At 63.7% G+C, this 54832-nt stretch carries 58 protein-coding genes, 1 tRNA gene and 1 other RNA gene; 42 read left to right on the forward strand and 18 right to left on the reverse strand.

The features are described 5' to 3' along the window. Positions 1 to 197: 197 nt before the first annotated feature. The gene (gap, locus tag ACMGE0_RS03150) at positions 198 to 1211 is read right to left on the reverse strand and encodes a type I glyceraldehyde-3-phosphate dehydrogenase (RefSeq protein ID WP_436814391.1); all 1014 of its coding nucleotides are present in this window, start codon (positions 1209 to 1211) and stop codon (positions 198 to 200) included. Positions 1212 to 1252: 41 nt separating this feature from the next. Then, positions 1253 to 3235, reverse strand: coding sequence for a transketolase (tkt, locus tag ACMGE0_RS03155; RefSeq protein ID WP_436814392.1), 1983 nt, complete (start codon positions 3233 to 3235; stop codon positions 1253 to 1255). 351 nt (positions 3236 to 3586) lie between these two features. Here tkt and ACMGE0_RS03160 point away from each other — a divergent pair, with 351 nt between their 5' ends. The 10 genes from ACMGE0_RS03160 (at position 3587) to ACMGE0_RS03205 (ending at position 11101) form a co-directional block, all read left to right on the forward strand. Then, positions 3587 to 3859, forward strand: coding sequence for a DUF4164 domain-containing protein (locus ACMGE0_RS03160; protein ID WP_436814393.1), 273 nt, complete (start codon positions 3587 to 3589; stop codon positions 3857 to 3859). Positions 3860 to 3887: 28 nt separating this feature from the next. After that, positions 3888 to 4265: a cell division protein ZapA gene (locus ACMGE0_RS03165; RefSeq protein ID WP_436814394.1), complete on the forward strand. Its 378-nt coding sequence runs from the start codon at positions 3888 to 3890 to the stop codon at positions 4263 to 4265. Positions 4266 to 4329: 64 nt separating this feature from the next. Continuing rightward, positions 4330 to 4488, forward strand: a non-coding RNA gene (gene ssrS / locus ACMGE0_RS03170) — 6S RNA. Positions 4489 to 4616: 128 nt separating this feature from the next. Then, positions 4617 to 6116: a sensor histidine kinase gene (locus ACMGE0_RS03175; RefSeq protein ID WP_436814395.1), complete on the forward strand. Its 1500-nt coding sequence runs from the start codon at positions 4617 to 4619 to the stop codon at positions 6114 to 6116. Beyond that, entirely contained in the window at positions 6113 to 6556 is a 444-nt protein-coding gene (locus tag ACMGE0_RS03180) for a response regulator (protein ID WP_436814396.1), read from the forward strand. The genes ACMGE0_RS03175 and ACMGE0_RS03180 overlap by 4 nt, the downstream gene beginning before the upstream one ends. 9 nt (positions 6557 to 6565) lie before the next feature. Then, positions 6566 to 7594: a sensor histidine kinase gene (locus tag ACMGE0_RS03185; RefSeq protein ID WP_436814397.1), complete on the forward strand. Its 1029-nt coding sequence runs from the start codon at positions 6566 to 6568 to the stop codon at positions 7592 to 7594. A 256-nt stretch (positions 7595 to 7850) separates the two neighbouring features. After that, positions 7851 to 9122 (forward strand): hemolysin family protein, encoded by a 1272-nt coding sequence (locus ACMGE0_RS03190; RefSeq protein WP_436814510.1) that lies wholly within the window; start codon positions 7851 to 7853, stop codon positions 9120 to 9122. Continuing rightward, positions 9119 to 9712, forward strand: coding sequence for a 5-formyltetrahydrofolate cyclo-ligase (locus ACMGE0_RS03195; RefSeq protein WP_436814398.1), 594 nt, complete (start codon positions 9119 to 9121; stop codon positions 9710 to 9712). Before ACMGE0_RS03190 ends, ACMGE0_RS03195 begins: the two co-directional genes overlap by 4 nt. Before the next feature lie 11 nt (positions 9713 to 9723). Beyond that, the gene (locus ACMGE0_RS03200) at positions 9724 to 10548 is read left to right on the forward strand and encodes a TIGR00282 family metallophosphoesterase (protein ID WP_436814399.1); all 825 of its coding nucleotides are present in this window, start codon (positions 9724 to 9726) and stop codon (positions 10546 to 10548) included. A gap of 58 nt (positions 10549 to 10606) precedes the next feature. Next, positions 10607 to 11101 (forward strand): GNAT family N-acetyltransferase, encoded by a 495-nt coding sequence (locus ACMGE0_RS03205; protein ID WP_436814400.1) that lies wholly within the window; start codon positions 10607 to 10609, stop codon positions 11099 to 11101. A gap of 28 nt (positions 11102 to 11129) precedes the next feature. On the opposite strand, the gene ACMGE0_RS03210 is transcribed toward ACMGE0_RS03205, so the two are convergent. Then, positions 11130 to 11861: a dienelactone hydrolase family protein gene (locus ACMGE0_RS03210; RefSeq protein WP_436814401.1), complete on the reverse strand. Its 732-nt coding sequence runs from the start codon at positions 11859 to 11861 to the stop codon at positions 11130 to 11132. A gap of 207 nt (positions 11862 to 12068) precedes the next feature. Between ACMGE0_RS03210 and ACMGE0_RS03215 the strand changes: the two genes are divergently transcribed. Then, positions 12069 to 12917: an MBL fold metallo-hydrolase gene (locus ACMGE0_RS03215; protein ID WP_436814402.1), complete on the forward strand. Its 849-nt coding sequence runs from the start codon at positions 12069 to 12071 to the stop codon at positions 12915 to 12917. A gap of 22 nt (positions 12918 to 12939) precedes the next feature. On the opposite strand, the gene ACMGE0_RS03220 is transcribed toward ACMGE0_RS03215, so the two are convergent. Continuing rightward, positions 12940 to 13452 carry a pyridoxamine 5'-phosphate oxidase family protein gene (locus ACMGE0_RS03220; RefSeq protein WP_436814403.1) on the reverse strand — a complete coding sequence of 171 codons (513 nt, stop codon included), beginning with the start codon at positions 13450 to 13452 and terminating at the stop codon, positions 12940 to 12942. Between the two features lie 179 nt (positions 13453 to 13631). On the opposite strand from ACMGE0_RS03220, the gene ACMGE0_RS03225 reads away from it, so the two are divergent. Then, a complete protein-coding gene (locus ACMGE0_RS03225; RefSeq protein ID WP_436814404.1) occupies positions 13632 to 14378 on the forward strand; it encodes a YebC/PmpR family DNA-binding transcriptional regulator in 747 nt (248 codons plus the stop codon). Between the two features lie 166 nt (positions 14379 to 14544). On the opposite strand, the gene ACMGE0_RS03230 is transcribed toward ACMGE0_RS03225, so the two are convergent. Then, positions 14545 to 15546, reverse strand: coding sequence for an LLM class flavin-dependent oxidoreductase (locus ACMGE0_RS03230; RefSeq protein WP_436814405.1), 1002 nt, complete (start codon positions 15544 to 15546; stop codon positions 14545 to 14547). Positions 15547 to 15659: 113 nt separating this feature from the next. After that, positions 15660 to 16472 carry a methyl-accepting chemotaxis protein gene (locus ACMGE0_RS03235; protein ID WP_436814406.1) on the reverse strand — a complete coding sequence of 271 codons (813 nt, stop codon included), beginning with the start codon at positions 16470 to 16472 and terminating at the stop codon, positions 15660 to 15662. 234 nt (positions 16473 to 16706) lie between these two features. Here ACMGE0_RS03235 and ruvC point away from each other — a divergent pair, with 234 nt between their 5' ends. From ruvC to ACMGE0_RS03280, 9 genes are all read left to right on the forward strand, one after another. Further along, positions 16707 to 17216 (forward strand): crossover junction endodeoxyribonuclease RuvC, encoded by a 510-nt coding sequence (gene ruvC, locus ACMGE0_RS03240; protein WP_436814407.1) that lies wholly within the window; start codon positions 16707 to 16709, stop codon positions 17214 to 17216. Positions 17217 to 17271: 55 nt separating this feature from the next. After that, positions 17272 to 17529, forward strand: coding sequence for an AbrB/MazE/SpoVT family DNA-binding domain-containing protein (locus tag ACMGE0_RS03245; protein WP_436814408.1), 258 nt, complete (start codon positions 17272 to 17274; stop codon positions 17527 to 17529). Further along, positions 17510 to 17929, forward strand: coding sequence for a type II toxin-antitoxin system VapC family toxin (locus tag ACMGE0_RS03250; RefSeq protein ID WP_436814409.1), 420 nt, complete (start codon positions 17510 to 17512; stop codon positions 17927 to 17929). Before ACMGE0_RS03245 ends, ACMGE0_RS03250 begins: the two co-directional genes overlap by 20 nt. Before the next feature lie 24 nt (positions 17930 to 17953). Continuing rightward, entirely contained in the window at positions 17954 to 18571 is a 618-nt protein-coding gene (gene ruvA / locus ACMGE0_RS03255) for a Holliday junction branch migration protein RuvA (protein WP_436814410.1), read from the forward strand. 73 nt (positions 18572 to 18644) lie between these two features. After that, entirely contained in the window at positions 18645 to 18929 is a 285-nt protein-coding gene (locus ACMGE0_RS03260; protein ID WP_436814411.1) for an AbrB/MazE/SpoVT family DNA-binding domain-containing protein, read from the forward strand. Further along, a complete protein-coding gene (locus ACMGE0_RS03265) occupies positions 18926 to 19330 on the forward strand; it encodes a type II toxin-antitoxin system VapC family toxin (protein ID WP_436814412.1) in 405 nt (134 codons plus the stop codon). Before ACMGE0_RS03260 ends, ACMGE0_RS03265 begins: the two co-directional genes overlap by 4 nt. Then, a complete protein-coding gene (gene ruvB, locus ACMGE0_RS03270; protein WP_436814413.1) occupies positions 19327 to 20367 on the forward strand; it encodes a Holliday junction branch migration DNA helicase RuvB in 1041 nt (346 codons plus the stop codon). The genes ACMGE0_RS03265 and ruvB overlap by 4 nt, the downstream gene beginning before the upstream one ends. Further along, positions 20360 to 20878 (forward strand): NUDIX hydrolase, encoded by a 519-nt coding sequence (locus tag ACMGE0_RS03275; RefSeq protein ID WP_436814414.1) that lies wholly within the window; start codon positions 20360 to 20362, stop codon positions 20876 to 20878. The genes ruvB and ACMGE0_RS03275 overlap by 8 nt, the downstream gene beginning before the upstream one ends. A 53-nt stretch (positions 20879 to 20931) precedes the next feature. Then, positions 20932 to 21333 (forward strand): hypothetical protein, encoded by a 402-nt coding sequence (locus ACMGE0_RS03280; protein WP_436814415.1) that lies wholly within the window; start codon positions 20932 to 20934, stop codon positions 21331 to 21333. Here ACMGE0_RS03280 and ACMGE0_RS03285 read toward each other — a convergent pair. From ACMGE0_RS03285 to ACMGE0_RS03295, 3 genes are all read right to left on the reverse strand, one after another. Further along, positions 21296 to 22183, reverse strand: a complete 888-nt coding sequence (locus ACMGE0_RS03285; protein ID WP_436814416.1) for an NAD-dependent epimerase/dehydratase family protein — start codon at positions 22181 to 22183, stop codon at positions 21296 to 21298. The genes ACMGE0_RS03280 and ACMGE0_RS03285 overlap by 38 nt on opposite strands. Next, positions 22180 to 23001, reverse strand: coding sequence for a glycosyltransferase (locus ACMGE0_RS03290; RefSeq protein ID WP_436814417.1), 822 nt, complete (start codon positions 22999 to 23001; stop codon positions 22180 to 22182). Before ACMGE0_RS03290 ends, ACMGE0_RS03285 begins: the two co-directional genes overlap by 4 nt. Positions 23002 to 23231: 230 nt before the next feature. Beyond that, complete coding sequence (locus ACMGE0_RS03295; protein ID WP_436814418.1) at positions 23232 to 24452, reverse strand: NAD-dependent epimerase/dehydratase family protein; 1221 nt, start codon at positions 24450 to 24452, stop codon at positions 23232 to 23234. Positions 24453 to 24574: 122 nt separating this feature from the next. Here ACMGE0_RS03295 and ybgC point away from each other — a divergent pair, with 122 nt between their 5' ends. After that, positions 24575 to 25024, forward strand: a complete 450-nt coding sequence (gene ybgC, locus ACMGE0_RS03300; protein WP_436814419.1) for a tol-pal system-associated acyl-CoA thioesterase — start codon at positions 24575 to 24577, stop codon at positions 25022 to 25024. Here ybgC and ACMGE0_RS03305 read toward each other — a convergent pair. Both ACMGE0_RS03305 and ACMGE0_RS03310 read right to left on the reverse strand, forming a co-directional pair. Continuing rightward, positions 25021 to 25302, reverse strand: coding sequence for a type II toxin-antitoxin system RelE/ParE family toxin (locus ACMGE0_RS03305; RefSeq protein WP_436814420.1), 282 nt, complete (start codon positions 25300 to 25302; stop codon positions 25021 to 25023). The genes ybgC and ACMGE0_RS03305 overlap by 4 nt on opposite strands. Beyond that, entirely contained in the window at positions 25299 to 25586 is a 288-nt protein-coding gene (locus tag ACMGE0_RS03310) for a CopG family ribbon-helix-helix protein (RefSeq protein WP_436814421.1), read from the reverse strand. Before ACMGE0_RS03310 ends, ACMGE0_RS03305 begins: the two co-directional genes overlap by 4 nt. 383 nt (positions 25587 to 25969) lie before the next feature. Between ACMGE0_RS03310 and tolQ the strand changes: the two genes are divergently transcribed. From tolQ to glmM, 9 genes are all read left to right on the forward strand, one after another. Beyond that, a complete protein-coding gene (gene tolQ / locus ACMGE0_RS03315; RefSeq protein WP_436814422.1) occupies positions 25970 to 26689 on the forward strand; it encodes a protein TolQ in 720 nt (239 codons plus the stop codon). Between the two features lie 27 nt (positions 26690 to 26716). Further along, positions 26717 to 27169 (forward strand): protein TolR, encoded by a 453-nt coding sequence (tolR, locus tag ACMGE0_RS03320; RefSeq protein WP_085420107.1) that lies wholly within the window; start codon positions 26717 to 26719, stop codon positions 27167 to 27169. Positions 27170 to 27178: 9 nt separating this feature from the next. Next, positions 27179 to 28342 (forward strand): cell envelope integrity protein TolA, encoded by a 1164-nt coding sequence (tolA, locus tag ACMGE0_RS03325; protein WP_436814423.1) that lies wholly within the window; start codon positions 27179 to 27181, stop codon positions 28340 to 28342. Between the two features lie 14 nt (positions 28343 to 28356). Further along, complete coding sequence (gene tolB / locus ACMGE0_RS03330; protein WP_436814424.1) at positions 28357 to 29664, forward strand: Tol-Pal system beta propeller repeat protein TolB; 1308 nt, start codon at positions 28357 to 28359, stop codon at positions 29662 to 29664. A gap of 184 nt (positions 29665 to 29848) precedes the next feature. Then, positions 29849 to 30382: a peptidoglycan-associated lipoprotein Pal gene (gene pal / locus ACMGE0_RS03335; RefSeq protein ID WP_436814425.1), complete on the forward strand. Its 534-nt coding sequence runs from the start codon at positions 29849 to 29851 to the stop codon at positions 30380 to 30382. Positions 30383 to 30565: 183 nt separating this feature from the next. Beyond that, the gene (ybgF, locus tag ACMGE0_RS03340; protein ID WP_436814426.1) at positions 30566 to 31603 is read left to right on the forward strand and encodes a tol-pal system protein YbgF; all 1038 of its coding nucleotides are present in this window, start codon (positions 30566 to 30568) and stop codon (positions 31601 to 31603) included. A gap of 13 nt (positions 31604 to 31616) precedes the next feature. Then, a complete protein-coding gene (gene tilS, locus ACMGE0_RS03345) occupies positions 31617 to 33113 on the forward strand; it encodes a tRNA lysidine(34) synthetase TilS (RefSeq protein ID WP_436814427.1) in 1497 nt (498 codons plus the stop codon). 105 nt (positions 33114 to 33218) lie between these two features. Continuing rightward, positions 33219 to 35156: an ATP-dependent zinc metalloprotease FtsH gene (gene ftsH, locus ACMGE0_RS03350; protein WP_436814428.1), complete on the forward strand. Its 1938-nt coding sequence runs from the start codon at positions 33219 to 33221 to the stop codon at positions 35154 to 35156. Positions 35157 to 35609: 453 nt separating this feature from the next. Continuing rightward, a complete protein-coding gene (gene glmM / locus ACMGE0_RS03355) occupies positions 35610 to 36962 on the forward strand; it encodes a phosphoglucosamine mutase (protein ID WP_085420100.1) in 1353 nt (450 codons plus the stop codon). Between the two features lie 260 nt (positions 36963 to 37222). Here the strand turns inward: glmM and ACMGE0_RS03360 are convergent, their stop codons facing one another. Continuing rightward, on the reverse strand, positions 37223 to 37381 hold the full coding sequence (locus tag ACMGE0_RS03360; protein WP_436814429.1) for a hypothetical protein: 159 nt from the start codon (positions 37379 to 37381) through the stop codon (positions 37223 to 37225). A 234-nt stretch (positions 37382 to 37615) separates the two neighbouring features. Between ACMGE0_RS03360 and ACMGE0_RS03365 the strand changes: the two genes are divergently transcribed. From ACMGE0_RS03365 to ACMGE0_RS03380, 4 genes are all read left to right on the forward strand, one after another. Beyond that, positions 37616 to 38449: an outer membrane protein gene (locus ACMGE0_RS03365; protein WP_436814430.1), complete on the forward strand. Its 834-nt coding sequence runs from the start codon at positions 37616 to 37618 to the stop codon at positions 38447 to 38449. 191 nt (positions 38450 to 38640) lie between these two features. Beyond that, complete coding sequence (locus tag ACMGE0_RS03370; RefSeq protein WP_436814431.1) at positions 38641 to 39819, forward strand: phosphoserine transaminase; 1179 nt, start codon at positions 38641 to 38643, stop codon at positions 39817 to 39819. A gap of 143 nt (positions 39820 to 39962) precedes the next feature. Continuing rightward, on the forward strand, positions 39963 to 41558 hold the full coding sequence (gene serA / locus ACMGE0_RS03375) for a phosphoglycerate dehydrogenase (protein ID WP_436814432.1): 1596 nt from the start codon (positions 39963 to 39965) through the stop codon (positions 41556 to 41558). A gap of 439 nt (positions 41559 to 41997) precedes the next feature. After that, positions 41998 to 43047, forward strand: a complete 1050-nt coding sequence (locus tag ACMGE0_RS03380) for a Tim44 domain-containing protein (protein ID WP_436814433.1) — start codon at positions 41998 to 42000, stop codon at positions 43045 to 43047. Here ACMGE0_RS03380 and ACMGE0_RS03385 read toward each other — a convergent pair. Then, positions 43044 to 43478 carry a DUF1810 domain-containing protein gene (locus ACMGE0_RS03385; protein WP_436814434.1) on the reverse strand — a complete coding sequence of 145 codons (435 nt, stop codon included), beginning with the start codon at positions 43476 to 43478 and terminating at the stop codon, positions 43044 to 43046. The two genes, ACMGE0_RS03380 and ACMGE0_RS03385, sit on opposite strands and share 4 nt — an antisense overlap. A 132-nt stretch (positions 43479 to 43610) precedes the next feature. Between ACMGE0_RS03385 and ACMGE0_RS03390 the strand changes: the two genes are divergently transcribed. From ACMGE0_RS03390 to ACMGE0_RS03400, 3 genes are all read left to right on the forward strand, one after another. Then, positions 43611 to 44696 (forward strand): mechanosensitive ion channel family protein, encoded by a 1086-nt coding sequence (locus tag ACMGE0_RS03390; RefSeq protein WP_436814435.1) that lies wholly within the window; start codon positions 43611 to 43613, stop codon positions 44694 to 44696. Between the two features lie 891 nt (positions 44697 to 45587). After that, entirely contained in the window at positions 45588 to 46784 is a 1197-nt protein-coding gene (gene mnmA / locus ACMGE0_RS03395; RefSeq protein ID WP_436814436.1) for a tRNA 2-thiouridine(34) synthase MnmA, read from the forward strand. Positions 46785 to 46918: 134 nt separating this feature from the next. After that, positions 46919 to 46995, forward strand: a tRNA-Met gene (locus tag ACMGE0_RS03400). Between the two features lie 4 nt (positions 46996 to 46999). On the opposite strand, the gene ACMGE0_RS03405 is transcribed toward ACMGE0_RS03400, so the two are convergent. Further along, complete coding sequence (locus tag ACMGE0_RS03405) at positions 47000 to 48361, reverse strand: amidase (RefSeq protein WP_436814437.1); 1362 nt, start codon at positions 48359 to 48361, stop codon at positions 47000 to 47002. A 160-nt stretch (positions 48362 to 48521) separates the two neighbouring features. Between ACMGE0_RS03405 and ACMGE0_RS03410 the strand changes: the two genes are divergently transcribed. After that, entirely contained in the window at positions 48522 to 48824 is a 303-nt protein-coding gene (locus tag ACMGE0_RS03410) for a hypothetical protein (RefSeq protein WP_436814438.1), read from the forward strand. Between the two features lie 6 nt (positions 48825 to 48830). On the opposite strand, the gene ACMGE0_RS03415 is transcribed toward ACMGE0_RS03410, so the two are convergent. Then, positions 48831 to 49685 carry a glycerophosphodiester phosphodiesterase gene (locus ACMGE0_RS03415; RefSeq protein ID WP_436814439.1) on the reverse strand — a complete coding sequence of 285 codons (855 nt, stop codon included), beginning with the start codon at positions 49683 to 49685 and terminating at the stop codon, positions 48831 to 48833. 224 nt (positions 49686 to 49909) lie between these two features. Between ACMGE0_RS03415 and ACMGE0_RS03420 the strand changes: the two genes are divergently transcribed. The 3 genes from ACMGE0_RS03420 (at position 49910) to ACMGE0_RS03430 (ending at position 51672) form a co-directional block, all read left to right on the forward strand. After that, positions 49910 to 50329 (forward strand): DUF983 domain-containing protein, encoded by a 420-nt coding sequence (locus ACMGE0_RS03420; protein WP_436814440.1) that lies wholly within the window; start codon positions 49910 to 49912, stop codon positions 50327 to 50329. A 97-nt stretch (positions 50330 to 50426) separates the two neighbouring features. Further along, positions 50427 to 50675 (forward strand): hypothetical protein, encoded by a 249-nt coding sequence (locus ACMGE0_RS03425; RefSeq protein WP_436814441.1) that lies wholly within the window; start codon positions 50427 to 50429, stop codon positions 50673 to 50675. Positions 50676 to 50814: 139 nt separating this feature from the next. Further along, positions 50815 to 51672 (forward strand): SDR family oxidoreductase, encoded by an 858-nt coding sequence (locus ACMGE0_RS03430; RefSeq protein ID WP_436814442.1) that lies wholly within the window; start codon positions 50815 to 50817, stop codon positions 51670 to 51672. 61 nt (positions 51673 to 51733) lie between these two features. Here ACMGE0_RS03430 and ACMGE0_RS03435 read toward each other — a convergent pair whose 3' ends face one another. Genes ACMGE0_RS03435 through ACMGE0_RS03445 form a run of 3 tightly spaced genes read right to left on the reverse strand, consistent with a single transcriptional unit; the run spans position 51734 to position 54657 of the window. After that, positions 51734 to 53041: a cytochrome P450 gene (locus tag ACMGE0_RS03435; protein ID WP_436814443.1), complete on the reverse strand. Its 1308-nt coding sequence runs from the start codon at positions 53039 to 53041 to the stop codon at positions 51734 to 51736. A gap of 9 nt (positions 53042 to 53050) precedes the next feature. Then, entirely contained in the window at positions 53051 to 53335 is a 285-nt protein-coding gene (locus ACMGE0_RS03440; RefSeq protein WP_436814444.1) for a hypothetical protein, read from the reverse strand. Continuing rightward, on the reverse strand, positions 53332 to 54657 hold the full coding sequence (locus ACMGE0_RS03445) for an NAD(P)/FAD-dependent oxidoreductase (RefSeq protein WP_436814445.1): 1326 nt from the start codon (positions 54655 to 54657) through the stop codon (positions 53332 to 53334). The genes ACMGE0_RS03440 and ACMGE0_RS03445 overlap by 4 nt, the downstream gene beginning before the upstream one ends. Positions 54658 to 54832: the final 175 nt, after the last annotated feature.

Raw genomic sequence — 54832 nt, forward strand, 5'->3', positions numbered from 1 at the left:
CGGCGGAAGGCCGGACGAATCGATACAACCGTTTGATTAGGGAGGAACAATTCCGGCAAGAGAAGGGCAGGGTATGAAAAACCCATAAAGAAAGCGGGCCGGAATCTCCGGCCCGCCTCTGATTGATTTGCCCCTCACCCTAACCTTCTACCGCATGCGGGGAGAAGGTACCGGCAGGCAGATGGGGTATTATCCGATCAGATCAGCTTCGCAAACGCGACGGCCGTGTCGGCCATGCGGTTCGAGAAGCCCCATTCGTTGTCGTACCAGGTGAGGATGCGCACGAACGTGCCTTCGATGACCTTGGTCTGGTCGATTGCGAAAATCGAGGAATGGCTGTCGTGGTTGAAGTCGCGCGAGACGAGCGGCTCTTCCGTGTAGCCGAGAATGCCCTTCAGCGGGCCGCTGGTGGCGGCAGCCTTGATGGCTTCACTGATCTCTTGCTTGGTCGTGGCGCGCTTGGCAACGAACTTCAGGTCCACCACCGAAACGTTCGGGGTCGGGACACGGACCGAGGTGCCGTCGAGCTTGCCCTGCAGATGCGGCAGGACGAGGCCGACAGCCTTGGCCGCACCCGACGATGTCGGGATGATCGACAGCGCGGCAGCGCGGGCGCGATACAGATCCTTGTGCATCTGGTCGAGCGACGGCTGGTCGTTGGTGTAGGAATGGATCGTCGTCATGAAGCCATGCTCGACGCCGATCAGGTCGTCGAGAACCTTGACGACCGGAACCAGGCAGTTCGTGGTGCAGGAGGCGTTGGAGATGACCAGGTGATCCTTGGTGAGCTGGTCATGGTTGACGCCGTAGACGACGGTGAGGTCGGCGCCGTCGGCCGGAGCCGAGACGATGACGCGCTTGGCGCCGGCCGTCAGATGCGCGGCCGCCTTGTCGCGGGCGGTGAAGATGCCGGTGCATTCCAGCGCGATATCGACGCCGAGGTCCTTGTGCGGCAGGGTTGCCGGGTCCTTGATCGCGGTCACCTTGATCGGCTTGCCGCCGTTGATGGCAATCGTGTCGCCCTCGACCTTCACCTCGGCGGGGAAGCGGCCGTGGATGGAGTCGTAGCGCAGCAGGTGGGCGTTGGTCTCGACGGGGCCGAGGTCGTTGATGGCGACGACTTCGATATCGGTGCGGCCGGATTCCACGATGGCGCGCAGAACGTTGCGGCCGATGCGGCCGAAACCGTTGATGGCAACCTTGACTGTCATTTCTTGATACTCCCGCTTTCACATGTCTCTAGGTAGGTGGCTCAGGCGAGTTCGTTCTCGGCGGCGGCGACGACCGCTTCCGCGGTGATGCCGAAGTGCTTGAAGAGATCCTTGGCCGGGCCGGAGGCGCCGAACGACTTCATGCCGATGAAGATGCCCTTCGGACCGATGAAGTGGTCCCAGCCCTCGCGGACGGCTGCTTCGACGGCGATCTTGACCGGCGCATTGCCGATGATGGCGTTCTGGTAGTCTTCCGGCTGATCCAGGAAAAGCTCGACGCAGGGAACGGAGACGACGCGGGTCGCGATGCCCTTGCCGTCGAGTGCCGCCTGGGCCTTCAGCGCGATCTCGACCTCGGAGCCCGACGCGAAGATCGTCACCTTGGCGTCGGCGGCCGAGACGAGTTCGTAGGCGCCGTTGGCGCAGAGGTTCTTCTCTTCATAGACCTTGCGGGCCGGCGTCAGGTTCTGGCGGGTGAGAGCCAGGCCCGAGGGGCGGTGCTTTTCCTTGAGCGCAAGCTGCCAGCACTCCGCCGTCTCGGTCTCGTCGGCCGGGCGGAAGAGGAGCAGGTTGGGGATCGCCCTCAGCGCTGCCAGATGTTCGACCGGCTGATGGGTCGGGCCGTCCTCGCCGACGCCGATCGAGTCGTGCGTCCAGACGTGAATGACGCGGATGCCCATGAGAGCAGCAAGACGTACCGAGGGGCGGCAGTAATCGGAGAAGATCAGGAAGCCGCCGGAATAGGGGATCAGGCCGCCGTGCAGCGCGATCCCGTTGAGCGCCGCGGCCGTCGCGTGCTCGCGAATGCCCCAGTGCATGTAGCGTCCGGAGAAGTCGGTCGGGGTGATCGCCTTCATCTGGCTGGTCTTGGTGTTGTTCGAAGGCGTCAGGTCGGCGGAGCCGCCGAGCATTTCAGGAACGAGGCCATTGATGACTTCAAGCGCATCTTCCGAAGCCTTGCGGGTCGCGACCGTCGGATTGTTCTCGATGATCTTCTTCTTGAAGGCGTCGATGGCGCTGTCGAAACTGCCCGGCAGGTCGCCGGCGAAGCGGCGCACGAACTCGGCCTTCTTCTCGGCGGGAGCCGCGGCGAGGCGGTCCTCCCATTCCTTGCGGGTCTTGGTCGAGCGCAGGCCGGCGAGGCGCCAGGCATCCAGCACGTCGGCGGGAACCACGAAGGCTTCCGCCTCCCAGTCCAGCGCCTTGCGGGTGGCGGCGATTTCCTCGGCGCCGAGCGGCGAACCGTGCACCTTGTGGGTGCCGGCCTTGTTCGGGGCGCCGAAGCCGATGATCGTCTTGGCCGCGATGAAGGTCGGGCGGTCGGACTTCTGGGCGGCTTCGATCGCGGCGGCGATCTGGTCGACGTCATGGCCGTCGATCTCGATCGTGTTCCAGTGGGCGGCCTTGAAGCGCATCACCTGGTCGGTTGAATCCGAAAGGCTGACGGGGCCGTCGATGGTGATCGAGTTGTTGTCCCAGAAGAGAACGAGCTTGTTGAGCTTGAGGTGGCCGGCAAGCGCGATCGCCTCCTGGCTGATGCCTTCCATCAGGCAGCCGTCGCCGCAGAGCGCATAGGTATAGTGGCTCTGCAGGTCGGAGCCGAATTCCTCCTCCAGCTTGCGCTCGGCGATCGCCATGCCGACGGCATTGGCAATGCCCTGGCCGAGCGGGCCGGTGGTCGTCTCGATGCCGGAGGCATGGCCGTATTCCGGATGGCCGGCGGTCTTGGAGCCGAGCTGGCGGAACTGCCTGATGTCCTCGATCGTCATGTCCTCGTAGCCGGTGAGATAGAGGAGCGAATAGAGGAGCATGGAACCGTGGCCGGCGGAAAGCACGAAGCGGTCGCGGTCCGGCCAGAGCGGGTTCTTCGGGTCGAATTTCAGATAGCGGGTGAAGAGCACGGTCGCGATGTCGGCAGCGCCCATCGGCAGGCCGGGATGGCCGGAATTGGCCTTTTCCACAGCATCCATGGCAAGGAATCGGATCGCATTCGCCATCCGGTTATGTTTGTCGCGAGAGGTCATAGCTAATCCGCTTTTTCCGAGTGTCGGTCACGATCCCGCCGGTTCCACCAGGGAGTGGACCAGGGACCATCGGGGAGCGGCTGATCCTTAGCAGGTGCAACGCGCAAGTCAACAAAAGCACGGGCCCGATCGCACCATGATGATGAAGTTTCCCGCAGCCTCTGCCTGAATTCCGTGCAGCCCTGCCGCAGCCCGAAACGGGCGGGAAAGGCGGCAGACGATCCACAGCTAGAACGCACCGGGTCCGCCCGGATTGATTGACCGGCCTGCAACCCGCGAATAATCTGCGGTCCTTATTGGGAAGGCGGCCGATGCGATTCGATTGCCTTCACGGAGACGGGAAGGCTTTTCATGCCGGCGGAAAAGACGATCGAGATGGTGATCTCGGAGCTCAGGGCGGCGATCGGCAACCTTGAAAGCGCCGTCGACGCGCGCATCGAGCGCCAGCGCGAAGCCCAGGACGTGGAAGGCGAGGTCCGCCGGGTGCATGCGGACCGGGCGCGGCTCGCCCAGGAGCTCGACCAGTCGCAATTCCGCGCTAACCGCCTGGAAGAGGTGAACCGTGAGGTTTCGCGGCGGCTGGTGACGGCGATGGAGACCATCCGCGCCGTGCTCGACCGCTGATGCGGCAACAGCATCGAAAGGGAATGTCATGGCCCAGGTTACGGTGATGATCGACGGCAAGGCCTATCGCATGGCCTGCGAAGAGGGCCAGGAGGACCACCTGACCGAGCTTGCCGCGCGCTTCGACCGCTATGTCGGGCACCTCAAGGGCCAGTTCGGCGAAATCGGCGATCTCAGGATCACCGTCATGGCCGGCATCATGATCATGGACGAGCTCTCCGAAGTGACGCGCAAGCTCGGCAAGCTCGAAGCGGAGGTCGCAGCGCTCAAGGCGAACAGCGACGGCGCGCTCGAAACCCAGCAGCACAACGAGCAGATCATGGTCTTAGCGCTCGGCGAACTCGCCTCGCGGCTCGAGAACCTGACGGCCAGGCTCAACGGCCGCGCGCCTGCCTCGTTGAATTGACGGGCTGAGAAAAAGACTCACCGCGGCACTGGCGCGAATCCGGTTTCCTTCCTATATTGGCGGTCGCGGTCTGCGCTTCCCGACAGGAACCACAATCCCTGGGGCCATACTCGATCCAAAGGGAGCTGTCCCTGACCAGGCCCGTGGGCCTGGACACACGGTGCCCACCTACGTTTGTAGGCGCCCAGGATCGTAAACATCCATCGGTCGCCGTGGATCGCGCTCTTTCTCTTCCAGCCTGTTTTCCGAAAACCTGGCCGCTCGGCGGGCATCCTGTCTTGTCAGGGTGCTTGACAACCGGCGTCATACCACCAAGTTCTTGCCGTCCCGTCCAATCACCGGCTCCTCCGCATGCGTTTTCTGAATACAACCTTTGCCCGGTCGTCGCTCCTGATGCTTGTGATCGGCAGCGCCGTCCTGGTGGCGATCGTGCTCTCCTCCTTTTTCCTGGGGCGGATGACGCAGACCTATTTTCAGGACGTGGTGAGGTTGCGCGATGTTCGCAGCGCGGCTTCGGACGTGCTGCTCAACCTCCGCGCGGCCGAATCCGGCCAGCGCGGCTATCTCCTGACTCAGGACGAGCAATTTCTGACCCTCTATACGAATGCCGCCGCCAACCTGCCCCGTCTCCGAGAACGCTTCGAAACGGCGGTGGCGGCGCAGGGTTCCGTCCGCGTGCCTCTGGATCAGCTCGATCGCCTGGTGGACGAAAAACGTCAGGAAATGGAAGGAACCGTCGATCTCGGCAGACGAGGCGATTTTTCCGGAGCCGTGGCGATCGTCAAGGGCGCCTATGGCCGTCAGGTTATGGACGGGATCAGCGCCATCCTCAGCCAGGTGATCCGCGATATGGACGGCCGGCTCAATTCCGGTATCGAGGAACTCCATGATTCAGCCTCGTCGCTGCAGTGGCTCACGATCGGCGGCGGCATCCTCATCATCCTGGTGCTCGGCGGCGCAATCGCGGTCGTCGGACAGCATGTCCGCGAATTGCAGCGGGCGCGCGCCGAAGTGGAGGAATTGAACGCCAGTCTGGAGGAGCGCGTCAGCGAGCGCACCGAAGACCTCATCCAGGCGAACCGCGAAATCCAGCGCTATGCCTATATCGTCTCGCACGACCTGCGCGCGCCGCTCGTCAACATCATGGGCTTCACGAGCGAACTCGATGCGACCCTGAAGGCGATTTCCACCTTCGTGCTCGCCGACGGTGCGTCACTGACGGAAAACGAAGTGATCGAGGCGCGCCAGGCGGTCGAGGAGGATCTGCCGGAAGCGATCGGCTTCATCCGTTCGTCGACGAAGAAGATGGACAGCCTCATCAATGCGATCCTCAAGATCTCCCGCGATGGCCGGCGCGAGCTCAAGCCTGAGAAGATCGACCTTCAGGACCTCCTGGAGGCGACGGCCGCAAGCATCTACCACCAGGTCAGCGAGGCGGGCGGCGAGATGAAAATCTCGGTCGGTGCCGTGCGCAGCCTTATTACCGACCGATTTTCGATGGAACAGATTTTCGGTAATCTTTTCGACAATGCGATAAAGTACAAGCACCCCGACCGCCCGCTTACGCTTTCGGTCAAGGCCATGCAGATCGGACGGAGTTCGATCCGTATCGAGGTCGCCGACAACGGCCGCGGGATCGCGCCCGAGGATCACGAGCGGGTATTCGAGCTCTTCCGCCGGTCCGGTGTCCAGAACATGCCGGGCGAGGGGATAGGCCTTGCTCACGTACGTTCGTTAGTCAGAAATTTAGGGGGCGAGATTACGGTGACGTCCACATTGGGCGGCGGAGCGACGTTCATCATCCGTCTGCCCACGGATTTGTCCCAGTATGTCAGGAGTCACGGGCAATGAAAGCTGCCGGAAAAGAAGTCACCATCGTCATGATCGAGGACGACGAAGGACATGCGCGCCTGATCGAGAAGAATGTCCGCCGCGCCGGGGTCAACAACGAGATCGTCCCCTTCACCAACGGCAACGAGGCGCTCGACTACATCCTCGGCAAGGACCGTTCGGGCATGGCCAGCCAAGACCGCTATCTCCTGATCCTTCTCGATCTCAACCTGCCTGACATGTCGGGTATTGACATCCTGGAGAAGGTGAAGTCGAACCCCCACTCGAAACGGCTGCCGGTGGTCATCCTCACCACCACGGACGACGAACGCGAAATCCAGCGCTGTTACGACCTCGGCGCCAACGTTTACATTACCAAACCGGTCGATTACGACAGTTTTGCGCATGCCATCAGACAGCTCGGGCTGTTCTTTGCCGTCATGCAGATACCCGGACAATGACGAGACGCGATGCCGCAAACCATTCTCTACGTCGATGACGACCTTGCCCTCGCGAGACTTGCCGAACGTCACCTCGGCCGTGCCGGTTACCAGGTTGTCCAGGTGGCGGATCAGGCATCGGCGATGGAGGCGGTGGAAAGAGGCGGCATCGATGCGGTCGTGCTCGACCATTATCTCAAGACAGGCACCGGGCTCGACATTCTTCACCGGCTGAAGGATCGGGGCTCGGACATTCCCGTCATCTATGTCACCGGATCTAGCGATGCGACGATCGCCATCGACGCGCTGAAGAGCGGCGCGTCCGACTATGTCATCAAGACGGTCGGCGACGAGTTCTGGCCGCTGATGGAAAGCGCAATCCGGCAGGGCATCGCCACGGCGGAGCTGCGTCGCGCCCAGGAAAAGGCCGAGCAGGAAATCCGCCTCGGCAAGGAACGCGCCGAAGTCCTGCTTGCGGAAGTCAACCACCGCGTCGCCAACAGCCTGGCGCTGGTCGCGGCGCTCATCCGCCTGCAGGTCTCGAGCAGCAGGAACGAAGACGTCAAGGCGGCGCTCGCCGAGACCCAGGCCCGCATCACCGCGATCGCCGGCATGCATCGCAGCCTCTATACGTCCGACGACGTCCGCCATGTGGAGATGGACAAATATCTCGGCACGCTGGTGCGCGAGGTTCAGGACACGGTCAACGACCAGCAAAGGCCGTCGATCCGGCTGGAGGCGGAACCGGTGTCGCTGGCCTCCGACCGCGCCGTCTCCGTCGGCATGATCGTCACGGAGCTCCTCACCAATGCCCTCAAATACGCCTATCCGGCGGGTGTCGAAGGGGAGGTGCGGGTGCTCTTCAAGCGAAAGGACGAGGGCAGCGCGCTTCTCGCGGTCGAGGACGACGGGATCGGCTGGCGCGAGGGCGACCAGCCGAAGGGCACGGGCCTCGGCAGCCGCATCGTCAAATCCATGGCCGCGACGCTCGGCTCGACCATCCACTACGTGCCGGATATTTCCGGCACCCGCGCCGAGCTGACGGTCAGCCTGACCTGAAAAATCCGAGTGCCTCGGTATGATTTTGTTCCAGCCATTGCAATGGATGGAACGCGACCTTATGATTTCCCGTTGCAAGTGAAGGTGCACAGCTCCGAGAACCGGTCCCGGTTTTCCGAGCTGTGCGCGAAACTTTGCCGGCGAGGCGCCTGTGGGCGCGGTCGTGTCGAGGCAGGCCGCTCTCAAAGGCGGTGCATTCCGTTTTGCGCGCAGGAATATTGTCCTAGCTAAAGAGCCCCTTTTGTTAACCGAAATTATCATCGTCATTGCACTCACCGTTCTGAACGGTGTCCTGGCAATGTCGGAACTCGCCGTCGTTTCATCCCGCCCCGTTCGTTTGAAGGTCATGGCCGAACAGGGCAACAGAGGGGCGGCAACGGCCATGCGCCTCGCAGAAGATCCCGGCCGCTTCCTTTCGACCGTCCAGATCGGCATCACCCTGGTCGGCGTCCTCTCCGGCGCCTTTTCCGGCGCCACGCTCGGCACGCGCTTCACCCTGTGGCTGGAAGAGCAGGGCATGTCCGACAACCTTGCCGACTGGCTCGGCGTCGGCATCGTGGTCGTCGCCATCACCTATCTGTCGCTGATCGTCGGCGAGCTCGTTCCCAAGCGGATCGCGCTGCGCGCACCCGAAACGGTTGCCGCCCGCTTGGCGCCCGCCATGATGCTGCTTTCGAAGGTCGGTGCACCGATCGTCTGGTTCCTGGATATTTCCGGCCGTTTCGTCCTCAGCGTGCTTGGCCAGAAGGGAGAGTCGGGCGAGCGGGTGACCGACGAGGAAATCCGCACCGTTCTTGCCGAGGCTCAGAGCGCAGGCGTGATCGAGACGGAGGAATCCGCCATGATCTCCGGCGTCATGCGGCTCGCCGACCGCACGGCGCGGGGCCTCATGACGCCGCGCCGCGACGTCGAGGTCGTCGATACCGAGGACGGTCTGGAAGAGCTGCGCGTGCAGCTTCGGGCGACGCAACGCTCGCGCCTGCCGGTGCGCAAGGGCAGTTCCGACGAGATCCTCGGCGTGCTCTTCGTCAAGGACGCCTATGATTTCATCGCGGGCGGCCGGCAGTTCGACGTAAAGGCTTTGATGCGCGAGGCGCCGGTCGTCTCCGACCTCACCGGCGCGCTCGACGTCATCCAGGCACTGCGCCGGGCGCCGGCCCATATGGTGCTCGTCTATGACGAATACGGCCATTTCGAAGGCATCATCACCTCCGGCGACATTCTGGAGGCGATCACCGGCGTCTTCCAGGAGGACGAGGAGGAAGAACCGGCGATCGTGCCGCGCGACGACGGCTCGTTCCTCGTCGCCGGCTGGATGCCGGTCGACGAATTCGCCGAGCAGATGGGGGTTCCGATCGGAGAGGACCCCGGCTACGAGACCGTTGCCGGCTTCGTTCTCGATGAACTGAAGCATCTGCCGGAACTCGGCGAAAGCTTCTCGACCCATGGCTGGACTTTCGAGGTCATCGATCTCGACGGCCGCCGCATCGACAAGCTGCTCGTGAAGAAGGCGGTGGAAAAGGCGTGACGGACGGCGGCAGGAGCAAGGCGGAACTGCGCGCGGAGCGGCTTGCCGCCCGCGACGCCATCCCGCCGGTCGAGCGGGTCGAGAAGAGCCTCACGATCGCCTCGCACGGGGAGGCCGCGATCCATTTCGATGCCGGCGCGATCGTCTCCGGTTTCCTGCCGATCCGTTCGGAGGTCGATCCGCGTCCGCTGATGGCTCATCTGAGGGACCGCAGCGCGCGCCTCTGCGTCCCCGTCATCCTCGACAAGCGGACGATCGTCTTCCGCGAGCTCATCCGCGGTGCCGAGCTGGTGCCCGGCACGTTCGGCACTTTCGGGCCCGGCCCGGAAGCGGCCGAACTCGACCCGGACGTCATGCTGATGCCGCTTTCGGCCTTCGACGCGGCCGGCCACCGGATCGGCTATGGGGGCGGTTATTACGACCGGGCGATTCACCGTCTGCATCAAAAAGGCCGCAGGCCGAAGCTGATCGGCATTGCCTTCGACTGCCAGGAAGTGGCATCTGTTCCCTTTGAACCTCACGACATCAGACTTGACGCGATCCTGACGGAGAGCGGCTACCGGCCCTTCGAACATCCGGGCCAGGCATAGATTGGATCAGAATGCGCCTATTGTTTCTGGGTGACATGGTGGGCAAGACCGGCCGTACGGCGGTCTGGGAAAAGCTGCCCGGCCTCGTCGCCGACCTGAAGCTCGATTTCGTCATCGTCAACGGCGAGAATGCCGCCGGCGGCTTCGGCATCACGGAGGAGATCTTCCTCGAGACGATCAACGCCGGCGCGGACGTGGTGACGACCGGCAACCATGTCTGGGACCAGAAGGAGGCGGTGACCTTCGCCGGCCGCCACGACCAGTTCCTGAGGCCCGCCAACTATCCCGCCGGCACGCCGGGCCGGGGTTCCGGCCTCTACTTCGCCCGCAACGGCGCCCGTGTCCTGGTTGCCAACATCATGGGCCGCGTCTTCATGCACCCGGAGCTCGACGACCCGTTCAAGAGCGCCGAGGCGATCCTCGACGCCTGTCCGCTGAAGGAGCAGGCGGATGCGATCGTCTTCGACTTCCATGCGGAGGCGACCAGCGAGAAGCAGTGTTTCGGGCATTTCGTGGACGGACGCGCCAGCCTCGTCGTGGGAACGCACACGCACGTGCCGACGGCCGACTGCCAGATCCTGAATGGCGGCACGGGCTACATGTCGGATGCCGGCATGTGCGGCGACTACGACAGCTCGCTCGGCATGGACAAGGAGGAGCCGCTCAACCGCTTCATCTCGAAAATGCCGAAGGGCCGTTTCGAGGCGGCGACGGGCCCGGCCACCCTCTGCGGCCTCGGCGTCGAGATTTCCGACGCCACCGGGCTTGCGGAAAAGATCGCGCCGCTCAGGATCGGCCCCAGGCTGGCGGAGACAATTCCGGCGTTCTGGAGTTAAGCCGGCTTCGGGGCAGCGCCCGTCCGGCATTCCCAAACGTACGTCCAAGGAGGGGCCCGTGCTGATCAGATACGAAAACGCCGCCGATATTGACGCCATCCGCGATCTGACGCGGGCAGCTTTCGAGCCGATGCCGTTCAGCAGCAACACGGAAGCGCGCATCATAGACGATCTGCGCGCCTCGGGAGACCTGACGATATCGCTCGTTGCCGAAGAGAATGGCGAAGTCATCGGCCATGTCGCCTTCTCCCCGGTTGCGGTGGACGGCGTCCATGGCGGATGGTTCGGGCTCGGGCCGATCTCGGTGAAGCCCGGCCGGCAACGGCAGGGCATCGGCAAGGCGCTGATCCTGAAAGGCCTGGAGCTCCTGAGGGAAAGAGGCGCGGCAGGCTGCGCCCTTGTCGGCAGTCCGGAAATATACGGCCGCGTCGGCTTCGAAAGCGACGGCAGCTTGCGCTATGCGGATATCGACCCGAAGTTCGTCCAGAGGATCGTGCTTCGGGGCGAGGCACCGTCCGGCGTCCTGAAATTCGCGCCTGCCTTCGAGCAATAGGCCGCATCGCGCGGCCCATGAGGCTCTCTTAAAGCGCTTCCTCAAGCAGCGTCAGCAGGCGCTTGAAATGCCGTTCCGAACCGGTTCTGTCGTAAACGCCGTGGTCCGGCACCGTCCAGCCATGCGCCATGCCGACATAGTTTTCGATTGCGTGATCGACGCCGCCGATGCGCAGGGCTTCGGCGAGCCGGGCGGATTGTTCCGGCGGAAACGAGTTGTCGACGCCGGCGACGCCGACATAAACGCGCGCCTTGATCCTGTCGGCCAGCCTGTGCGGGCTGTCTTCCGCCTCGCTCGCCAGATTGCCGCCGTGGAAGCTCGCGGCCGCCTTGATGCGGTCGGGGTAGCGCGCCGCGGCGGTCAGCGCGCGGCCTCCGCCCATGCAATAGCCGACGGCGCCGATCGCGCCCGTGGCGCCTGCCGCTGTCAGCGCGTCGATGAAGGCTGCGCCGTCGCGGGCGGTCAGTTCCTGGGTGGTCGCCTGCATCATGCCGCGAAGCTTCGTCTTGGTGGTCTCGTCGCTGAAGGCGGTCTTCGCATCGAAAGGTTCATAGGCGCCGGAGCGGTAATAGAGATCGGGAACGAGCACGATGTGGCCGGCATCGGCGATCCTCTGGCCCATCCGGTACAGGGCTTCGCGAGGGCCGAAAGCGTCCATGTAGATGATGACGCCCTTGTCGGTCGCGGCGCCGTTTTCCGGCCTGACGACCGCGGCCTTGGCGGTGCCGTCCGCCGTCCTGATCTCAATATCCTGCTTCATCGAAATATCCCTTTCCGCACGCGCCATATCGCAGTGCCGGCGACCTCAATTCGGGCGGCCGCACAGCTTTTCAATAGTCAATTCCATCGCCTCCACCAATGACAGAATTGTGAGGCCGGCCGCGATAATTCCGGCTGGACCGGTCTTTCGCATTGCCGCATCTTCTCGCCCGGGAATGAGCATGCACGCGGTTCTTTGGGGAGTGGCATGATGCTACGGGCTCTCGCATTCGGTCTCTCCGGGCTTCTTCTTTCCGCCTTTGCGGCGCTGGCGCAGGATGCGGGGCTCCCCGTCAGCCAGTGCCAGGCGATCGCGAGCCGGCTGCCCGGCGTCACGTTCGCGAGCTTCAAACCGTCCGGCCTGCAGCTCGTCCAGGCAGACAGGCAGCTTTCGCTGGCCGAAAGGGAAGAGGTGAGGATCACCTTCGTCGGCCATTCCACCTATTTCATCGAGACGCCGGAAGGAGTGGGGATCGCCACGGATTACAGCGGCGCCTATCAGCCGCAAAGGCTGCCGGACGTGGTCACGATGAACAAGGCCCATTCCACCCATTATACGCTGAGCCCCGACCCCGCCATCAAGCATGTCCTGCACGGCTGGAGCGACGTGCCGGGCGAAAAGGCGGAGCATCGTCTGACGGTGGGGGATGTCTATATCCGCAACGTCGTCTCCGACATCCGCTCCTGGGGCGGCGGGGTCGAGGAAAACGGCAACTCGATCTTCATCTTCGAGGTCGCAGGCCTCTGCATCGGCCATCTCGGCCATCTGCATTTCGAGCTCACCGAGGAGCAGTATACGGAGATCGGCCGGCTCGACATTCTGATGGTGCCGGTGGACGGCGGGCTGACGATGGGGGCGGACAGCATGAGCCGCGTCGTGCAGCGTCTGCGTTCCTCACTGATCCTGCCGATGCACCGCTGGGGACCGCCACTCGACAGTTTTCTCGCCATGTTCGACGGCCGGTTCGACATAACCTATGCGAAGGAGCCGGTCATCCGGGTCTCGATGCGCAGCCTGCCGAAGAAACCGACCATCATGGTGCCGCAGGGACTTTGAGCGTCCGCACCGGCCGCTTGGATCAGTGGAACTGCGGGAAGGCGAGGTGCTGCTTGACGCCGACCTCCGGCATCTTCTCGTCCTTCAGGTTCGCCTTGGCGATCTCCCAGCCGAATTTCAGCGCGCTGTCCGTGGAGGCCCAGATCTCCGCATCGTCGACCCGGAAGGCGAGCATGGTGAGCTGCGGGTCCTCCTTGCCGTTCTCATACCAGGCGGCCGTGACGGCGCTCCAGTATTCGTCGATCCTGGCCGGATCCTTGCGTATTTCCAGCGTGCCGGAAAGGCAAGCGTGATAATCGTGGTTCTTGCCGACGACGCAGAAATGCGCCCGCGTCCCGGCGCGAATGGCGCGCACGAGATCAGTATCCGTCTTGGTGAAGAACCAGATCGTGCTGCTCTTCGGGTCGGCATTCGGCGCCATAGGCTGGAAATGCATGTGCGAACCTTCGATGCCGAGCATGCCGGCGTGGATGCTGTTGATCTCGTCCCAGAGCTGGCGTTCCGGTGCTTCGCGGGCTTCGGTGAGGCTTGCCATGAGCGGTCTCCTTGGTTCTTCGTTCCATAGAGAAACCGCAAGCCCTTGGCTTTGTTCCGGGATCGGCGGGTGGAAAGCCTGATCCCCGGCAAAATCCCTTGAACGGAAAAGCCTTGAACGCGCTGGGCTTCGAAATTATAAGGCGCCATTCCCAAACAAGATAAAGCGTCAGGGGTGCCATGGCTGGCCATTCACAGTTCAAAAACATCATGCACCGCAAGGGTCGCCAGGATGCGATCCGGTCGAAGCTGTTCTCCAAGCTCGCGCGCGAAATCACCGTCGCTGCCAAGCAGGGCCTGCCCGACCCGACCATGAATGCGGCGCTGCGTCTGGCGATCCAGAACGCCAAGGCGCAGTCCATGCCGAAGGACAATATCGACCGCGCCATCAAGAAGGCGTCCGGCGCGGATGCCGAAAGCTACGATTCCGTCCGTTACGAAGGTTACGGCCCGGGCGGCACGGCGATCATCGTCGAGGCGCTGACCGACAACCGCAACCGTACCGCCTCCAACGTCCGCTCGATCTTCACCAAGGCGGGCGGCGCGCTCGGCGAAACCGGCTCCGTGTCCTTCTCCTTCGACCATGTGGGCGAGATCACCTACAAGCCAGGCGTCGGCGACGCGGACAGGGTGATGGAAGCGGCGATCGAAGCGGGCGCCGACGACGTGACCTCCGACGAGGACGGGCACACGATCATCTGCGCCTTCGAAAGCCTCGGCGAAGTGTCGAAGGCGCTCGAAGCCTCCCTCGGCGACGCCGAGACGGTCAAGGCGATCTGGAAGCCGCAGAACACGATCGAGGTCGACGAGGAAAAGGCGCAGTCGCTCATCAAGCTCATCGACAATCTGGAGGACGACGACGACGTGCAGAACGTCTATTCGAACTTCGAAGTCTCCGACGAGGTCATGGCCAAGCTCTCGGCCTGAGATTGTTTTGCCCCTCACCCTAAACCTCTCCCCGCAGGCGGGGAGAGGGGACGTGCCCTAAGCAGCGTTTTGGGTGAGGAAACGGCGCGGCATACTTCCTTCTCCCCGGGAAGCGGGGAGACGGTGCCGGCAGGCGGATGAGGGGCAATGGCCCCACTCCGTAAATTTACGCCTTCACCTTCTCCATCATCGGCAAGGTCGCGAACAGCTCGACCGAGCGCAGGCGCGCGTCGATGTCGTGGACCGGCATGGAGACGATCAGCTCGTCGGCCTGGGTTTCCTCCAGAAAATCCTTGAGCTTCGCCGTGATCGTCGCGACCGAGCCGACGGCCGCGTAACGCAGCGTATGCTCGACGCTCATCTTCTCCATCGGCGTCCAGAAGCCTTCCATGCTGTCGACCGGCTTGGGGAAGGGCGTGCGGACATTCTTGCGCAGGTTGACGAACTGTTGCTGCGAGGAGGTGAAAAGCCGCTCGGCCTCCGCGTCGGTCTCCGCCGCGACGCCCATCACGCCGACCATGACATAGGGCTTTTCGAGTTCCAGCGAGGGCTGGAAGCGCTCGCGGTAGATGGCGATCGCCTCCATCAGCATGTCGGGCGCGAAATGGGAGGCGAAGGCATAGGGCAGGCCGAGCGCTGCCGCGAGATGGGCGCTGTAGAGGCTGGAGCCGAGCAGCCAGATCGGCACATGCGCGCCCATGCCCGGAACGGCGAGCAGCCCCTGATCCTTTTCCGGCGCGTCCAGGAGGCGCTGCAGTTCGAGGATGTCGTGCGGAAAGTTCTCCGCACCGGCTTCGAGATTGCGGCGAAGCGCGCTTGCCGTGCGCATGTCGGTTCCCGGTGCGCGGCCGAGTCCCAGATCGACGCGGCCGGGCAGCAGCGCCTCCAGCGTGCCGAACTGTTCGGCGATGACGAGCGGGGAATGGTTGGGCAGCATGATGCCGCCCGAACCGACGCGGATCGTCCTGGTGGCTGCGCCGACATGGGAAATCACCAGCGACGTGGCGGCGCTCGCAATGCCGGGCATGCCATGATGCTCGGCGAGCCAGACGCGCTTGTAACCCTGCTCCTCGGCCTTGATCGCCATGCGGCGGGACTGGTCGAGCGCGTCGCGCACGGAATAACCTTCACCGATGGGCGAAAGATCGAGAATGGAAAAGGGGATCATCGGCATGTCTCGGCTTGTCTTGGGCGGGATAGGTGACGAAGTATCCCGCCTATTTAGGCAGCCGTGTCCAGGAATACGACCCCTCGCCGACTGCGGAAGGGCCGTTTTGCGGATTACGATTTGACGAGCCGCAGATGAGGGCCCCGGGCTCCGGGATCACGCGGTGCCGGATCGTGCGGCGGCTCGGTGACGACGCCAACGCGTACGAAGCGGTTGGCTCTCCGGTCGATGTCCGCGATCTGCCGGTCCATGCGGTCCAGCGCAAGCGTTGCCATGTCGGCTTTCAGCTTGGCGGCATGCCGCGATCTGGAGATATCCTTCAGGTCTTTGGATATGGAGGACGCGATTTCGGCCTGGTCTCCGGCCATCTCGGAAAGAATGCCGAGCTGGTCGTTCAGCGCGTCGAGATAGAGACAGAGTGCGTCCAGTTCGCGGCCGATCTGCTCTGTTCCGAGGGAGAGTGTTTCCAGATCGGTTTTCGATGCCGGTCCGTCCGGCTTCCGCCCGATGGCCTCTATGGTCTTTAGCGCGGCCGCAACCACCTCCTTTGGGCGCCGTATGTCGAGCCTGGCATTGTAGGCGATGGTCGCGGCATGCTGGGCGCGTGTTTTCTGCTCGCGAAGACGTTGGTTCAGGGCGCCGATGCTTGCGGCTGCCTTGGAAAGGCGGTCGCTATCCTCGGCATCCTTGCCGGCGTTCTCGTTCATTGCGCTCCGCAGCGTATCGGATTCGTTGCGCAGAACGAGGACATCGCCGACGAGGGCGTCCAAGGTTCCGTTCAATGCACTGACACCCCGGTTGAAATCCCGCCGCATGCCCTCGAATTGGGCGGGGAAAGGGGTATCGACCGTTGCATTCAAATCTCCGGCGGCAAACCGTCTCAACCCGGCATCCAAAGCGTCGACGACGGTACGCAAATGCCGCATTTCCAGTTCATTCCGATCTCGATCCCGTATCATTCGGGCGGCTCCTTCACGCTTCGGCTTCCCCCTTTCTGGCGAGCCAACGCGGTGAAAGAAAGGTCGGTGCCCGTTTGGCGCGGTTCTACCCAAAAGCTTTCAGACATGGTTAACGACGACGGGAGCCGGTCCCTTCGAGCGATGCTCCTTGAAAACGAGCCGGCATGGCGCCCCGCATGGCAAAGCGCTAAGGTCGCGCGCATGACAGAGACGATTCGCATCATCGGCATCGATCCGGGGCTTCGCCGCACCGGCTGGGGCATCATCGAGACGCTCGGCAACAGCTTGCGCTTCGTCGCATCGGGCACGGTGACGTCGGACGGCGAGATGGACCTCGCCTCGCGCCTCTGCCAGCTTCATGACGGGCTTGCGGATGTCGTCCACACCTATAAGCCGGACGAGGCTGCCGTCGAACAGACCTTCGTCAACAAGGATGCGGTGGCAACCCTGAAACTCGGTCAGGCGAGGGGCGTCGTCATGCTGGTGCCGGCGCGGGCGGGACTGCCGGTTTCCGAATATGCGCCGAATGCCGTCAAGAAATCGGTGATCGGCGTCGGCCACGGCGAGAAGCAGCAGATCCACATGATGCTGAAGATCCTGATGCCGAAGGCGGATTTCAAGGGAAACGACGCGGCGGACGCTTTGGCGATCGCCATCTGTCACGCCCATAATCGCGGCGGCCACCGCATGCGCGCAGCGCTCGCGAGCTAGTTTGTTCTTGACTTGTTCTTGTTTGGCCAATAAGTAATACCTCAGAGGTATTACCATGCGAGTCACCGAAAAAGGTCAGGTTACGATCCCGAAGGAAATCCGCGATCGATTGAATATCGGTCCCGGGTCGGAGGTGGATTTTGTCGTCTCCGACGAAGGAGTGATGCTTGTCAAAACGGGAGGCAAAGCCGAGTTCAAAAATTTCGACGAGTGGGCGGCCAGCATTGAAGGCACTTGGGATCGCGGCGGGATGACTACCGACGAGTATATCGAATGGCTCCGGGGACCGCGCGATGATCTCGACCGTCGTTGATAGCAATGTGCTGATCGACATGCTTGGACCGGCGACGTCCGAAAGGGCGTGGTCGCTCAATGCGTTGAAGCGATGCGCTGAGGAAGGTGAACTCGTCCTCAATCCCATCATCTGGTCGGAGTTGTCCGCATCGCCGTTAAGTGAACTGGAAATTCACATGGCATTTGGATGGCTCGATTTGAAGCGCGAGACTTTGTCCTATGATGCTGCTTTGCAGGCGGGCAAAGCCCATTTCGCCTATCGAAGAGCCGGCGGGCAGCGCGACCGCACGCTGCCGGATTTCCTGATCGGCGCGCATGCGCTTGTCCGGTCTCACCGGCTCCTCACGCGCGATGCCTCCCGCTACCGCGCCTATTTTCCTTCGCTCGACATCATCTCCCCCGAAACCCATCCCTTATAAACCTATCGTTGGCGGACTCTTTTCATGATCGGCAAGCTCAAAGGCACTATCGACGAGATCGGCGACGATTACGTGCTCGTCGACGTGCATGGCGTCTGCTACGAGGTCTTCTGCTCCTCCCGCGTTCTTTCGAGGATCGGTTCCATCGGCGAGGCGGTGGTGCTGTTCATCGAAACCTACGTCCGGGAAGACCAGTTCAAGCTCTTCGGGTTCCTCACCGCGCTGGAGCGGGAATGGTTCAACCTGTTGCAGAGCGTGCAGGGCGTCGGCGCCAAGGTGGCGCTTGCCGTGCTCTCGACGCTGACGCCTTCCGAACTCGCCAACGCGATCGCGCTGCAGGACCGCACCGCCGTGTCACGCGCGCCGGGCGTCGGGCCGAAGGTGGCGATGCGCATCGTCACCGAACTCAAGAACAAGGCGCCGGCTTTTGCCGGCGAGGCTGCCGCCAATATCGGCCTCAAGCAGGAGATCGGCGAGGGCGTGGCCTCCGCACCCGTGTCGGATGCCGTCTCGGCGCTGACCAATCTCGGCTATTCGCGCGACCAGGCGGCCAATGCGGTCGCGGCGGCGCTCAAGGCCGGCGGCGAAGGCGCCGACAGCGCCAAGCTCATCCGGCTGGGGCTGAAGGAACTGGCCCGGTAAGTGTGCGATTTGCCGGTTAGAAGGAAATTTGGTAGAATTTCCGTCGAAATCGATTTTATAGGAAGGAAAGCGGATGCGGTGGGAAGTTACACTTTCGCCGAAGGGCCAGGTAACGATACCGAAGGAGATGCGGGAGGCGCTCGGTCTGCAGCCTGGCGATCATCTGATCTATTCCGTGGTCGATGGTGACGTTGTGCTCACGCCCAAGAACGTCAATTTCAATGATCTCGCAGGATTGCTCGGCAAGCCTCCCAGGGGAAGAGCCTCGCTGGAAGAAATTGACGCGACTGTTCTTAAAGCCGGTGGTGCCAATGCGAGCGATACGCACGACGATAGCCAGGCGGATGCGGCAGAATGAAGGTTTTCGGCCTCGATACCAATGTGGTCCTCCGGCTTTTTGTCGATGATGACCCCGTGCAACGGGCTGCGGCCCTCCGTTTTGGGGAAGAACTTGGGCGCGACTATTCCGCATTCGTCACGCTCGTTGGGTTGCTGGAGCTTGATTGGGCGCTTCGATCACAATACGGGTTCAGCAGAAAACACGTGACACTTGCCATCGGCAAGCTGCTTCATACGCGGGGACTTATTGTCGAGAATCACACGCTCGTCGTGAAGGCGTTGAGGCTCGTCGAACAGAATAACGCAGACCTTGCGGATGCGATGATTGCCTGCCGCTCTCAGGAAGAGGGTTGCCAATCCGCGAAGACCTTCGATGTGAAGGCAACCCGCAAGGTGCCCGGAATGGAACTTCTCGCATGAGTGAGACCGCCCGCATGATATCGCCGGAAAAGCTGGGCGAAGACCTGGATATGACGCTGCGCCCGCAGTCGCTGGACGAGTTCACCGGCCAGGCGGAGGCGCGCGCCAATCTCAAGGTCTTCATCGAAGCGGCGAAGAACCGCGGCGAAGCGCTCGACCATGTGCTGTTCGTCGGCCCGCCGGGGCTGGGCAAAACGACGCTGGCGCAGATCATGGCGAAGGAGCTCGGCGTCAATTTCCGCTCCACCTCCGGCCCGGTCATCGCCAAGGCGGGCGATCTTGCGGCGCTGCTCACCAATCTCGAAGAGCGCGACGTGCTCTTCATCGACGAGATCCATCGGCTCAATCCGGCGGTCGAGGAAATCCTCTATCCTGCGATGGAGGATTTCCAGCTCGACCTCATCATCGGCGAGGGGCCTGCGGCGCGCTCGGTGAAGATCGACCTGTCGAAGTTCACACTGGTCGCCGCCACCACGCGCGCCGGGTTGCTCACGACACCTTTGCGGGATCGTTTCGGCATTCCGATCCGGCTTTCCTTCTATACGGTCGAGGAACTGGAACTGATCGTCCGGCGCGGCGCGAGGCTGATGGGCCTGCCGATGACCGACGGGGGCGCCCGCGAGATCGCCCGTCGCGCCCGCGGCACGCCGCGCATCGCCGGCCGGCTCTTGCGGCGCGTGCGCGATTTCGCGGAAGTGGCGAAGGCCGAGGCGGTGACGAAGGAGATCGCCGACGAGGCGCTCACACGCCTTCTCGTCGACAATATGGGCCTCGACCAGCTCGACAAGCGCTATCTCAACATGATCGCGGTGAATTTCGGCGGCGGGCCGGTCGGCATCGAGACGATCGCGGCGGGCCTTTCCGAACCCCGCGACGCGATCGAGGACATCATCGAGCCCTACATGATCCAGCAGGGTTTCATCCAGCGCACGCCGCGCGGCCGCGTCCTGACCGCAAACGCGTGGAAGCACCTCGGAATGCAGCCGCCGAAGGATCTCGAAGCGGCGCAGTTCCGGATGACTTTCGACGATGACTAGGGCCGACGACCGGCGCATCCGCATCAAGACGAAGGGCAGGGACGCGTTCCAGATGCGCGTCGCCGGGCTCGGTTTCCGCGACGGTCATGTGCTGGTCCACCGCGCCGTGCACGAACCGTTCTGGACCTTTCCCGGCGGCCGCGCGGAGATCGGCGAGACCTCGGAGCAGACGCTGAGGCGCGAGATGGTCGAGGAGCTCGGCGTCGAGGTGAAGGTCGGGCGGCTCATCTGGTCGGTCGAGAATTTCTTCCATTACGAGGACCGGAACTGGCATGAATTCGGCCTCTATTATCTCATGGAACTGCCGGAACGGTTTCCTTTCCATCCGACCGATATCGTCCACCGGGTGATGGACGGGCACGAGCTCGAATTCAAATGGGCGCCGGCGACCAGGGCGGCACTCGGAGCGCTCGACATTCCGCCCTATTTCATCGCCGAGGAGATCGAAAACCTGCCGGAGACGCCGCGCCATCTCGTCTGGCGCGACGGCGACCTCGACCTTAAATCCTGACCATCCGGAACCTCGCGGGGCTTCATTCGGTTTTCCTGCCGAAGGAGGCCCGCATGCGATATCTTGACAAGACCACGGAGCATCCGGAGCGAGTTCCGCCCGCCGAGGTGGCGGCTGAGGCCGAAAAGGGTCTCAAATTGCGGGCGCAGTTCCGCCGCGGCGGGACGACGGTCGGTATTGCCCGCGCCCGCGACCTCAAGAACCGCAAGCCGCTTTCCGACAAGACGGTCAGGAAGATGGTGAGCTATTTCCATCGCCACAAGGCGGACAAGCGGGCCGAAAACTTCGGCGACGACGAGAACCCGTCGACGGGTTATATCGCGTGGCTGCTCTGGGGCGGCGATCCCGGCCGGAAATGGGCCGAGGAGCACAAGAAAGCGATCGAAAAGACCAAGCAGGACGCGAGGATGCGGCGCTTCAAGCGGCCGGAGGGAGAAAATCCGCCAAATCCCTGACAGTGCGCCGCAGAAGGGCGATGCCGCCCCGTTCCCAGCCGAGCGCTTCCAGCTTCTCCGTGGCCATGGCGCCGACCGCGCCGCGGTCGGCCGGCGGCGGCAGTTCGTGCGGGCAGGCAGGCAGAAAGCCCAGGATTTCCCGCGTATCGCTCAGGATGTCGGAGACGTTGAAGACCTGGCCGTCGATCTTCCCCGTCTCGGTCTCCAGCATCAGGCGAACGGCGCTGGCGACGTCTCTGCCATGCACTTCCGTACCGGCTCGCGACGGCACGGGTCTGCCGGCAAGACAATCGCCGAAGAGCGCGTCCCACTTGTTGGGCCGGAGATGGCCGTAGACGCCCGTCAGCCTGAGGCTCGCGGTGCCGAAGCCCGGACCGGAGAGGGCGGCCAGCGCCCGCTCGGCGTCGAGCTTGACTTCTCCGTAGAGGCTCTCCGGCCTGAGGACGAGGTCTTCCGTCAGCCGGGTGCCGCTAGGCAACCCGTCATAGACCGCGCGGCTGGAAAGGAAGACCACGCGCCGCGTGCCTGCCTTTTTCGCGGTCTCGAAAAGTTTCACCGTGCCGTCGAGGTTCAGCCGGCGGAAGCGGGCGGGATCGTCGCCCTCTCCTCCACGATATCTTCCGGGCAGGTGGTCGAACGCGGCGTGCACGAAGAAATAGGCGTCGTCGAAGGCTTCGATCTGGTCGAGGTCGGGATCGAGCGAGAGCGGCACGAACCGGACCGGCTTCGGAAAGAGGTTCGGGGCAGGCGGCGTCCGCCCGCCGACGATCACCTGGTATCCGGCTCCCAGCAGGCCCTCGACGATATAGCGCCCCACCAATCCCGTCCCGCCGGAGACCAGCACTTTCATGCGGGCTCCCCTGGGTTCGGCAGCGAGGCGAGGTCGGGAATATCCCGGCCTTCGTGGAAGGCGCGCCAGAGGTCGATCAGCGGCCGCAGCCGGTCCGCCTTCGGGTGATCCTTCTCCCAGGGTTTTTCATACTGATAGTGCAGCACGGCGATGCTTCTCCAGTCCCAGAGCGCCGGCATGTTGAACCACACATATTGCAGCATGTTCATGAAGACCGGCAGGCCGTGCCAGTCCGGGAAGAAGTGTTCGAGAAATGTCTGGTCGGTGCGCCGCCAGAAAGCGTCCGGCCGGTCGAGCGCCGCCAGCATTTGTTCGAAGGTTTGCGCGGATGGCTTGGCGACGAACACGCCGGAATTCAGCCGGTGGAAATCCGCAAGGCTTTCATAGACGTTCGGAGCGGCGGAAAATTCCGGGTAACCGAACAATTTGTCGATGTTTCTCAGCACCAGCGCATCGGCATCGATGAAGACGGCCTTGTCGTATTCCGTGAGCTGCCAGAGCCGGAGCTTGCAGAAATTGTCGAGCGGCGTGTGGAAGTCCGGCTTGCGGCCCTTGGTGAAGGGCGCCGCGCCATGCAGGTTTTTCCGCGCATGCCGCTCGTTGAAGGCGTCGGACAGCGGCAGGTGATCGACCTCGACCAAGCGGCAATCGAGCGTCGCGAGTGATGCAAGGTCGTCTTTGGAAACCCCACCCGTATGCAGAACCACAATGTCCGCCGCCGTCCCCGTCCGCCGGATCGAGCGCGCGAGCGCGGTGGCGCCCATCGCGTAATCGGCGTTGGTGACGAGCGTGACGAAAGCGTTGCGAGCGGGTGTCATAGGATGGGAGTCCACAAGGCAAAGGTCATTGTTTGGCGTGCCCCCTCATCCGCCTGCCGGCACCTTCTCCCCGAGGGGAGAAGAGACTCGCGGATCCGCCGTCGCTTCACTTGCCCCCGTTTTTGGTTGAGGGAAATGTGTGCGGCATGCTTCTTCTCCCCACCGGGGAGAAGGTGCCGGCAGGCGGATGAGGGGGGCGCGTCCGACACAACCTTGCAATGGCGCTTTCCTCACGAGACCGATTTCAGCCGCTTGCCTTCCGGGTCGTGTTCCACCTTCGCGGCGATGTCCCTCGTCCATGCCGAAACGGCCGGAACACGAGTCCTGTCAACGCGATAGGCGTATTTCTTCGCAACGTCGATGATCTCGCCGAGCAGACCTTCGCCGAGCGTGGTCGGTTCGAGGCCGAGGCCCAGGAACTTCTCGTTCTTCACGATCAGCTCGTTTTCCGGCGCTTCCTTCCTTGGGTTCGGCAGCCAGGCGATCTTCGAACCGGTCATCCTCGCGATCATCTCGGCAAGGTCGCGTATCCGGTGCGTCTCGGTCATCTGGTTGAAGATCTCGACGCGGCTGCCGCGCTCGGGTGGGTTCTTCAGCGCGATCTCGATGCAGCGGACCGAATCCTGGATGTGGATGAAGGCGCGTGTCTGGCCGCCGGTGCCGTGCACGGTGAGCGGATAACCGATCGCCGCCTGGATGAGAAACCGATTCAAGACGGTCCCGTAATCCCCGTCATAATCGAATCTATTGATCAGTTGCATATGGCGGCGCGTTTGTTCCGTATGGGTGCCCCAGACGATGCCCTGGTGCAGGTCGGTGATGCGCAATCCGTCGTTCTTCGCGTAGAACTGGAAGAGCAGCTGATCCAGGCACTTGGTCATGTGGTAGACCGAGCCGGGATTGGCGGGGTAGAGGATTTCCTGGGAGACGGCCCGGCCGTCGGCGGTCTCGATCCCGACCGGCAGGTAACCTTCCGGGATCGCCGCGCCGACGGTCGAATAGCCGTAGACGCCCATCGTGCCGAGATGCACGAGATGCGCGTCGAGATCGAGTTCGACCAGCGCGTTCAAAAGGTTATGGGTGGCGTTGACGTTGTTGTTGACCGTGTAGTTCTTGTGCCGGTCGCTCTTCATGGAGTAAGGCGCAGCTCGCTGCTCGGCGAAATGGATGATGGCGTCCGGCCGGTGCTTCGCGAGCCAGCCCTTCAATAGCTCGTAATCCTTGGCGAGATCGATGAGATGGAAATGGATGCGCCGGCCGGTCTCGGCATGCCAGATGCGGGTGCGCTCCTGGATGCTGTCCATCGGGGTGAGCGACTGCACGCCGAGCTCGGTATCGATCCAGCGGCGGGAGAGATTGTCGAGGATATGGACTTCGTGACCGGCATCGGACAGGTGAAGCGAGGTCGGCCAGCCGACGAAACCGTCGCCGCCCAGGACTGCAATCTTCATGATCTACTCTCCGCTGGTTTTCGAGAAGTTTCCTGATAGGGAGGATGTGTGACAGAATTTCGAAACTGGGTCAGCATTCCACAGTTATCCAGAGCACAGCGATAATTTTCCAAGGCAAGGCCATGCAGGAACACAATTTTTTGTTATCGGGCGAATTGATCGAAGGCGGCCACAGGCTCGCCCAGCGCGTCTATTATGAAGACACGGATTTTTCAGGCCTCGTCTATCACGCCCGCTATCTGCACTTCCTGGAGCGCGGCCGCACCGACTATCTGCGCTGCCTCGGCTGCGAGCAGAGCGCGCTTCTCGTCACCGACGAGGAAGGCCTCGTCTTCGTCGTCCACCGCATGGAGATCGATTTCAAGCAGCCGGCCCGCATGGACGATATCCTCGTCATCCAGACGGTGACGGAGAAGGCGGGCGGCGCCAAGATGGTGCTCAACCAGGAGATCCGCCGCGGCGAAACGCTGCTCATCGCGGCCAAGGTGGTGATCGCGGTCATCAACAAGCACGGCCGCCCGCGCCGGCTGCCGGAAGCCGTGGCGGAGAAGTTTTTGGGACACCCGCTTTAGCGGGTTGGCGGCCATTGCCGGGCGGCGTGAAGCACGCGAAGGATGCGGACGCATGCATCTGCGATGTCATAGATGAGGATGTAATTCGGGTGGACCACCAACTCGCGGGTTCCATCGACCCGACCAACGCGGCCCAGCATAGGATGCGCCGCCAACCGCGTCGAACGTTTCTCGAAAAGTTCGTCCAGGGCCAAGGCCGCGGCCGGATCGTCCTCTTCGATGTAGGAATAGATGCGGTCGCGGTCGTGAAGCGCGCGGCGCGACCAAATGATCCTCACCGGCCACCGCTGATCCTGCGCCGTGTTTCCGCTCGGCGCGCTGCGAAGTGCTTCTCTACGTCTTCGGCGGAAATGACATCTCCCGCATTGGCAGAGGCTATGCCTTCTTCCACCTCCCTGCGGAACCAGGCGTCGTACTCGATTTCGGCCTGCTGCTGCTTGACGAAGTCCCGCATGAAGCCACGCAAGAGCTGCGCACCCGTCTGGTCATGGGCCTTGGCGGCTTCGCCGAACGCGGCCTTCAATTCTTCATCGACACGGAACGTAAAAGTCGATTCGGCCATGTTAGTCTCCATGCGGTGCTTGTTACATACCATGTAACACACGACCGTTTCGAAAGACAGTTTCATGGTAAACGGGCACGGCCGCCCGCGCCGGCTGCCGGAGGCCGTGGCGGAGAAGTTTTTGAGTCCCGCCAAATAGATAGGCGCGCTTTGTTGTAATACATTCTTAACGATAATGATGTCTTACTGGTCCATGAGGAATTTGTGCAACGCACGCCTTCCTTTGACCAAAATTGAAAGCGAGAAGCCAAGCTGGAAACTCAGGGCATCTTGGGGTTAAGGCTAAGCGCATCCAGCGATCAAAGACATTCTCGCGAAAGCGCGCTTTTGAACCCGCCCGGTCCTTAAAAAACCGGGCGTTTGGATTCGGGGATTGTGAATAGATGGAACAGATAGGTTTGGAAGCGGCGACACACGATGTCAGTCTGTGGGCGCTGTTCATGCAGGCCGGGCTGATCGTCAAGCTGGTCATGATCGGTCTCATCGGCGCGTCGGTCTGGACCTGGGCGATCGTCATCGACAAATACGTGAGCTTCGGCAAGGCCAAGCGCCAGTTCGACCAGTTCGAGCAGGTCTTCTGGTCCGGCCAGTCGCTGGAAGAGCTCTATCGCACGCTTGCGGAACGCCAGAACAACGGGCTTGCCGCGATCTTCGTCGCCGCCATGCGCGAATGGAAGAAGAGCTTCGAGCGCGGCGCGCGCTCGCCGATCGGGCTGCAGATGCGCATCGACCGGGCGATGGACGTCACCATGGCGCGCGAGAGCGAGAGCTACGAGGCCCGTCTCGGGTCGCTGGCGACGATCGGCTCGGCCGGTCCGTTCATCGGCCTCTTCGGCACGGTCGTCGGCATCATGACCTCGTTCCAGGCGATCGCCGGCTCGAAGTCCACCAATCTCGCGGTCGTCGCACCGGGCATCGCCGAAGCGCTGCTGGCGACCGCGATCGGTCTCGTGGCCGCCATCCCCGCCGTTATCGCCTACAACAAGTTCACCGCCGATGCCGGCAAGCTTTCGGCCCGTATGGAAGGCTTCGCGGACGAGTTCTCCGCCATCCTGTCGCGCCAGATCGACGAGAAGCTGCAGCCGCGCCAGGCGGCGCAGTAATCCCAGCAGGGCCAAGGAGTACGCATCATGGGTATGTCGGCCGGAGGAGCAAAGGCATCGGGTGGCGGGCGCCGCAGGCGCGGCCGGCGCAACGGTGCGATCAGCGAGATCAACGTCACGCCGCTCGTGGACGTCATGCTCGTGCTCCTCATCATCTTCATGGTGGCGGCGCCGATGATGACCGTCGGCGTGCCGATCGACCTGCCGGAAACGCAGGCGCGGGCCATGAATGCGGACACCCAGCCGATCACCGTCTCGGTCAATCCGTCCGGCGAAATCTATCTGCAGGAAACGCCGATCGGCATCGACGAGATCGTCCCGAAGCTGCAGGCGATCGCCACCACGGGCTACAACGAGCGCATCTACGTGCGCGGCGACACGACCGCCGCCTATGGCGTCGTCATGAAGGTGATGGCGCGCATTTCCGCCGCCGGTTACAAGAATATCGGCCTCGTCACGCTTCAGGAACAGGAGAAGTGATCGGGCGCCATGAAGGGTAGTCTCGGCACATCGCTGGTCCTCCACACACTGGTGCTCGGTTACGCGCTGGTGTCCATCAGCGCGCCCGCCTCCTTCGAGGTGGCCGACGTGGAAGCGCTGCCGGTCGACATCATCCCGGTGGAATCGATCACCCAGATCCAGCAGGGCGACAAGACGGCGCCGGTCGCCGAGAAGGCCGCGCCGAAGCCGACGGCCAAGCCGAACATCGTCGAGAACGCCGAGAATTCCGGCGACAACGACGTCGACCTGAAGACGCCGCCGACGCCCGCCAAGAAGCCCGTGCAGGCGGAAGCGGCGGCCGCGCCGAAGCCGGTCGAAAAGCCGGTGCCGACGCCCACCCCGGAGCAGAACGACGTCAAGGACATCGTGCCGGAGGAGACCGCGCCGAAGCCGACCGAGGTTGCCGCGCTGCCGGAACCGAAGCCGGAGATGACGCCGCCCAAGCCGGAGCCGACGCCGCAGCCGCAACCCCAGCCCCAAGCAAATCCCACTCCCGCGCCGGCTGAAACGCAGGCCGAGGAAATCCCGCTGCCGGATGCTGTGCCGGTCCCCGCCGCCCGGCCGAGGCCGGAGCCGCCGAAGCAGGAGGCGAAGCCCGTCGAGAAACCGGCCGAGAAGAAGCCCGAGACGCCGAAGCCGGCGGAGACCGCGAAGGCCGCGGAAAAGCCGACCGACAAGAAGGAAGGCAAGAAGCAGGAGACCGCCAAGTCCTCGTCTTCCAAGCAGAGCGATTTCAACGCCGACGAAATCGCGGCGCTGCTCAACAAGCAGGAATCCTCCGGCGGCGGCGCGAAGCGTTCTTCCGCGCCGGCGGCGATGGGCGGCAAGCGGGATACGGGCGGTTCGAAGCTCACCCAGAGCGAGATGGACGCGCTGCGCGGGCAGATCCAGAACAACTGGTCCGTCATCGCCGGCATCGAGGGCGCCGACGGCGTCATCATCACCGTGACCATGAAGCTCGACGAATCCGGCGCGATCGTCGGCCGGCCGGAGGTCAGGGCCTCCGGCGGTTCGGATAGTGCCCGCCGCACTCTGGAGGGCAGCGCGCTTCGCGCCGTCATGCGGTCCTCGCCCTTCAAGAACCTGCCCGCCGACAAATACGACGCCTGGAGCGAAGTCGTCGTCAACTTCGATCCGAGCGAATTGCTTTGAAAGGCCTTAACACCATGATGAAACGCTCTTTCATCCGTCTCATGATCGCGTTCGCCGGCATGGCCGTGATGTTCTCCGCGCCGGCCCAGGCCCGCGTCGAGATCAACATCAACAAGGGCAATGTCGAGCCGCTGCCGATCGCCGTGACGGATTTCCTGTCGAACAACGATCTCGGCGCGCAGATTTCGCAGGTCATTGCAGCCGACCTGCAGCGCTCGGGCCTCTTTGCGCCGGTCGACAGGAACGCCTTCATCGAGAAGATTTCCGATCCCAACCGCGCGCCGCGCTTCGAGGACTGGAAGGTCATCAATGCGCAGGCGCTGGTGACGGGCCGCGTGACCCGCGAGGGCGACGGGCGGCTTCGCGCCGAGTTCCGCCTCTGGGATACGTTCGCCGGCTCGCAGATGACCGGCCAGCAGTTCTACACCCAGCCGGAGAACTGGCGTCGCGTCGCCCATATCATCGCCGACGCGATCTACAAGCAGATCACCGGCGAGGAGGGCTATTTCGACACCCGCGTCGTCTTCGTTTCCGAAAGCGGCCCGAAGAACGCCCGCCAGCGCCAGCTCGCGATCATGGACCAGGACGGCTTCAACGTCCGCATGCTGACGAACACCAGGGACATCGTGCTGACGCCGCGGTTTTCGCCGAGCCGGCAGGAAATCACCTACATGTCCTTCGAGGGCAATCAGCCGCGCGTCTACCTGCTCCAGCTCGAGACCGGGCAGCGCGAGGTGGTCGGCAACTTCCCGGGCATGACGTTCTCGCCGCGGTTCTCGCCGGACGGCCAGAAGGTCATCATGAGCCTGCAGCAGGACGGCAATTCCAACATCTATACGATGGACCTGCGCTCGCGCACCACGACGCGGCTCACCTCGACGCAGGCGATCGACACTTCGCCGTCCTATTCGCCGGACGGCGCGCGCATCGCGTTCGAAAGCGACCGCGGCGGCCGCCCGCAGATCTACGTCATGAATGCCGACGGCTCCGGCCAGACCCGCGTCTCCTTCGGCGACGGCTCCTATTCGACGCCGGTCTGGTCGCCGCGCGGCGATCTGATCGCCTTCACCAAGCAGTCGGGCGGCAAGTTCTCGATCGGCGTCATGCGGCCGGACGGATCGGGCGAGCGCATCCTGACCACGGGCTTCCACAACGAAGGTCCGACCTGGGCGCCGAACGGCCGCGTGCTGATGTTCTTCCGCCAGCCCGCAGGAGCCGGCGGCCCGCAGCTCTATTCGATCGACCTCACCGGCTACAACGAAATCCAGATCAAGACCCCGGCCTATGCTTCCGACCCGGCTTGGTCGCCGCTCCTCGAATAGGGGCGGGCGGCCGGGGAGGCGGTGGCATTTCGCCTCTTTTGCGCCCGAATCTGCTGGGAAACGGCCCAGCAAGGGACACTGTAATACTCCGTTAACCATAAGTGTTTGGTCATGGTTAACCGAGCCCGGTTAGAGTCTGGCAACTCTGAAATTTCGGAATTTATTGATCAAGGAGAGACCGGCCATGAGCCGCATCGATACCCCGGCGATGAGCCGCATGCAGAACCTCGCCCGCAATCCCGCCGTCATCGCCCTCACGCTGGCCCTTGCGCTCGCAGGCTGCGCCAACAAGAAGAACCTTCCCAACAGCGCCGGTGAACTCGGCCTCGGCGGCGCCGGTTCGGCAACGCCCGGTTCGCAGCAGGACTTCACCGTCAATGTCGGCGACCGCATCTTCTTCGACACCGACTCGTCCTCGATCCGCGCCGACGCCCAGCAGACGCTCGACCGCCAGGCCCAGTGGCTGCAGCGCTATCCGAACTACGCGATCACCGTCGAAGGCCATGCCGACGAACGCGGCACCCGCGAATACAACCTCGCGCTCGGCGCCCGCCGTGCCTCCGCCGCGAGGGAATATCTCGCCTCCCGCGGCGTTCCGGCGAATCGCATCCGGACCATCTCCTACGGCAAGGAACGGCCGGTCGCCGTCTGCGACGACATCTCCTGCTGGTCGCAGAACCGCCGCGCCGTCACCGTTCTCGGCGGCGCCGGCTCCTGATACGAGCCACCGATCCGGAAATAAGGAAATAAAAGGCGGCCTTCCGAGCCGCCTTTTTGTTTTTTCCATAGTTTGGCCCCGATTTCCGGGATTTTTGAACGGGTGCTTGGTTGCTTTTTGGCGGCAGTTGGAAAAATCTCCTCTCGCGCCAATCCGGCGCATGACAACGCAGGACGGACGATTATGAAGAAACTTGTCTTGGCAGCGATGCTGGGGCTCATGGCGACGGGCGGCCCGGCGGGGGCCTTCTCGCTGCCGAAACTCTTCCAGGGCCATCAGACGGCTGCGGAGAGACCCTCGGCCGACGACCGGCCGGTGGTTCTCGCACAGAGCACTGATGCCGTTCGCGTCCAGCAACTCCAGGAAGAGGTCCGGCAGTTGAACGGCCGGATCGAGGAAATGAGTTATCAGCTGCTGCAGATGCAGGAGCAGATGCGCAAGACGCAGGAAGATAACGAATTCCGCTTCCAGGATCTGGAGAAGAACAAGAGGAGCGAAATCGATACCACGGCCGGGAGACCGGCCGTGGCGTCCAATCGCGCCCCGGCGGCTCAATCCGCCCCGCCGGTTCAATCATCCGACGATGTCGCGAGAATCATCGAGTCCCCCTCCGACGGCGGTATCGGCGAGGACCAGTCCGCCGGCAGCCGGACGGCGCCGCCGCCGACCACGCTCGGCTCGATCGACCTCGACCAGAACGGCAATCCGCGCGGCGCCACGCGCAACGACCGGGCCAACAATGCCGCCGGACTTCCGGGCGTGGACACGGGCGCGCAGGCTCCCGGCAGGACGCCCGGTCCGGCGAGAACCGATCCGCAGCAGACCGCCTCGCTCGGCAGCGAGAACGACGCCTATCAGGGCGCCTACAACCATGTGCTGGCCGGCGACTATTCGCTCGCGGAGAGGGAGTTCGCCGCCTATATCCAGGCCTATCCGAAGAGCGCCCGCATCGCCGACGCGAATTTCTGGCTTGGTGAGGCGCAGTATTCGCAGGAAAAATACGCCGAAGCCGCGAAGACCTTCCTGAACGCTCACCAGACTTACGGAAAATCGGCGAAGGCGCCGGAAATGCTGCTGAAGCTCGGCATGTCGCTCGCCGCCCTCGACAATACCGAAACCGCCTGCGCGACGCTGCGCGAGGTGACCAAGCGCTATCCGAGCGCGCCGCGCGCCGTGCTTTCCAAGGTCAGCAGCGAAGAGAAGCGTCTGAGCTGCGATTGAAGGCGGCCCTCCCGTGACCGCCGGCGCCCCCATCCTGCTGCCCGTCGAGGCGGCGCGGCGCCTCCTTGCCGGTCTTTCGAAACCGGCCCGCCTTCTCGTCGCGATTTCCGGCGGCAGCGATTCCACCGGCCTCCTGCTTTCCCTTTCAAAAGCCAATCCATCCGGCTCAGGCGTCCTGATCTTCGCCGCGACCGTCGACCATGCGCTGAGGCCTGAATCCGCCGGGGAGGCGCGCGCCGTCGCCGCCCTTTGCGCCAGGCTCGGCATCCCCCATTTCATCCGCCGCTGGGACGGCGAAAAGCCGAAGACGGGGCTCTCGGCCGCCGCCCGCGAGGCGCGCTACCGGCTTCTGCTGGAGGTCGCCGCCGAGATCGACGCGACCGCGATTCTCACCGGCCACACGCTCGACGACCAGGCGGAAACCGTTTTCATGCGCGCGATCCGGAGCGAAGGCGAGGACAATCTCGGCCTTGCCGGCATGGCGGAGGCCGTGCTTCTGGAACGGCGGCGCTGGCTTCTGCGGCCGTTCCTGCAGACCCGCCGCGCCGATATCCGCGCTTTCCTGACGGCGGAGGGACAGGGCTGGATCGACGACCCGAGCAATCTCGATCCGCATTACGAGCGGGTGAGGGTGCGCGGGCGGCTTGCGGCCGAAAGCCGGTTCGATGCGGCTGCGCAGGCGCGGGCCGTCGAACGGCGGACGGCCTTGTCAGATGCTGCAGCCAATCTCGTCCACGGTCACGTGTCGCTCCGCCATGGCGTGCTCGCCCATCTCGCTCCGAAAGGTCTTGAGGGCGAGGCGGCTGCGCGCCGCCATGCGCTGTCGCTGCTGGCGGCCGTGCTCGGCGGGAGAGCGCATGCGCTCGCGCGCGAGAGCATGGACCGGGTCGCCGCCTTTCTCGACGGCGGCCGGCCCGGCCGCATCACGGCCGGAAGGGTGATCTTCGACCTGCGCCGCGAAGGGCTCTATCTCTCCCGCGAGAACCGCGGCCTCGTGCCGTTGCATGTCCCGTCCGGGGAGGCGGCGGTCTGGGACGGCCGCTATCGAATCGCCAATAACGGGGCCTCCGAGATCGTCGTCGGTCCCACCGCGCCCGATCGGGAAGAAGCGCTGGCGCTGTTTCCCGATGCGCCGCCGGCTATCGCCATGCGGGCGATGGCGGTGATGCCGTATGCCGAGATTGTAGCCCCTCATCCCCCTGCCGGGACCTTCTCTCCGTTTGACGGGGAGAAGGAGGTTCGCCGCGCTGCTGCCGTTCCCTCTCGCGGGGAGAGTGTCGCCGAGCGAAGCGGCATCCTTCCTTCTCCCCGCGTGCGGGGAGAAGGTGCCGGCAGCCGGATGAGGGGCATCGCTTACACCGCCAGCCAAATCCGCATCGAACCCACGCTTGCGCCCTTCGACGGTTTTTTGCCGCAGTTTGATCTTAATCTCGGACGTGAGTTCGCGGTTTTGCTCGGATGCGACGTTTTTCCCCCGCTGCCAATTAAGGATTCCGCGCGGAAAAGGTAGGCGGCGGCTCCGGTTCGCCTTGGCAAGCACGCGCCGCAACCCTATGTTATGCGGCAAGCAAGGCGGCCGCCTCGAGAAGCTGGCCGTCGTAGTCCGGGGAGTTCAATGAACCCAAACTTTCGTAATATCGCCCTCTGGGTCATCATAGCCCTCTTGCTGGTCGCATTGTTCAGCATGTTCCAGACGGCGCCGACGCAGACCAGCTCGCGTGAGATTCCCTATTCGCAGTTCCTGCGCGATGTGGATTCGGGGCGGGTGAGGGATGTCGTCGTCACGGGCAACCGGGTGCTCGGCACCTATACCGAAAACGGCTCGGGGTTTCAGACCTATTCGCCCGTCATTGACGACAGCCTGATGTCGAGGCTGCAGGAAAAGAACGTCACCATCGTGGCCCGTCCGGAAACGGACGGGTCTTCGGGTTTCCTGAGCTATCTCGGCACGCTTCTGCCGATGCTCCTGATCCTCGGCGTCTGGCTGTTCTTCATGCGGCAGATGCAGGGCGGCTCGCGCGGCGCGATGGGCTTCGGCAAGTCGAAGGCGAAGCTTCTGACCGAGGCGCACGGGCGCGTGACGTTCGAGGACGTCGCCGGCGTGGATGAGGCCAAGCAGGACCTTGAGGAAATCGTGGAGTTCCTGCGCGATCCCCAGAAGTTCCAGCGCCTCGGCGGCCGCATTCCGCGCGGCGTGCTGCTCGTCGGCCCGCCCGGCACCGGTAAGACGCTGCTCGCCCGCGCCATCGCCGGCGAGGCGAACGTGCCCTTCTTCACCATTTCCGGTTCGGATTTCGTCGAAATGTTCGTCGGCGTCGGTGCCAGCCGCGTCCGCGACATGTTCGAGCAGGCGAAGAAGAACGCGCCCTGCATCATCTTCATCGACGAAATCGACGCGGTCGGCCGTCATCGCGGCGCGGGCTTGGGCGGCGGCAACGACGAGCGCGAACAGACGCTCAACCAGCTTCTCGTCGAGATGGACGGTTTCGAGGCGAACGAAGGCATCATCCTGATCGCCGCGACCAACCGTCCGGACGTTCTCGACCCGGCGCTGCTCCGTCCCGGCCGTTTCGACCGTCAGGTGGTCGTGCCGAACCCGGACATCGTCGGCCGCGAACGCATCCTCAAGGTTCATGCCCGCAACGTGCCGCTGGCGCCGAATGTCGATCTCAAGGTTTTGGCCCGCGGAACGCCCGGCTTCTCGGGTGCGGACCTGATGAACCTCGTCAACGAGGCGGCCCTGATGGCGGCGCGTCGCAACAAGCGGCTTGTCACCATGAGCGAGTTCGAAGACGCCAAGGACAAGATCATGATGGGCGCCGAGCGCCGCTCCTCGGCCATGACCGAGGCGGAGAAGAAGCTCACCGCCTACCATGAAGCCGGCCACGCCATCACTGCGCTTAATGTCCCGGTCGCGGACCCTCTGCACAAGGCGACGATCATCCCGCGCGGCCGTGCGCTCGGCATGGTCATGCAGTTGCCGGAAGGCGACCGCTATTCGATGAGCTACAAGTGGATGGTATCCCGTCTGGTCATCATGATGGGCGGCCGTGTCGCCGAAGAGCTTACCTTCGGCAAGGAGAACATCACCTCCGGCGCGTCGTCCGATATCGAGCAGGCCACCAAGCTTGCCCGAGCCATGGTCACCCAGTGGGGCTTCTCCGACGTGCTCGGCCAGGTCGCCTATGGCGAGAACCAGCAGGAAGTCTTCCTCGGTCATTCCGTCTCGCAGTCGAAGAACGTCTCCGAGGCGACGGCCCAGAAGATCGATGTCGAGGTGCGCCGCCTCATCGACGAGGCCTATACCGAGGCTCGCCGCATCCTCACCGAAAAGCACGACGAGTTCGTAATGCTCGCCGAAGGCCTGCTCGAATACGAGACGCTGTCGGGCGAGGAGATCAAGGCGCTGCTCAAGGGCCAGAAGCCGTCGCGCGATCTCGGCGACGACGCGCCGCCGGCCCGCGGCTCGGCGGTTCCTTCCGCCGGCGGTTCCAAGAAGGACGAGCCGAAGGGCGGCGAACCCGAAAGCGGCCTCGAACCGCAGCCGCACTGATCGGCCGGCATGGCATTCAAGAACCGCCGCGGAGCGATCCGCGGCGGTTTTTACTTGCTGACAAACCTCTCGCCATACGCGACGTCATCCTCGGCCTTGTGCCCGAGGATCTGCTCACGTCGCCAAGCTATTGGTTTGGAGAATTTCAGAGGATGGATGTGGTCAGATGCTCGGGACAGGCGCCCGAGCATGACGGAAGAGATGTTGCGGCCTTTGTCATGGTATGATCCTGGCGAAGCGATCCGCGGCGGTTTTTACTTGCCCGTCTATCCTATGAGTAAGCGATGTAACCTTATTTGGTAACGGGATATAATCGATTTTGACGCTAATTTACGTGCCTGGGCATTCGAACTATGGCATGAGCCAGGCTTTCCGGCTGGTTTGCCGTTGAAGAACAACCGCAGTTCTATCGCTGCGAGGACCGCGCCATCAAGGCGTGATGAAGGAGCTTACATGACACGCCGCTATTTTGGCACCGACGGCATCCGCGGACAGTCCAATATCTTCCCGATGACGCCCGACCTTGCGATGCGCGTCGGAATTGCAGTCGGCACGATCTTCCGCAACGGCAGCCATCGCCATCGCGTGGTGATCGGCAAGGATACCCGCCTCTCCGGCTACATGCTGGAAAACGCTATGGTGGCGGGTTTCACCGCCGCCGGCCTTGACGTCTTCCTGCTCGGCCCGATCCCGACGCCGGCGGTCGCCATGCTCACCCGCTCGCTGCGCGCCGATATCGGCGTGATGATCTCCGCCTCCCACAACCCTTACGAGGACAACGGCATCAAGCTCTTCGGCCCGGACGGCTACAAGCTTTCCGACGAGCTCGAAATGCAGATCGAGGACCTGCTCGACAAGGACCCGCACACCCAGCTCGCAAAGTCGGGCGATATCGGCCGGGCGAAGCGCGTCGAGGGCGACATCTACCGCTATATCGAGCATGCCAAGCGCACGCTGCCGCGCGATGTCACGCTGCACGGCCTGCGCGTTGCGATCGATTGCGCCAACGGCGCGGCCTACAAGGTGGCGCCGCTCGCGCTCTGGGAACTCGGCGCCGAGGTGGTGACGATCGGCAACGAGCCGAACGGCACGAACATCAATCTCGACTGCGGCTCCACGAGCCCGGAGAAGCTGCAGAAGAAGGTGCACGAGGTGCGCGCCGATATCGGCATCGCGCTCGATGGCGATGCCGACCGCGTCATCATCGTCGATGAGCGCGGCGAGATCGTCGACGGCGACCAGCTCATGGCCGTCATCGCCGAAAGCTGGGCAGAAGACGAGAAGCTGAGGGGCGGAGGCATCGTCGCCACCGTCATGTCCAATCTCGGCCTGGAACGGTTCCTCGATGGCAGGGGCCTTGCCCTTCACCGCACCAAGGTGGGCGACCGTTATGTCGTCGAGCACATGCGCAACCACGATATCAATATCGGTGGCGAGCAGTCCGGCCATATCGTGCTGTCCGATTTCGGCACGACGGGCGACGGCCTCGTCGCCGCGCTGCAGATTCTCGCGCGCGTGAAACGTCTCGACAGGCCGGTCAGCGAGGTCTGCCGCCGTTTCGAGCCGGTGCCGCAGCTTCTGAAGAACGTCCGTTTTCAGGGCGGCAAGCCGCTGGAGGACGCGATCGTGCGTCAGGCCATCGCCGACGCGGAGGCGGAACTCGCCTCCCGCGGGCGCCTCGTCATCCGCCCGTCCGGCACCGAGCCGCTGATCCGGGTGATGGCGGAAGGCGACGACCGGACGCAGATCGAGCGCATCGTCGACGGCCTCGTCGGTGTCATCGCCAACGTGCGCAACGCGGCCTGAGCCGTTTTCCGTATACGACGCACTGCTTTTTATCCCTCTGTCGGGCAGGGAAGTAATCGCCTGTGGAATTTGCCCCTCACCCTAGCCCTCTCCCCGCACGCGGGGAGAGGGGACTGGAAGCCTGCGTCTTGCGTCCTTCTCCCCGTTAAGACGGGGAGAAGGTGGCGGCAGCCGGATGAGGGGCAAGCCCACATGCGATTACTTCTGCCGGGCAGGGGTAACGAACGCCGGTTTTCATGAAATCCGTCGAATATGCCGCGTCAGGGCTGCGCCGGGCCCGTCAGCGAAAAATAGACGAAAGCCGCCGCGAAGAGGGCAGCAATCCCGAGACAGACCAGGAGACGCTTCAGCCACGGCGGCGTCTGCCGCGGGGGCTTGGGTGTCGGCGGGCGCTGGAACTTGATGACATTGTCTGGCATGGCGCCTTCCTTAAACGTTGCGAAAGCGTTTGCCAATGGAAGCCATGCCGCGTCGGTCAGCTTCCATGAAAGCGGATTTCCGGTCTGTTATTCTTTGCTAATTTAAGGAAAACAGCCGGTAAACAAGCATGGTTAAGCGGTGTTTAACCTTTCTCATCCATCATCTGTCGCGGATCAACCCTTTGGCTGCGCGTCGTGCCTGCCTTACGTGATGAGCTTTGTGGAGATGGGGCAATGAGAAAGTTCCTGGCCGGCGCCTTCGCGCTGGCATTGACGGCGAATACCGCGAATTCCGCCGATCTTTATGAGCCGCAGCCCGAACCGATCCTGGACGCGCCGGAAGTCACCGTCCAGGAGGCGAGCGGCTGGTATCTGCGCGGCGATGTCGGCTATTCCTTCAAGAAGTCGCGGGGCGTCGAATTCTACCAGGGGTCGGCGACCCCGGGCATCGGGCTTGCCGATTTCACGCGCTCCTCGCTTCGAGACAGCTTCACGCTCGGCGGCGGTGTCGGCTATCAGATCAACAGCTACCTGCGCACCGACGTGACCTTCGACTATTTCACGAAGTCCAAGTTCTCGGGCGGAACGGTCGGCATCTGCGGCGGCGTCACCTGTACATCGAGCGACCGGTCGGACATGGAGGCCTATTCGCTGATGGCGAACGTCTATGTCGATCTCGGCACCTACGGTTATTTCACACCCTATGTCGGCGGCGGTATCGGCGGCACCTACGTCAAGTGGAACCGGCTGCGCAACACGATCTGCGACGATCCGACGGTGCCGGGCTGCTATTCGAGCGAGCACGACGGCAAGGGCCGCTGGCGCTTCACCGCAGCCCTCATGGCCGGCGCATCGGTCGACATCACCTGCAACCTCAAGGCGGATCTCGGCTATCGCTTCCGCTATGTCGACGGCGGCGACATGTTCGGCTATGCGGTCGGGGGCGGTCCGGGCCGCGACAAGGGCTTCTACAGCCACGAGGCCCGCGTCGGCGCCCGCTACGTCTTCGGCGGCTGCGACACCCCGGTGGCCTACGAACCCCCGCCGGAGCCGATCGTCTACAAGTAAGCTTCGCGCATTTCCAGATGAAGGCCGCTCCTCGGGGCGGCCTCTTTCGTTCCGGCACCGCGCATGAGGGCTGCGGCAGAAATTTTCCCCTGAGCGACATCGCCCGCTTGACTGTGCAGGCGGACGGTAATATCCACGGCGGCGGGACACTCCTCCCCAACGAGGAGCCATCTATCTGGAAGGATAGCATCATGGCTGAAGCCGCAAAGCCGGACGTACGTCCGAACAATACCCATTTCTCTTCTGGTCCTTGCTCGAAGCGCCCCGGTTGGTCGCTCGAAGCCCTCTCCGATGCCGCGCTCGGCCGGTCGCACCGCGCCAAGGTCGGCAAGGCGAAGCTGAAGCAGGCGATCGACCTCACCCGTGAAATTCTGAACGTGCCGGCGGATTACCGCATCGGCATTGTGCCGGCCTCCGACACCGGCGCCGTCGAAATGGCGCTCTGGTCGCTGCTCGGCGAGCGCGGCGTCGATATGCTGGCCTGGGAAAGCTTCGGCGCCGGCTGGGTCACCGACGTCGTCAAGCAGCTCAAGCTCAAGGACGTCCGCAAGATCGAAGCCGACTACGGCCTGCTGCCCGATTTCTCCACCGTCGATTTCGACCGCGACGTGGTCTTCACCTGGAACGGCACGACCTCGGGCGTGCGCGTCCCGAACGCCGATTTCATCCCGGCGAACCGCAAGGGCCTGACCATCTGCGACGCCACCTCGGCCGCTTTCGCGCAGGACCTCGATTTCTCGAAACTCGACGTCGTCACCTTCTCCTGGCAGAAGGTGCTGGGCGGCGAGGGCGGCCACGGCATGCTGATCCTTTCGCCGCGCGCCGTCGAACGCCTCACGACCTATGTTCCGGCCTGGCCGCTGCCGAAGATCTTCCGCCTCACCTCGGGCGGCAAGCTGATCGAAGGCATCTTCGTCGGCGAGACGATCAACACGCCGTCGATGCTCTGCGTCGAGGACTATATCGACGCGCTCAACTGGGCCAGGGACGTCGGCGGCCTCAAGGGGCTGATCGCCCGCGCCGATGCGAACGCCGAGGTCATCCACGATTTCGTCGCGGCGAATGCCTGGATCGAGAACCTCGCCGTCGATCCGGCGACGCGGTCCAACACTTCCGTCTGCCTCAAGATCGTCGATCCGGACGTCACCGCGCTCGATGACGACGCGCAGGCCGCTTTCGCCAAGGGCGTCGTCTCGATCCTCGAAAAGGAAGGCGTCGCCTTCGACACCGGCGCTTATCGCGATGCCCCGTCGGGCCTGCGCATCTGGGCTGGTGCTACGATCGACGAAGCCGACATGAAGGCTCTGATGCCCTGGCTTTCCTACGCCTTCAACACCCAGAAGGCCGCGCTCGCCAAGGCCGCCGCGTAAGTATTCTGCGCCCCGCTGTCGTCATCCTCGGCCTCGTGCCGAGGATCTGATCCCATCGACAAAACCGATACGTCGCAGATGCCCGGGACAGACGCGGGCATGACGAAGGTCCAAGTTCAAACCCTTATCAGGAGCCCATCACCATGGCACCTCGCGTTCTCGTATCCGACGAACTCTCGGAAACCGCCGTCCAGATCTTTCGCGATCGCGGCGTCGAAGTCGATTTCCAGCCGAAGCTCGGCAAGGACAAGGAAAAGCTCGCCGAGATCATCGGCAACTACGATGGCCTTGCCATCCGTTCCGCCACCAAGGTGACGGAGAAGCTGATCGCCAATGCGGCGAACCTCAAGGTGGTCGGCCGCGCCGGCATCGGCGTCGACAACGTCGATATCCCGGCCGCCTCGCGCCGCGGCATCATCGTCATGAACACGCCGTTCGGCAACTCGATCACGACAGCCGAGCATGCGATCGCGCTGATGTTCGCCGTCGCCCGCCAGCTTCCGGCGGCCGATAACTCGACCCAGTCCGGCAAGTGGGAAAAGTCGCGCTTCATGGGCGTCGAGATCACCGGCAAGACGCTCGGCGTCATCGGCGCCGGCAATATCGGCGGCATCGTCTGCAAGAAGGCGATCGGGCTCGGCATGCACGTCATCGCCTATGACCCGTTCCTCTCCAAGGAGCGCGCCGAGGAGATGGGCGTGGTGAAGGTCGAGCTCGACGAGCTTCTGACGCGCGCCGATTTCATCACGCTGCACGTGCCGCTGACGGACAAGACCCGCAACATCCTCGACAGGGATGCACTGGCCAAGACGAAGCCGGGTGTGCGCATCATCAACTGCGCCCGCGGCGGTCTCGTCGACGAGGCGGCCCTGGCCGAAGCGCTGAAGTCCGGCCATGTCGCCGGCGCCGGCTTCGACGTCTTCGAGGTGGAGCCCGCCACCGAAAGCCCGCTCTTCGGTCTCGACAACGTCGTCTGCACGCCGCATCTCGGCGCCTCCACGACGGAAGCGCAGGAGAACGTCGCCCTGCAGGTCGCCGAGCAGATGGCGGACTACCTGGTGAAGGGCGCCGTTTCCAACGCCATCAACATGCCGTCGATCACCGCGGAAGAAGCGCCGATCCTGAAGCCGTTCATCCGCCTGGCGGACGTGCTCGGCGCGTTCGTCGGCCAGGTCACCGAGGATGCGATCAAGGAAATCGAGATCCTCTATGACGGCTCGACCGCCAACATGAACACCAAGGCGCTGACGAGCGCGCTGCTTGCGGGCCTCATCCGCCCGCAGGTCGCCGACGTCAACATGGTTTCGGCGCCGATCATGGTGAAGGAAAAGGGCATCATCCTGTCCGAGGCCAAGCGCGACAAGTCGGGCGTCTTCGACGGCTACATCAAGCTCACCGTCACCACCGACACGATGACCCGCTCGGTCGCCGGCACGGTCTTCTCCGATGGCAAGCCGCGCTTCATCCAGATCAAGGGCATCAACCTCGACGCGGATGTCGGCGCCGACATGGTCTATATCGCCAATACCGACGTTCCCGGCATGATCGGCTTCATCGGCACGACGCTCGGCAATGCCGGCGTCAACATCGCCAACTTCCATCTCGGCCGCGACAAGCAGGGCGGCGATGCGATCGCGCTGCTTTATGTCGACGGCCCCGTCTCGGCAGAGGTGCTGGCGAAGCTCACGGCCAACCCGGCGATCCGTCAGGCCAAGCCGCTGGCGTTCAACGTGGATTGAGGCGCCGCTTTCCGGATTTGCCCCTCACCCTAACCCTCTCCCCGCATGCGGGGAGAGGGGACGTGTCAAACGCAACGTCTTCGGTGAAGGAAACCGGTGCGGCATATCCCTTCTCCCCGCGAGCGGGGAGAAGGTGCCGGCAGGCGGATGAGGGGCAGCGTCGCATGCGACCTCAACAGAGCTGCTCTCCACTGGAATCTCCTCCCAAGGAGCCCAACGAAAGCCCGGTGCCTCACGCGCCGGGCTTTTCCCTTTCCTGCAGGCTGCGACCATTCGCGCCTCTTTCTTTCCCATAGGTTGTATTTTCGGAACTTGGCTCCCGTTTCAAAGTTCGTTATCTACTTCGGCGGGAAAAATCGGCGCCGCCTCTAAAATGGCGGACCGCCCATCGCTATATAAACCGGGAACACCGCATTTGAGCGGTCATGAGGAGAAAGAGATGTTATCCAACCTTCGGCGTTTCAAGCAGCTGTTCGCGGTCGCTGCGATCGGGATGGCGGTTTCCTTGGCCGCCGTTGATTTCGCGGAAGCCCGTCGCGCCGGCGGCGGTTTCGGCAGCCGCGGCACGCGCACCTATTCCGCTCCGCCGACGACCAATACCGCGCCCGGGCCGGCAACCGGCATCAACCGTTCGATGACGCCCAACACCCAGCAGAACGCCGCCAGCCCGCAGACCGGCCTTGGCCAGCAGGCCGCGGCCCAGCAGCGGCGTCCCGGCCTGTTCGGCGGCATGGCCGGCGGCCTTCTCGGCGGTCTCGCCCTCGGCGGCCTGATCGGCATGATGATGGGCACGGGCTTCGGCGGCATGGCCGGCTTCCTCGGCATGCTTCTCCAGATCGCGCTCATCGCCGGTCTTGCGATGCTTGCCTTCCGCCTGTTCGCGCGCCGTCAGCAGCCCGCCGGTCCGGCAGGCGGCTACGGCCAGCAGCGCAATGCCTATGAGGCGCCGCGCCAGAACCAGTCCGGCTTCCAGATTCCGAAGATCGGCTCGTTGAACGGCGGTGCCCAAGGCGGTGGTATCGGGAGTGGCTTTGGGGGCGGCTATGCGGCCGCGCCGCGTCAGGCCGGACCGGATACCGACGAGATCGGCATCACCAACCGCGACCTCGACCAGTTCGAGAAGCTGCTGACGAACGTTCAGTCGGCCTATGCCGCCGAGGATTATGCGAAGCTTCGCAGCCTCACGACCCCGGAAGCCATGTCCTACCTCGCCGAGGAACTGGGCGAGAACGCCACCAACGGCCTCAAGAACGAGGTGAAGGACGTGAAGCTCCTGCAGGGCGATCTGGCCGAGGCCTGGCGCGAAAACGGCCAGGACTATGCGACGGTGGCGATGCGCTATTCGAGCGTCGACTACATGCGTAACCGCGAGACCGGCGCCGTGGCCGAGGGCGATCCGAACGCCGTCACCGAGACGGTGGAAGTCTGGACCTTCGTCCGCAAGCCCGCCAACGACTGGAAGCTCTCGGCGATCCAGGCGGCCGCCTAACCTCCCAGCAGCGCGACGGTCTTCCCGTCGCGCTCGCCATGATAAAATTGCTCAAGGGCTCGCTCGAAAGGCGAGCCCTTTTCGCTGACCATCTCGAACAGCGTCATCGAGCTTTTGAATTTCATGTCGTCCGGCGAGCCGAGGATCGCGTGCGCCGAGAGGTCCTTGTGCGAAAGCATCGCTTCGGTGCATTCGACGAGCCGGCTTCCAAGCAGCGGATGATCGAGATAGGCGGCAGCCTCCGCCCTGGAGCCGATCGCGAAGCGCTGCGACATGATCGAGAAGCCGAGCCCGGCTGCCTGCGGGAAGATGTACCACATCCAGTGGGAGCGTTTTCTGCCGTCGCGCAACTCGCCGATCACCCGGTCATAGACGGGCGCCTGTGCATCCACGAAGCGCATGAGATCGAATTCCCTCGCATTTGCGCCCATTGCCGGCTCCTCGATCGCCCGGCTGCCATCAAGAGCGCCAAACGTGAAAAATTTGCGGCCGCTCTTTCCCGTGCTGCGTCGCACCCTAGCTCAGGGGGTATGGAGCGGTTCATTCAGGATTTTCGGAATGACATGGCCTGGCTGCCGGACTGGTTCGTCAGCATGGGCGTTCTGGCGGCCGCTTTTCTGATCGGCCTTGCCATCCAGAGTTTCGGCTTCCGATTCCTGACGCGCCTCGTGGAGAACAAGGATCTCTTCTGGCGCTCGCTCGTCTCGCGCACGAGACGGCCGATGCGGCTTGCGATCCTCACCTGGACCCTGTCGTTCGGCGCGGCCGTTGCGCCCCTGACCGGCGGTCAGGCGGGGGTGATCCGCCATATCCTGCTGCTCTGCTTCATCGTCGTCGTCGGCTGGATGGCGTCGACCGCCCTGCATATCTGGATGATCGTCTATCTGCGCCGGTTCAAGCTCGATGCGGAAGACAATCTGCTCGCCAGGACGCATGTGACGCAGTCGCGGATCGCCGAGCGCATCCTGGGTTTCATGATCGTCGCGATCACCATCGCTGCCATGCTGATGACATTCCCCACCGTGCAGCAATACGGCGTCAGCCTGCTCGCATCCGCGGGTGTCGCCGGCATCGTGCTCGGTCTTGCGCTGCAGCCGGTGCTGAAGAATCTCCTTGCGGGCATCCAGCTTGCGATCACGCAGCCGATCCGCATCGACGACGCGCTGATCGTCGAAGGGGAATGGGGCAATGTGGAGGAGATCACCTCGACCTATGTGGTGGTGAAGCTCTGGGACTGGCGGCGGATGATCCTGCCGCTCAGCTATTTCATGGAAAAGCCGTTCCAGAACTGGACGCGCGAAAGCTCCGCCCTCATCGGCACCGTCATGATCTATCTCGACTATTCCGTGCCCGTCGGTGTCGTGCGCAGGAAGGCCGAGGAGATCGCCGCCGCCTCGAAACTGTGGGACAAGCGCGTGGTGGCGGTGCAGGTGACCGATTTCAGGGAAAACGTCATGGAGATCCGTGTCCTCGTCTCGGCCCCCAATGCGCCGAAGGCCTTCGACCTCAGATGCGAAATGCGCGAGAAGCTGATCGACTTCATCCAGCGGGAATATCCTTCCGCGTTGCCGAAGGTGAGGGCCGAGGGCGCAGTTGATTTCGACGGTGCCTCGGATGTGGCGGCCAGGCATGCCTCGATGCAGTCGTGATAGAGATGCGGCGGACCGGAATGCCCCGTTGTCCTCCTGAGTTTTGTCGCAGGCGGATTCATCCCCGTCATCAGAGCAGAGCTATCGCATATGGGGTGGTCGGCGGTGCGGCGGTCTTAACCCTCCCCCTTGTGGGGAGGGTGGCCGGCAGGCGGGAGGGGTTTTCACTCGGAATGAAGTCCCCTCCCCAACCCCTCCCCACAAGGGGGAGGGGCTCCACGCACCGCCTGACATTCCATATGCGCGAGCGCTGCTCTGATAACGGGGAGGAATCCACGTCTGCGCTTCAATTCTTTCAATGGTTTGCCTTCTTTCTCATCCCCGCTCTTCAAACCCGTGCCATGCTTTGCCCGTTCCGTTTCGGCTACACCGGTTAGGCATCGCCGGCGAGACGGGACTGGTGCCCTGGCGGTCTGCCGTTGATGCAGGCGGGTTGTCGGGGGCTGCGCAGAAAATGGTCCCCCTCCCGTCTTAAGGCGGGGCGTGCGTGTGTCGCACACAACCCGGTATGGCATCCGCAAGGACATAAGACCATATCGCCGCAGAGGGACCGGAGTTGCGCGGAAAAACTGACCGAACGGGACACGTCGCGTGTCACATATAAAAATTCAATACGAGGCACACGACGTGTCCCGGCCGAAACAAAAACAACCGAGATCGCCAAGGGCGGAATCCGCCTTCCGGCCGCCCTTTGAAAACCGAAGCACGATCCCGAGGGCGAGAGGGGACCATGCCGAAGCCGCTGAAATACCCGTCCGCCTTGCGCCGGCCTCAAATCCTTTCTATATGCGGCAAGAATTGCCTGGACCGCGGCCGATCCCGCGCCCGGCGCCGATACTCGCCTTTGTGCAATTAATTGCACCGGCGGGCCTGAGACACCGAGAGAGTTCCGTGAACACGCTGGATTTTGACAAGAGGCCGGAAGACACACGCGTTGTCGTCGCCATGTCGGGGGGAGTGGATTCCTCCGTCGTCGCAGGCCTGCTCAAACGCCAGGGCTACGACGTTCTCGGCATCACGCTGCAGCTCTACGACCATGGCGCGGCCGTGCACCGCGCCGGCTCCTGCTGCGCCGGCCAGGACATCGACGATGCGCGGCGGGTTTCCGAAACGCTCGGCATCCCGCATTACGTGCTCGATTACGAGAAGCGGTTCCGCGAAACGGTGATCAACCCGTTTGCCGAAGCCTATGCCATGGGCGAAACGCCGATCCCCTGTGTGGCCTGCAATCAGACGGTCAAGTTCGCCGATCTCCTGGCGACGGCGAAGGAGCTCGGCGCCGATGCGCTGGCGACCGGCCATTACATCCGTTCGCGGCCGAATCCTTCGCCCGACAATCCGAGCCGCCGCGCGCTCTTCCGCCCCGTCGACAGCGACCGCGACCAGAGCTGGTTCCTGTTCGCCACCACGCAGGAGCAGATCGATTACCTGCGCTTCCCGCTCGGCGGCATGCCGAAGGCGGAGGTGCGGGCGCTTGCCGAGGACATGGGCCTCGTGGTCGCCAGAAAGGCCGACAGCCAGGACATCTGTTTCGTGCCGCAGGGCCGGTATACGGACATCGTCAACAAGCTGAAGCCGAACGCGGCGCTGGCCGGTGACATCGTGCATATGGACGGCCGCGTGCTCGGCCGCCACGAGGGCATCGTCCATTATACGATCGGCCAGCGGAAGGGCCTGGGTGTGGCGACCGGCGAGCCGCTCTACGTCGTCTATCTCGACGCCCGCTCGCGGCGGGTGATCGTCGGGCCGAAGGAAGCGCTCGACACGCATCGCGTCTATCTTCGCGACGTCAACTGGATCGGCGACGGCTCGCTGGAAGCCGATGCGAGGGACGGTTTCGCCTGTTTCGCCAAGGTGCGCTCGACGCGTCCGCCGACGCCGGCGACCGTCCATTGCGACGAGCAGGGCGTCTATGTCGATCTGGCGATCGGCGAGGCGGGCGTGGCGCCGGGCCAGGCCTGCGTGCTCTATTCGGCGGAAGGGCCGGATGCGCGCGTCTATGGCGGCGGTTTCATCGACCGGTCGGAACGTGCCGCCGACGCGGAAGCCTCGCTCAAAACCCTGCTTTCCGCGCCTGTCGCGGCCTGACCCAAATGCTTCCGGCGGCGGCGAAAATTGCCGCCGGATTTGCCAAAAGCCTGCTTGACACTTTGGTGACGCGGGTCTTATAAGCCGCACGACCGAAGCGGACCGGGCTCTTCCGGACAGTTTCGCATCCCTGTGGCGGGATAGCTCAGTTGGTGAGAGCGTGGGATTCATAACCCCAAGGTCGGCAGTTCAATTCTGCCTCCCGCTACCATTCTTCATCCCCTTATAGTCTCCTCATAGGCCATCGCCGCCTGCAGCAGCACTTCGTCGCGATCGGCATTGGCCGAGAGCAGGAAGCCGACCGGCATCTCCGCGTCGCCGGTGCCGCAGGGGATCGACACGCCGCACCAGTCGAGGAAATTGCCGAAGCCGGTATTGCGCAGCGTCTTGCCGTTCATGGCGAAGAAGGTGTCGTCGTCGGCAAGAAGCGGCTCGATCTTCGGAGCGACATGCGCGACCGAGGGCATGGCGACGAAGCGGTCGCCGACCAGCGCTTCCGTCTCGGCGATCATCCGGGCGCGGGCTTCCAGGATGGCGATGTAATCCGCCATGCCGGTCCTTTCGCCGAGCCTTGTGCGGGCGACCACGCGGTGATCGATGTCGGCCGCCTCGGGCCCCGCCAGACGCTCGCGATGCAGCGCGAAGGCTTCCGCGGTCACCAGCGGCCCGTATTTCGCCATCAGCTTCGGCAGTTCGTCGAAGGAGGGAATGGCGATGCGGCTTACCCGGCAGCCCGTTTTTTCAAGCCGCCCGACCGCCGCCTCGAAGGCGGCCACCACGCCGGGCTCGGCGCCGTCGAAGACGATGTTGGTCGGGACGACGATGTCGAGCGGCCGGACCGGCTTGCGGGCGGTCTGCGGCACGGCAAGGCCGCGCATCGCCGCGTCGATCCAGACCGCATCCTGAACGGTGCGGCAGAGGGGTCCCAGCGAATCGAGGCTGGTCGCCAGCGGATAGACGCCATCCATCGAATAACGGCCGCGGGTCGCCTTGTAGCCGACGATGCCGTTCAGCGCCGAGGGAATGCGGATCGAGCCGCCGGTGTCCGTGCCCATGGCGACAGGCACCAGACCGGCGGCCACCGCGACGCCCGAGCCGGAGGAGGAGCCGCCCGGAATGCGCGGCGCATCCTTGGCCCTCGGGTTGTGAGGCGTGCCGTAATGCGGATTGATGCCGATGCCGGAAAAGGCGAATTCGCTCATATTGGTGCGGCCGACGGCGATCATGCCCGCCTGCTTCAAGAGATCGACGATCGCCGCGTCCTTCTTCGCCGGTTCGACCGTCTTCAACACCTTGGAGCCCGCCGTGGTCGGCAGGCCTTCGATATCGAAGAGGTCCTTCCAGGCGATCGGAATGCCGTCGAGAGCCCCGAGCGAGCGACCCTCCTTCAGACGTTTCGACGAGGCCCTCGCTTCGGCAAGCGCGCGGTCCTTGAGGAGGGAAACGAAAACGGCCTTGTCCGGATAGGCCTCGATGCCGGCAAGCACCGCTTCGGTCACCTCGACCGGATCGGCCGATCCCGTCTGGATCAGCGCGGAAAGTCCGGCGATCGACATGGCTCCATAGGATTTCGTCACGGCACGTATTCTCCCCATTCCTGTACTGGCGGCTTAAAGGTGTAGCGGATATTTTGGCGTTGGATAGACGATTTGTGCGCCCGGCCGGGGAGGGAACCTCGGCTGAGCCAAGGAATTGAACGAGTCCAGCCGCAAGGGCTGAAACCGGAAGGGATATCCCATGAGAACCACCATGATCGTCGCCGGCCTTGCCATCGCGCTTGCCGGCTGCACCACCGCCGACAGCCGCCCGACCGCCGCCGTCGATATCGGACCGGGGATCGAACCCATTCCCGGCAGCATCACCTATGGCGGCCAGCCGCGCACGCGGCTCACCAAGGCGCCGGTCGGCAGCGTCGTGCCGCACCAGTTCCGCAACGAATTCGGCCAGCGGGTCGAGGAAAACTACATCATCCAGCCCGACCGCAGCCTGAAACTGGTCAGCCGGCGCGTCTATCGCGATCCGTTCGGAATAGACGACTGAGCGGCGTCAGCCGGCGATCGCCGCCCAGGCCCGTTCCGTGGCGATCGGCTCGTCGGTAGTGATCTGATCCGGCTTCAGCGCCATCAGGGCGGCGAAGTCGCGCGCTTCGGCCGTGGTGAAGCCCGCGTCCGGGTTCTGGAGGTTGAAGGTCCAGGCATCGACGAGCTTGCCGGCATCGTGGCAGAGGCCGATCATGTCGAGACCGGCGCTCTCGGCGTCGAGCAGCATCGGCCAATAAAGATAGACCGTATCCGCCTCCGTCGGGCCGCGCAGATCGGCGGACAATTCCCTTTCGACGGCGCTCCAGCCTTCGGCCGCATGGATGTCGGCGAGCTTGTCGGTCGGGTCGATGCCGCGCCTGAGGTCCGGCAGCTTCTCCTTCACCGCGAGAATGAGGTCGAGATCGGTGCCGCTGACGATGATCGAGGAGCCGGCGCCGGAGAAATAGTCCGCAAGATGGTCGAGGCCGCGCGAACCGATGACGGCGAGCGTATCCTTCATGTCGAACTGCAGAAGCGCGTCGGGATGGGCGGTCTCAAGCATCAATGCCAGGTCCTCGCTGAGGATCGGCGGGTGGCCGCCTTCGAGAAGGCGCAGGCCGCGGATGTCGTCCGGGAAAGCCTCGCGGATCAGGCCGCGTCCATCGGTCTCGCCTTCGAGAATGTCGTCGTGCAGGACGACGAAACCGCCGTCGGCGCGGACGCGCAGGTCGAGTTCGGTGGAGGCGCCGAGCCTGAAGCCTTCCGCCATGACCGCGGCGGAGAACAGCGGGTCCCTGAAACTGCGGCGGAGACGGTGCCATTTGAGGCGGGTCGGATGACCCTCATATGTGATGCCGAGGCCTGAAAATTCCGGATTCATGGGGTATTCCGTAAAAAAGAGCGATTCGCGATTGCACACTAGGCGCGCCGCACTCCATGTCATAGATCGATGACAAAGGTTCAACGCCTGCCGCGGCGGCGGCTTGCCTAAGCGGTTGCAGGCGAGGCAGTTTGACGCGCGTCAAGGGAACACCTTGCCCCATGCATCTGTTGGGCGGTATCGCCGAACCATACATCGTATCCTGTCCACGAAAGGCAGACGTCATGGCATATGAAGCGAACTGGGCGCCTCTTTCCCCCTACAGCACCGGTATCCGCGGCCGCTGCCCGCGCTGCGGCCAGGGGCATCTCTTCAACGGCTTTTTGACGCTCCGGCCCAATTGCGAAGTCTGCGGCCTCGACTATTCCTTCGCCGATCCGGCGGACGGCCCGGCCTTCTTCGTCATCTGCTTCGCCTGCGTGCCGAGCGTGGCGTTCGCGGTCTGGATCGAGGTCATGTTCCAGCCGCCGTTCTGGGTGCATTTCCTGATCTCGCTGCCGGTGCTGATCATCACCTGCGTGCTGCCGCTCCGGCCGCTGAAAGGCTGGCTGGTCAACAGCCAGTATTTCTACAAGGCCGAGCAGGGCAGGCTCGACAAGGGGCCTGCGAACCCGCCGGCCGGCGATCGCCGGAGCGGCGATTGATCCGCGAAGGGGCGGAAGCTTCCGAAAGTCGCGTCGAAAGGTCAGGAACAATTCCTTTCCCAAACCATTCGACAAGGGACAGCGGAAGGAGCTTCAGATGCCTCAGTCGGATGAAATCGAAATGGAAGTGCGCCGGCGGTCGCTTGCCGTCGAAGGGGCCATGCTTCTGCTGATCGACGGGCTCGCCGCCCGCGGCACCATCTCTGCCGACGAGGCGGAGGACATGCTGCGGATATTGTCGAAGAGCTCGGATTTTTCCGCCGCGCGTGCCGCCGGCTCGCTCAGGATCGTCAACCAGTTGAAGCGGCTGCGGCGCGGCGACGGGGCGATGACGCCCGGCGCCTGATCGGCGGACTGGAAGAGGCGGTAACAAGGCGCTTCCGAGGCGCCCTTTTCTTTTTCAGGTTGCGTCTGCGACCGGGAACATCCGCCGTTGCGGACAGTTGGAGAGAGCGATTTTCCCACCCCGAGACCAGGAGGCGCCCATGGCCCAGTACCCGACACCGCCCTTTCCCGAACAGCAGCAGCCGATGCCGGGCTTTACGGGACAGATGAAGCCCGTACCGGATCATGGCGAACAATCCTACCGCGGTTCGGGCCGGCTCGCCGGCAAGAGAGCGGTGATCACCGGCGGCGACAGCGGCATCGGCCGGGCGGTGGCGATCGCCTATGCCCGCGAGGGCGCCGATCTTCTGATCTCCTATCTCGACGAGGACGAGGATGCCGAGGACACCAAACGGCTGGTGGAAGAGGCGGGCCGCAAGGCGGTGCTCGTGCCCGGCGACATCCAGACGGCCGCCCATTGCCGGTCGATCATCGACAGGGCGGTGAAGGAACTCGGCGGCATCGACGTCCTCGTCAACAATGCGGCCCACCAGGCGACCTTCGCCTCGATCGAGGACATCAGCGACGAGGAATGGGAGCTGACTTTCAGGGTCAACATCCATTCGATGTTCTATCTCACCAAGGCCGCCGTTCCGCACATGAAGCCGGGCAGCGCCATCATCAACACCGCGTCGATCAACGCCGACACGCCGAGCCCGACGCTGCTGGCCTATGCGACCACCAAGGGCGCGATCCAGAATTTCACGGCCGGACTGGCGCAGCTTCTGGCCGAGAAGGGCATCCGCGCCAATGCCGTCGCGCCCGGGCCGATCTGGACGCCGCTCATTCCCTCCACCATGCCGGAAGACAGGGTGAAGGAATTCGGCAAGCAGGTGCCGATGAAACGGCCGGGCCAACCGGCGGAACTGGCGACAACCTACGTCATGCTCGCCGATCCGTTGTCGAGCTACGTTTCCGGCACGACGATCGCAGTGACCGGCGGCAAGCCGATCCTCTGATTTACCGCGCCAAGCTCTCTCCTCCCAAGCCACAAGCGGCGGCATGCGCTCATGCCGCCGTTCATATTTCCGGCTTGCGGATGTTCGTTATCACGAAACCGCTTTCCGGCAGGGCCGGTATCCGGTTCTTCCTCACCGTGAAATCCTGTTCGGGCACGTCGTAGCACATTTCGGTAGAGAGCAGCCGCGCGGCTTCCTTGACGATCTCGACGGTGATCTGTTCGCCGGGGCAGCGGTGCGTGCTCGCCGTTTCGCCCGCGCCTTGGGGAATGAAGCTGAAGTCCTGATGGCGCCAGGAAAGGTGCCGCTGCGGCCAGAAATCCTGCGACCGCGGGAAGAGCCGTTCGTCGTGGACGGTGCCGTAGAGGTCGAGCAGCAGCCATTGACCTTTCGGAATGACATGGCCCTCCCACTCGATATCCTCTTTCGCGATTGCGCCGACAAACGGAAAGAAAGGAGCCGTCCGGCGGACCTCTTCGACGAATTCCTCCATCGCCTTCTCGTCGCCGCCTTGAAACAGGCGGACCCAGAAGCTGTTGCGGTAGAGTTCCAGCGCGGCGAAGACGACGAAACGGCCGACCGCCACCGCCGGCCGAAGGACGTTCGTGAGCTCCACGGCCGCGACCGCCGGGTCGAGCGGCTTGCCGTCCAGCTCGCGGTGGGCGGCGATGCGAGCAAGGGGAGCGCGCTCTGGCACGTCGAGCCGGCCGGCGCGGACATCCCGAACGAGGCCTTCCAGATATTTTTCCGTGCGGGTCCGCCGCAGGAGCGCCTTCACGGTTCCGGGGCGTATGTGGCCGGCGTTTTCCACCATCCCCGCCAGCGATCGGGCCATGCCGGACACCTTTTCCTGCGGCAGGGGAACGCACGCCCAGCCGCAAACGGCGCGCGTCAGCAGCCGGTTGACCTCGTCGAAGAGCACGATCCGGCCCGCCTCCCGCCAGCGCGGAAGCTCGCTGCGCCAAAGATCGCGGAACAGCGCAACCAGGGCCGCGACGTCTTCGGCCTGCATCAGCATGCGCACGAACAAGGCCTTGCGATGCCGATGCGCCTCGTCGTCGAGCTGTTGTACGCTGCCCTTGTCCTGCAGCAGGCGCAGGACGGTCTGGGGCATCGAACCCTTTCGGGTCAATCCGGGCGCGCCGTAGAAGAGCCGTGCTGCTTGCGGCCCGCGCATGCACAGGACGTCGGTCAGCATGAGCCGGGTGCGGAAAATGTCCGTGCCGAGCCTGTCGCACCGGTTGGAGATGAATTCGTAGCCTTCCTGCAGGAGCAGGAGCGTCGCGTCGAGCGCGTTCTCCTCGGGGATGGCCTGCGGCATCCCGCCGGCGGGAGGCTTCTTCTCCTCCGGCATTCCGGTACGTCTCATGGGCTGCTCCTATGTCCGGCGGCCGATCTCCCGCGCCAGGTCGTCGAAACAGAATTTCGTGCCCGCTTCGTCCGCCTCGTTCGCCAGCAGAAGGAGGCGGATCGGAAAGGCGACCGCCTTCTGATGGGAGCTGGAAACGTTGAGCTGATTGTCGTCGGCCAGCACGTTGCGTTCGACGGTCTGCAGGACGTTCTGGATCTCCGCATGCGAAAGGAGACCCTTGTCGACCAGGAGCCGGTTGATCGCCGCGATGGCGAGATAAAGACCTTCGAGCTGCGGGTTGGCGGTGTTCATGTCTCTGTCCTTTGCGTGGAAGAGGGGACGAAGGAGGCGGCGTTCTCGTCGATCAGCCGGGCGCCGCGCTGGCGGGTCAGATAGCGCCAGATCCACTGGATGCTGACGAGCAGGCGCTTCTCGAAATTGACGAGCAGGTAGACGTGGACGAGCGCCCAGAGGAACCATGCGAACCGGCCCTTCAAAGTCCAGCGGCCGAAGTCGAAGATCGCCGTATTGCGGCCGATCACGGCCGTGTTGCCGCGATTGTGGAAGCGGAAGGGCTCGCTGCTCGGCTTGCCCTCCAGCAAGCGGGCCCGGAGCGCCTTGCCGACATACTCGCCCTGCTGCTTGGCGACCTGGGCGAGGGCCGGTAGCGGCTTGCCGTCCTCGAGGCCGAGCGCCGTATCGCCGATAGCAAAAATTTCCGGGAAACCGGTGACCGAAAGATCGGGCTCGACCGGGATACGGCCGCCGGCCTTGCCTTCGATACCAAGCCATTTGGCGGCCGGAGACGCCTTCACGCCCGCGCCCCAGATGATGCAGCCGGTGCGGATGCGCTCGGAGCCCGCGATCACCTCGTCCTTCGTCACGGATGCGACCGGCAGGTTCGTCCTCACCTCGACGCCTTCCTTCTCCAGCACCTTCATGGCGTATTGCACGAGATTGTCCGGAAAGGCCGCGAGGATCTTCGGGCCGGCCTCGACAAGGATGACCCGCATGCTGTCCGGTTCCAGCTTGCGGAAATCGCGGGTGATCATGAAGCGGCCGAGTTCGGAAATGGCGCCCGCCATCTCGACGCCGGTCGGGCCACCGCCGATGATGACGCTGGTGAGCAGCGCCTTCTTCTCCTCCGGGTCCTGGGAAAGCTCCGCCTTCTCGAAGGCGAGCAGCAGGCGCTGGCGGATCAGGCGCGCCTCGTGGATGGTCTTGAGGCCCGGCGCCCAGGCGCGCCAGTCCTCATGGCCGAAATAGTTGTATTCAGAGCCGGTGGCGACGACGAGCCGGTCGTAGGGCACCGAAGAGCCGTAATCGAGCTTCACTTCCTTCGCGGCCGCATCGATGCCGGTCACTTCCGCCAGCATGACCTTGATGTTGCGATACCGGCCCAGCGTGCGGCGGATCGGCTCCGAAACATCGGCGGGCGAAAGCGCGGCGGTGGCGACCTGATAGAGCAGCGGCTGGAAGAGATTGTGGTTGCGCCGGTCGATGACGGTGACGTCGATCTCCGTGTTGCCGAGCTCGCGAGCGGCGGCGAGGCCGGCAAAGCCGGCGCCGACGATCACGACGCGCAAAGGGCCTGCGTGGTTTACCGTCTCGTTCGGGAGAATTTTTCCGGCCATTTCGTCCCCACCTGTTGGCGGAGAGCGCACCTCCGCACGATGCTCGTTCAACACGTGGTCCCGGCGTTTGTTCCAAGCGCCTTCCGGCGGAACCTTTTCAGCCTCGCGCCGTTCGTTTTACAACAGAAAAAGGAGAACGTCATGAACAGCATCATCTGGTTGGTCGGCGCCGTCG

The organism is Neorhizobium descurainiae (genome assembly GCF_051400715.1).
Taxonomy (GTDB): domain Bacteria; phylum Pseudomonadota; class Alphaproteobacteria; order Rhizobiales; family Rhizobiaceae; genus Neorhizobium.

Bases quoted from the DNA above. Each gene is read 5' to 3' on its own strand.
- gap (WP_436814391.1), bottom strand. From the start codon at position 1,211: ATGACAGTCAAGGTTGCCATCAACGGTTTCGGCCGCATCGGCCGCAAC.
- tkt (WP_436814392.1), bottom strand. From the start codon at position 3,235: ATGACCTCTCGCGACAAACATAACCGGATGGCGAATGCGATCCGATTC.
- ACMGE0_RS03160 (WP_436814393.1), top strand. From the start codon at position 3,587: ATGCCGGCGGAAAAGACGATCGAGATGGTGATCTCGGAGCTCAGGGCG.
- ACMGE0_RS03165 (WP_436814394.1), top strand. From the start codon at position 3,888: ATGGCCCAGGTTACGGTGATGATCGACGGCAAGGCCTATCGCATGGCC.
- ACMGE0_RS03175 (WP_436814395.1), top strand. From the start codon at position 4,617: ATGCGTTTTCTGAATACAACCTTTGCCCGGTCGTCGCTCCTGATGCTT.
- ACMGE0_RS03180 (WP_436814396.1), top strand. From the start codon at position 6,113: ATGAAAGCTGCCGGAAAAGAAGTCACCATCGTCATGATCGAGGACGAC.
- ACMGE0_RS03185 (WP_436814397.1), top strand. From the start codon at position 6,566: ATGCCGCAAACCATTCTCTACGTCGATGACGACCTTGCCCTCGCGAGA.
- ACMGE0_RS03200 (WP_436814399.1), top strand. From the start codon at position 9,724: ATGCGCCTATTGTTTCTGGGTGACATGGTGGGCAAGACCGGCCGTACG.
- ACMGE0_RS03210 (WP_436814401.1), bottom strand. From the start codon at position 11,861: ATGAAGCAGGATATTGAGATCAGGACGGCGGACGGCACCGCCAAGGCC.
- ACMGE0_RS03215 (WP_436814402.1), top strand. From the start codon at position 12,069: ATGATGCTACGGGCTCTCGCATTCGGTCTCTCCGGGCTTCTTCTTTCC.
- ACMGE0_RS03220 (WP_436814403.1), bottom strand. From the start codon at position 13,452: ATGGCAAGCCTCACCGAAGCCCGCGAAGCACCGGAACGCCAGCTCTGG.
- ACMGE0_RS03225 (WP_436814404.1), top strand. From the start codon at position 13,632: ATGGCTGGCCATTCACAGTTCAAAAACATCATGCACCGCAAGGGTCGC.
- ACMGE0_RS03230 (WP_436814405.1), bottom strand. From the start codon at position 15,546: ATGATCCCCTTTTCCATTCTCGATCTTTCGCCCATCGGTGAAGGTTAT.
- ACMGE0_RS03235 (WP_436814406.1), bottom strand. From the start codon at position 16,472: ATGCGGCATTTGCGTACCGTCGTCGACGCTTTGGATGCCGGGTTGAGA.
- ruvC (WP_436814407.1), top strand. From the start codon at position 16,707: ATGACAGAGACGATTCGCATCATCGGCATCGATCCGGGGCTTCGCCGC.
- ACMGE0_RS03245 (WP_436814408.1), top strand. From the start codon at position 17,272: ATGCGAGTCACCGAAAAAGGTCAGGTTACGATCCCGAAGGAAATCCGC.
- ACMGE0_RS03250 (WP_436814409.1), top strand. From the start codon at position 17,510: ATGATCTCGACCGTCGTTGATAGCAATGTGCTGATCGACATGCTTGGA.
- ruvA (WP_436814410.1), top strand. From the start codon at position 17,954: ATGATCGGCAAGCTCAAAGGCACTATCGACGAGATCGGCGACGATTAC.
- ACMGE0_RS03260 (WP_436814411.1), top strand. From the start codon at position 18,645: ATGCGGTGGGAAGTTACACTTTCGCCGAAGGGCCAGGTAACGATACCG.
- ACMGE0_RS03265 (WP_436814412.1), top strand. From the start codon at position 18,926: ATGAAGGTTTTCGGCCTCGATACCAATGTGGTCCTCCGGCTTTTTGTC.
- ruvB (WP_436814413.1), top strand. From the start codon at position 19,327: ATGAGTGAGACCGCCCGCATGATATCGCCGGAAAAGCTGGGCGAAGAC.
- ACMGE0_RS03275 (WP_436814414.1), top strand. From the start codon at position 20,360: ATGACTAGGGCCGACGACCGGCGCATCCGCATCAAGACGAAGGGCAGG.
- ACMGE0_RS03280 (WP_436814415.1), top strand. From the start codon at position 20,932: ATGCGATATCTTGACAAGACCACGGAGCATCCGGAGCGAGTTCCGCCC.
- ACMGE0_RS03285 (WP_436814416.1), bottom strand. From the start codon at position 22,183: ATGAAAGTGCTGGTCTCCGGCGGGACGGGATTGGTGGGGCGCTATATC.
- ACMGE0_RS03290 (WP_436814417.1), bottom strand. From the start codon at position 23,001: ATGACACCCGCTCGCAACGCTTTCGTCACGCTCGTCACCAACGCCGAT.
- ACMGE0_RS03295 (WP_436814418.1), bottom strand. From the start codon at position 24,452: ATGAAGATTGCAGTCCTGGGCGGCGACGGTTTCGTCGGCTGGCCGACC.
- ybgC (WP_436814419.1), top strand. From the start codon at position 24,575: ATGCAGGAACACAATTTTTTGTTATCGGGCGAATTGATCGAAGGCGGC.
- ACMGE0_RS03310 (WP_436814421.1), bottom strand. From the start codon at position 25,586: ATGGCCGAATCGACTTTTACGTTCCGTGTCGATGAAGAATTGAAGGCC.
- tolQ (WP_436814422.1), top strand. From the start codon at position 25,970: ATGGAACAGATAGGTTTGGAAGCGGCGACACACGATGTCAGTCTGTGG.
- tolR (WP_085420107.1), top strand. From the start codon at position 26,717: ATGGGTATGTCGGCCGGAGGAGCAAAGGCATCGGGTGGCGGGCGCCGC.
- tolA (WP_436814423.1), top strand. From the start codon at position 27,179: ATGAAGGGTAGTCTCGGCACATCGCTGGTCCTCCACACACTGGTGCTC.
- tolB (WP_436814424.1), top strand. From the start codon at position 28,357: ATGATGAAACGCTCTTTCATCCGTCTCATGATCGCGTTCGCCGGCATG.
- pal (WP_436814425.1), top strand. From the start codon at position 29,849: ATGAGCCGCATCGATACCCCGGCGATGAGCCGCATGCAGAACCTCGCC.
- ybgF (WP_436814426.1), top strand. From the start codon at position 30,566: ATGAAGAAACTTGTCTTGGCAGCGATGCTGGGGCTCATGGCGACGGGC.
- ftsH (WP_436814428.1), top strand. From the start codon at position 33,219: ATGAACCCAAACTTTCGTAATATCGCCCTCTGGGTCATCATAGCCCTC.
- glmM (WP_085420100.1), top strand. From the start codon at position 35,610: ATGACACGCCGCTATTTTGGCACCGACGGCATCCGCGGACAGTCCAAT.
- ACMGE0_RS03360 (WP_436814429.1), bottom strand. From the start codon at position 37,381: ATGCCAGACAATGTCATCAAGTTCCAGCGCCCGCCGACACCCAAGCCC.
- ACMGE0_RS03365 (WP_436814430.1), top strand. From the start codon at position 37,616: ATGAGAAAGTTCCTGGCCGGCGCCTTCGCGCTGGCATTGACGGCGAAT.
- ACMGE0_RS03370 (WP_436814431.1), top strand. From the start codon at position 38,641: ATGGCTGAAGCCGCAAAGCCGGACGTACGTCCGAACAATACCCATTTC.
- serA (WP_436814432.1), top strand. From the start codon at position 39,963: ATGGCACCTCGCGTTCTCGTATCCGACGAACTCTCGGAAACCGCCGTC.
- ACMGE0_RS03380 (WP_436814433.1), top strand. From the start codon at position 41,998: ATGTTATCCAACCTTCGGCGTTTCAAGCAGCTGTTCGCGGTCGCTGCG.
- ACMGE0_RS03385 (WP_436814434.1), bottom strand. From the start codon at position 43,478: ATGGGCGCAAATGCGAGGGAATTCGATCTCATGCGCTTCGTGGATGCA.
- ACMGE0_RS03390 (WP_436814435.1), top strand. From the start codon at position 43,611: ATGGCCTGGCTGCCGGACTGGTTCGTCAGCATGGGCGTTCTGGCGGCC.
- ACMGE0_RS03410 (WP_436814438.1), top strand. From the start codon at position 48,522: ATGAGAACCACCATGATCGTCGCCGGCCTTGCCATCGCGCTTGCCGGC.
- ACMGE0_RS03415 (WP_436814439.1), bottom strand. From the start codon at position 49,685: ATGAATCCGGAATTTTCAGGCCTCGGCATCACATATGAGGGTCATCCG.
- ACMGE0_RS03420 (WP_436814440.1), top strand. From the start codon at position 49,910: ATGGCATATGAAGCGAACTGGGCGCCTCTTTCCCCCTACAGCACCGGT.
- ACMGE0_RS03425 (WP_436814441.1), top strand. From the start codon at position 50,427: ATGCCTCAGTCGGATGAAATCGAAATGGAAGTGCGCCGGCGGTCGCTT.
- ACMGE0_RS03430 (WP_436814442.1), top strand. From the start codon at position 50,815: ATGGCCCAGTACCCGACACCGCCCTTTCCCGAACAGCAGCAGCCGATG.
- ACMGE0_RS03435 (WP_436814443.1), bottom strand. From the start codon at position 53,041: ATGAGACGTACCGGAATGCCGGAGGAGAAGAAGCCTCCCGCCGGCGGG.
- ACMGE0_RS03440 (WP_436814444.1), bottom strand. From the start codon at position 53,335: ATGAACACCGCCAACCCGCAGCTCGAAGGTCTTTATCTCGCCATCGCG.
- ACMGE0_RS03445 (WP_436814445.1), bottom strand. From the start codon at position 54,657: ATGGCCGGAAAAATTCTCCCGAACGAGACGGTAAACCACGCAGGCCCT.